Consider the following 54,088-nt stretch of genomic DNA (forward strand, 5'->3'; position numbering starts at 1 on the left):
TTACGATTCAGTTCGATGATCGATTAAAAGATCATTTATAAAAAATGGAACTTACACAAAATAATTTACAGGCTCAAATTTTTTTGATTAGTGAACAACTCTAATGATTTTATGACTTTGTTCATTCACTAATACGTAATTTCCGTTCACTTTATACCATTTTTGATAGCGACCCGGTTTAGTTAATTTTTGGTGTTGACGATAGTCGATCACGTAACGTGAATGTCGATACTCATGCGGTACAACCTGACCTACTTTCCACGCATTACGATGGTCGTCTTTTTTAATCACTTTAACTGTTTTTACTTCATGGTTTTGATAGTTGCCATGATGATTATGATCATTTGGTGCTGCCATTGCTGTTGTTGCAACTAAACCACTAAGTGAAAGAACAATCGCTGTTGTTAATTTTTTCATTGTGAACCTCGAATGATGAGCTAAATTTCAATAACTAAAGATTAGTGAACAATTGCAGATAAATCGTGGAGGCTACGAAGAATAAATGTGAAAACTAATTGTGAAATAAGAAGAAATTAAGAAAATATCTAAAGTGAAAATATAAAAAAGCTTGTATTTTTAAGATAGATAAACAATAAAAAAGGATAAAACCCAAAGGCTTTATCCTTTTTTACTCAGCGATAGCGAGGGCCTATCGCCTTAAAAACCACGAATACTCACAATGCTATTAGAATCTGTGTCGACTAAAATATAGTCATTGTTGATTTTGTACCATTGCTGATTACGGCCTGGTTTTGGCAAGTTACTGTCTTTATAGTCGACTTTATAGCCATTACCACGATAGTGCTGTGGCATAACATAGCCAGGCTGCCAGCGATGTTGTTTTAAGCGTTCAAAGCCACGCTCTTCGCGCATACGGCGTTCGTCACGGATACGATCATCATCATGATCACGTCCAAATCCTGGCCCACGATCATTCCACTCACCACGTGGACCTCCACCTTTAGGACCTTTGGGGCCATGGCCTCGGTCAAAAGGAGGATCAGCAAAGCTCGCCATACTTGTGGTTAGTACGGTTATGCAAAGGGCTAAGATGGTGAACAACTTTTTCATGATGCATCCTCGTTTACATCTGATGTCTCTCATGTTGAATACTCTACGCGCAAAATGCAGAGAAACTGTGAAGATCATTTAATGGTTCAATTAAAATTACGGATAGATCAAGGGTTTTTATCAATAATAAAAAAGGCTTGTATATCTTTTCAGGTATAGGCAAGCCAGATTTGATGATTGGCCGTAATTTAATTTAGCTTTTTCATCTTTAACTTTTTAATCCTGCGCATCAATACTTTGACCATTGAGTGCCAAGCTGTCTTCACCCATTAAATAGAGGTAAGCAGGCAAGATTGACTCAGGTGTAGGTAATGTCTTCGGATCTTCTTGTGGGTAGGCTTTCGCACGCATTGCAGTACGTGTTGCGCCTGGGTTAATGCAATTAAAGCGGATATTTGGATAAGTATTCTCCGCTGCAAAAATTTTACTCACTGCTTCAATTGCAATTTTTGAGACAGAATATGCGCCCCACAAAGCACGTGCTTCACGGCCTACACCCGAGCTGGTAAATACAACAGAGGCATTTTCTGACTTTTGCAAAAGTGGTAATAGAGCTTGAGTGAGGGCAAAAGGAGCACGTAAGTTAACTGCCATTACGTCATCCCATACTTCTGTTGGGTAATGTGCTAGTTCTACACGTTCACCCAAAATACCCGCATTATGCAAAATACCGTCTAGACGCCCAAACTGCTTTTCGAGCGTATCGACTAAAAAATCATAATCACGGTCAGAGGCACTTGAAAGCTGTAGCGGTAAAATCGCGGGTTGCGGTGCACCTAGACTTTCAATTTCATCATAAATCACTTCAAGTTTATTTAAGGTTCTACCATGTAGGACAACGGTTGCACCATGTAGGGCATAACTTAGAGCCGCAGCTCGCCCAATTCCATCACCAGCACCGGTAATTAAAATAATTCGATCTTTGAGTAGATCCGGACGAGGTTGGTATTCTGAATATTTCATTGGTAAACCTCCTTCTTTTTATATTGATAAAACGAATAGCCGTTAAAAAAGTCTATAAAACTCTGATGTTAACTTATCATACGCTGATTTTCCTGTAGAGCAGGAAGCTTTTGACGTAACATATCGTGTAATTCTGTCACTGTATTTACAATCGAATCGGCCTGCCATGATGCTAAATCATCACGGTGTTCGATAGGTAAATAGCCATAAGCTGCCAAGATGGTATACATATCGGCATTGCGACCAGCATCAATATCACGTGGGTGGTCGCCCACATAAATAATTTGATCTGCTGGGATATTTAACTGTTTAGCAGCCAAATACATTGGTTCAGGATCTGGTTTGGTTTTACTGACATCTTCAGGGCATACCAGAACCGCACAGCGTTCTGTTAGATTTAACTTTTCTAAAAGAGATTCACTTAATCCGCGTGGTTTGTTGGTCACAATACCCCATGGGATTTGTGCAGCTTCTAACTCTTCTAAGAGTGGATACATGCCTTCAAACAGATCTGTATCAACCACAATATTATTGCCGTACAGATCTAAAAAGTTTTGACGATGTGCCAAGAAAATTGGATTGGCTACATCCAACTCTGGATAGACCAATTTCACCATCGCACGTGCACCTTCAGAAACCTGAGTGCGAATAAGATCGGCTTCTACAACAGGGCGTCTTGCATCACGGCACATTTGCTGAATAATACGAATGAAATCCGCAGCTGTATCGATAAGCGTACCGTCTAAATCAAATAAAACAGCTTTCATCATGCACCTGTATTAATCGTATGAACCATATAGTTAACGTCAACATTTGGCGCTAACCAGTAATGCTTGGTCAGTGGGTTGTAATGTAGTCCAGTCATTTCTTTTAACGTAAGACCTGCATTACGAATATCATGTGCCATTTCAGATGGTCGAATAAATTTATGATAATCATGCGTACCTTTTGGCAACATGCGTAGGACGTACTCTGCACCAATAATGGCAAATAAATAAGATTTTGGGTTACGGTTAATGGTCGAGAAGAACACATGGCCGCCCGGTTTAACCAGAGCCTGACAAGCTTTTACAATAGATGCTGGATCTGGAACGTGTTCCATCATTTCCATACAAGTCACCACGTCATATTGACCAGCCTGTTCTTGTGCTAATTCCTCTACAGGAATTTGACGATATTCAATATTTTGAACATTTTCTTGCTGAGCATGTAAACGGCCGACAGCTAGAGGTGCTTCACCCATATCGATACCTAATACATCTGCGCCACGACGTGCCATGCTTTCGGCCAAAATACCGCCACCACAGCCGACATCAAGTACTTTTTTACCAGCAAGACCGCCTGCACGTTCATCAATCCAGTTAAGACGTAGTGGATTGATCTGGTGAAGTGGGCGAAATTCAGAATGTTGATCCCACCATTTGGCAGCAAGTGCTTCAAACTTTGCGATTTCTTGTAAATCAACATTCAATTGCGACATGGTGCTACCTCTAAACTTGAGTTATCTTTTTGGATGTAGTTCGCCGTTAGTGTAGCGATTATTGGGAAAAAAGCGATAAACCCAATAAAAAACTTCACAGAAGCAAAACGAATTTAGCATATTTGTTTTATATTTAGGGCATAAGCTAATGCATAACAACTTAGAGGAAAAGCTGTAGCAATGAAAAAATTGGTTTTGGGTGGTTTGAGTGCAGCAATTATGGCCGTATCGGGTGGTGCAATGGCAGCAGATTTTGTTGCTGGTAAAGACTACACCGTGATTGCCAATCCAGGCAAAGTGGAAGTTCCGGGGAAAATCGAAGTTCGAGAGTTCTTTTGGTATGGATGTCCACACTGTTTCAAACTTGAACCGCATATGCAAACGTGGTTAAAGCAGATTCCTAAAGATGTACGTTTTGTGCGTACACCAGCTGCAATGAATAAAATGTGGGAACAAGGGGCGCGTACATATTATACATCTGAGGCATTAGGTGTACGTAAGCGCACGCATTTACCACTGTTCCATGCGATTCAGGTGAACGGTCAACAAATTTTTGATCAGGCTTCTGCTGCGAAATTTTTTACTCGTTATGGCGTACCTGAGCAGAAATTTAATAGTACTTACAACTCGTTTGCAGTAACTGCGAAAGTTGCCGAGTCAAATAAACTTGCTCAACAATACCAATTAACAGGCGTACCTGCAGTTGTCGTGAATGGTAAATATGTCGTGCAGGGTGAAGATGGTAAAGTCACTCAAGTTCTTAATTATTTAATTGAGAAAGAACGTAAAGCAAAATAAGTTGTTTAGGCTTTACTTCAAAAAAATGGGCTTCATGTGAAGCCCATTTTTATATTTAGTTAATTATCACGAAATAATTCAATTAATTTTGCTGATTTTCATCTTCAATCTGAAAATTTAAAACATCAAAATTAGCTGTTTGAGTCGGCAGTGATAATGCCTGATTAATATATAAATTAATTAATTTTTGGCGAGAACCAATCGAACGCTGGTAATAAGTAGAATTTAAAAGCAGTGATGCACCATAAGTCAGTGACCAGATATAAGACAAATAGTCACGAATTGACATATCATAATTCAATGATTTTAAATAATTTTCTGTAATATCTTTAATTGCCAAAATACGCTGTTGGCGAATTTCATAAAGCTCTTCGAAAAGATGCTTCAACTTAGACTCTGTCATCGTCAGATTTTCTTCAAGTTGATGCAATAGAATCGTTTTCCCTGGTGCAAGTAAATGATGAAGCATGTAATGAGGAGCATATTCTTTGAAATCTGTATTATATTTTTTAGAAATTTCTAAAATTTGCTTTTCATTTTGAATAATGAGCTCAAGTAGAAGCTCATTTTTACTTCTAAAATGCTTATAAAGTGTGCCTTTAGCAATATCTAGCTCGGCCACTAACTCATCTAGAGTAATTTCCTGATTGTTTTCTAATAACAACTTTTCTGCCACGCTCAGAATTTTTTCTTTACGCATCAAAAACTGTGTATGACGATCAAGATTCATAGGTATTCCCACACCAGTTTGGCCTAACGAATAGTTTACTTCCTGTAAAAAGAAAAAGACTTTTCTTGAAATTTTCGCCTTTTTCTTTCACTCTTTACGTATTAACACATAACCTGTTTTTTGTCATTTGCCAGTTTTACCGTTCCCAGTTAGCAATGCCTCTAAACAGTAAGCGAACTTGTGTAGACGCATTTTCAATAAATGCAGTTTGTTGCTGTTTAAGTTGCTCACCTTGATATTGTTTGGCGAGGTTGAGCCACGTCATTGCCCATGTAAATGACATATTGATCAAAATGGTAGATAAGACATTTAAGTCTTGAGGATTTTGAATATGTTTAAAATTTTCGAGTTTAGTCAGATCTGTTGTGAGATCTTCAATCAAAAATTCAATTTCTCTAGCAATTGCTGCACGGACCGTTTCTGAACCACCCCAACGTTCAGCAATCATAAATTGCCACTGTTTAGGGCTATGGTTCACTGCCTGTACAAATAGTTCAATACTGGTTTGGGTTTTTGCAGACTTGTGCTGTAAATAACTCTGGCCGAGTTGATGTAAAACGCTTTTTAAATGTAGGGCAACTTGGTCAACCAACTCTTTCCCGAGTTCATCCATGTCTTGAAAATGACGATAGAACGCTGTTGGCACTAAACCCACTTCACGTGCAACTTCACGCAAACTGATACTACTGAACGAACGCCCAGACGTGCTCAGATGCAAGGCTGCATCGAGAAGTGCCTGACGACTTTGCTGTTTTCGTTCATCCCGTATCGACATTAAAAAAACCTATTTAAACCGTGAGCCAAAGTCTAACAAAAAAGAGCAAACTTTCATAAAAAAAATAGTGAACAAGTGTTGACTGAGTGAACACTATATAAATATAGTGTACATATGTTCACTATACGAACATGTGTTCACTCAAATAAATAGCCAGAAACAAAAGAGGAACGTATGAACGCAACACTTAACTATCAACCACATTGGGTTCGAGAAGATTTCGTTGATTTTGTTTTGCAGAAAATTAACGCAACTTGGGCTTGGAAAAGGGTACTTGCAGAAGTTACCGCTGTTCAGCCGCTTCATACCGATATGGTGCTGATCAAACTTAAACCAAATCGTAATTTTAATTTCGAACAGGTTTGTGCGGGACATAGCATTCTATTGACGTTGCTTATCGATGGCGTTTACCAACAACGTAGCTATTCGATTATTGAAGTAACCACTCAAGGTGAAATCGCTTTAGGTATTAAAGTACAAGGCTTAGTGTCTCGTGCAGCTCAACTATTACATGTAGGCGAGTGTGTTGAGATTTCACAGCCACAAGGTGATTTTACTTTGCATCAAGGACAGCAGCCTGCAATTTTAATTGCCTCAGGAAGCGGTATTACTGCAATTTATTCACTCTTGCAGCAAGCTTTGAAACAGCAGCTTGAACAAATCCATGTCATTTATTTTAATCGTGCAGAAATTTTTCATGCCGAATTAAAAGCTTTGGCAGAACAGCACCCACAGCTTCAATATCATTTTTTTAATACCACCGAGCAAAAGCAGCATTTAACTGAAAGCTTACTGCAAAAGCTGGTTCCAGATTTTGCGCAGACTGCGACCTATATATGTGGGCACCACGGCATGATACAGCAGGCGAATGAAATTTATACGCAAAAAGGTGCTCAGTCTCAACTTCACCAAGAATATTTCCAACCACTTCAAGTGACTGGTACACATGCAGCACAGCCTATTATTTTCCGCCGTGCTCAACACGAATTTTTAGCTGAAACAAATTTACTGAGCAGTGCAGAGCAGGCGGGACTACGCCCGCAACATGGCTGCCGTATGGGTGTTTGTAATAAATGCAGTTGTACCAAAGTGAGCGGAGTCACTCAAAACCTGTTAACAGGTGAAATTGAAGACCAACCAAACCGTCCAATTAAACTATGCGTGAGTCAGGCATTAAGCCCCGTCACGATTGATCTATAAAAAGAATTAAAGAGGATTAACCCTATGAATATGGCATTAGAATTTTCTACCGTTTCTAAATCTGCTCATTTAACACCTGAGCAAATTGAAGAATTTGGCCGCCGTGTTGAGCAGATTCGTCAAGATGTTATGCAAAGTCTTGGTGAGCAAGATGCAAAATATATCTACAAAGTACGTAATTTTGTTCGCTACACCGAAATCGCATCACGTGGCATGTTGATGTTTGGTGGTTGGATTCCGCCTGTTTGGCTACTAGGCACAGGCTTATTAGGTATTTCTAAAATTGTAGAAAACATGGAACTTGGTCATAACGTTATGCACGGTCAGTTTGACTGGTTAAATGAACCAAGTCTGAATGGTAATACTTACGATTGGGATACCATTGCCTCTGGTGATGACTGGCGTGAAACACATAACTATGTACATCACACCTATACCAATATTGTCGGTAAAGACCATGATGTCGGATATGGTATTTTGCGAGTAAGTGATCAACAGAAGTGGGAACCTCGTCACCTATTTAATATTCCTCTGGCTCTACAGTTAATGTTTTTCTTTGAATGGTATGTAGGTGTACAAAATCTACATCTTGAAGATGCATTAGTTTATAAAACCAAAAGCTGGAAACAGGTGTGGAAAGATGCGGCTAAGGTCCGTAAAAAAGCAACGCGCCAAGTTTTAAAAGATTATGTATTTTTCCCTGTGATTTCTGGTCCTATGTTTTTACCGGTTTTTGCAGGAAATGTAGTTGCGAATATTATTCGTAACTTGTGGTCATCTGCTGTGATTTTTAATGGTCACTTTACTGAAGATGCAGAAACGTTTGAGCCGGATAATACCGACACTGAAACTAAGGCAGAGTGGTATTTACGTCAGATTCGTGGTTCAAGTAATTTTAGTGGTACAGAATGGCTTCATTTTATGAGTGGTAATTTAAGCCATCAAATCGAACACCATTTATTCCCAGATATGCCTGCCAACCGCTATAAAGAAGTAGCACCGAAAATTAAGGCACTCTGTGCAGAATACGGCATTAACTACAATGAAGCTAATTTCATGCGTCAGTTCTGGAGTGTATGGGTGCGTTTAGCAAAATGCTCATTACCAAACCACACCACTGCAAAAGTGATGCAGACATTAGAAAAATTAAAAGCAAAATTCAAATTTGCCTAATAGATAGACCAATAAATAGCTCCTAAAAAGGGGCTATTTTTATTTTTAAGTCATGAAAAGTGCAGACTTACATTTGAAAGTAGGGAATAAACTCAACCTGTCAAAATCCTTTGCTATACTATGCCCAAGTTTGTATTTAAGAGAATTTAGGAAGGATTATGCGTATTGACCAACGTGCATTAGACCAATTACGTGAAGTGAAAATTACACGAAACTACACCCGTTATGCTGAAGGTTCTGTGCTGGTCGAATTTGGTCACACCAAAGTCCTTTGTACTGCAAGCATTGATAACTCAGTGCCACGCTTTCTAAAAGGCCAAGGCCAAGGCTGGGTAACGGCAGAATATGGTATGTTACCACGTTCAACACATTCACGTTGTGACCGTGAAGCGGCTCGTGGTAAACAAACTGGTCGTACTCAAGAAATCCAACGTTTGATTGGCCGTAGCTTACGTGCAATGGTTGATTTGAAAAAGCTTGGTGAAAACACGATTACCATCGACTGTGATGTCATTCAGGCAGATGGTGGTACACGTACTGCTTCAATCACTGGTGCTGCTGTAGCATTGGTTGATGCGATGAATGTTTTACTTGCACAGAAAAAAATTAAGCAAGATCCGCTTAAAGGCTTAGTTGCTGCAATTTCTGTAGGTATGTATCAAGATGAAGTATTACTTGATCTTTGCTATGAAGAAGACTCGAACTGTCAAACTGACTTAAATGTCGTGATGACACAAGCAGGCGAGTTTATTGAAATTCAAGGGACAGCTGAAGATAAACCATTTACCCGTGCTCAAAGCAATGCCATGTTAGAAATGGCCGAAAAAGGAATTGCCGAGCTCATTAAAAAGCAACAAGAAGCTTTAGGCTGGTAAGTTTAAGTTTTCTAAAAAACGCATCTTCGGATGCGTTTTTTTATGCCTTCATCAAATCGACATAAAAACATCACTTGCCTGTCACCTTTTCGCTTTATTAGTAGTTCGCATTTAAACCGTTTGGGAAAACCAATGCGAAAACTTTCAATTTTATTAATTACATCTTTAGCACTCATGCTCAGTGCTTGTAATGATGATAACGACTCAGATAATTCATCGCCAACAACACCGCCTACCAGTAATTGCAAAATGCACTGTGCACCATAATAAGAACTCAGGATAGAACTAATGAATCGTCGCGAATTTCTTTTAAATTCTACAAAAACAATGTTTGGGACCGCTGCTCTGGCGAGTTTCCCGCTGAGTATTCAAAAAGCGTTAGCAATTGACGCCAAAGTTGAAAGTGGAACTATTCAAGATGTTAAACACATTGTGATTTTGACTCAGGAAAACCGTTCATTTGATAATTATTTTGGAACACTAAAAGGTGTACGTGGTTTCGGCGACCGTTTTACCATTCCTATGACAGAAGGTCGAAAGGTTTGGGAACAATATGACGCCAACAAAAAGAAAGTATTGCCATACCACTTAGATAGTCGTTTAGGAAATGCTCAGCGTGTTACTGGTACAAATCATTCATGGTCAGATGGTCAAGGTGCTTGGGATAATGGGCGTATGAGTGATTGGGTAGCGCATAAACAACCGCAGTCGATGGGCTACTACAAAAAACAAGAAGTTGAATATCAATTTGCCTTAGCGAATGCTTTTACGATTTGTGATGCCTACCACTGTGCCATGCATGCAGGAACTAACCCGAACCGTAAATTTATCTGGACGGGAACCAATGGCCCTACAGGCGCAGGTGTTGTGAGTGTGGTCAACGAATTTGATGGAATTGGTCCATCAACAGAAGGTTATGAATGGACGACATATCCTGAGCGTTTACAGCAGGCCGGCGTGACATGGAAAGTTTATCAAAACATGCCGGATAACTTTACTGATAACCCTTTAGCTGGTTTCAAGCAATATCGCCGTGCAAATGAGCAATCTGGTCAGCCTGTTAGTAACGATACGCTCATTTGTCCAGCCTATGATGAAAAGATTGATGCGACTCAACCACTTTACAAAGGTATTGCCAATACCATGCCGGACGGTGGTTTTCTAGGAGCTTTTAAAGCTGATATTGCGCAAGGTAAATTACCGCAAGTGAGTTGGTTAGTTGCTCCTGCAACTTACAGTGAACATCCGGGGCCATCTAGTCCTGTACAAGGCGCTTGGTATATTCAGGAAGTATTAAATGCATTAACTGAAAACACTCAAGTGTGGAGCCAAACCGTTTTATTGGTGAACTTCGATGAAAATGACGGTTTCTTTGACCATGTTCCTTCACCAAGCGCACCTTCTAAAGATATAAACGGTGTTGTATATGGAAAAACTACTTTAACGGACCAACAAGTATCTTTTGAATACTTTAACCATCCAGCAGTGGCGACTTCAAAATCTCAACCCGAAACAGACGGACGGGTGTATGGCCCAGGTGTACGCGTTCCAATGTATGTGATTTCGCCGTGGAGCCGTGGAGGATGGGTAAATTCTCAAGTCTTTGATCATACTTCTATTTTACAATTCTTAGAAAAACGTTTTGGTGTGCAAGAACCTAACATTAGCCCATACCGCCGTGCTGTATGTGGTGATTTAACAACGGCATTTAATTTTAAAACACCGAATCTTTTGCCTGTTGCTGAACTAGATGGGAAGAAAACAAAAGCCGAAGCCGATGCGATTCGTGTCGCTCAAGAACTATTGCCGCAAGTTTCTGTTCCGAGCCAGCAACAATTTCCTCAGCAGGAAATAGGAATTCGACCTTCGCGTGCTTTACCTTATATTTTGCACACCAGTGCCAAAGTCGATGCCATTCAAAAAACGGTTAAGCTGATGTTCTCCAATACGGGTAAACAGGCAGCCGTTTTCCATGTCTATAACCGATTAGATCTTACGGCAATTCCACGTCGTTATATGGTTGAGGCGGGTAAACAGCTTGATGACGTGTGGAATACTACAAATGGACAGTATGATTTATGGGTACTTGGACCAAATGGTTTTCACCGTGCGTTTAAAGGTAATTTAAGTCAAGCTAATCAGACTCAAGCATTACCGGAAATTAGAGTATGTGTAGAAGAATGTGATGCGAATTTATATTTAAAAGTGCGTCATGATGGTAATAAGTCAGTCAAGCTCAACGTCAAAGCTAATGCTTATCTACCAAACAAGACATGGGCGATAGAAACCAATAGTGTTGAAAAAGAACTGGTTTGGGATATGTCTGAATTTGGTGGTTGGTATGATTTTACAGTGACATTAGCGGACGATGCGACGTTTAGTCGCCGTTTTGCAGGGCGTATAGAAACTCAAGAAGATTCAATTTCTGATCCATATATGGGGTATTTAGAGTCTTAAGTTATATAGTCTGAATTGGAATTGTTATTTAAAGCCGATTTAGATGACTTTGATAAAAAAGCACGGCCTTATATCACATGAAATTCAAATAGATGTTGTATAGGCTTCCTCACTTTTGAAAGGTCAAAAGTGACAAAAACCTCTGTTTCTCTGATGTTACCTCCATGTAACACAGAGAAACGGTGACATCCATGTCACCTGTCACGATAGTAAATAAAGGGAATAGGGTGTTTATATAAAATACTATGTGGGAAGATGCTGTCGTATAGATGAATAATAAAAATAAAGGCTTACCTTTTGTAACAGAATCTCCTAAGCCTAGTCATATTTATCTTTTACCTTGAAACCCTAATTTTTTAAAGTGATGGGGAAAATTTATGCTACAAGGTTTTATTGTATTATTAGCAGTAGTTACATTTGTTTTAATGGCTGCCGATCCACGGGATAGTGGGGCACAAGCGACTCAGTCAGCATGGCAAAAAACACAAGCGGCAGACATGACCAAGTCGCAAAAAAATACCAATAATGATGCTGATTTTATTTAGGCATTAAAACGCATTGATAAATCAACGGCTTTGACATCTTTAGTCAACACGCCCATAGAAATATAGTCGACACCAGTAGTCGCTACTTCGCGTAAGTTTTCAATAGTGATATTGCCCGAAGCTTCGAGTTTACAGCGACCCGCCACGTGTTTTACAGCATCAATCATTTGTTGTTGGCTAAAGTTGTCGAGCATGACAATGTCCGCACCTGCTTCAAGCGCTTGGTTTAGCTCATCCCAAGTTTCAACTTCGACTTCAACAGGTTTACCCGGCGCAATTTGATGTGCTTTTGCAATCGCTTGGGCAATACCGCCCGCTGCCATAATATGATTTTCTTTAATTAAGAATGCATCAAATAAACCGAGGCGGTGATTTTGTCCGCCACCGACGGTTACGGCATATTTTTGTGCAATACGTAAGCCCGGTAAAGTTTTACGTGTATCGAGAAGTTTGGTATTTAAACCTTCAAGATGCTGAACATATTCAGCAGTTTTTGTTGCAACAGCTGATAATGTTTGAATAAAGTTTAAAGCAGGGCGCTCTACAGTCAGTAAGCTACGTGCAGAACCAGCAAGCTTTAAAAAGGCTTCATTTGCAGCAACACGGTCACCTTCTTGTTTTAACCAAGTCACCTGTACAGTGTTGTCATAAGCTGAGATGAGCGCATTCACCCACGGTTGTCCAGCTAAAACCATATCTTCGCGGCTAATGATGGTTGCGGTAGCCTGTTCATCTTCTGGGGTGAGCATGGCGGTAATGTCACCGTCCCCAATATCTTCTTGTAATGCTTGTTGAATATTGATTTGAATTGATTGTTCAAGCAAAGACTGAGGTATGCTCATACGGTTTCCATTTTGTCGATGACCCTAAAACTTGCGATATATTAGCATCGTCGACCTGAAAAATAAGCTGTTTTATGAGATTAATCGCGATAAACAATCGCATTTACTACTTTGAAAAGCACATAACTGTTTTAAACTAAAACAATTGGCAAGCAATTTATTGGCGTCTCAATGAAGCAAATCACACCGTATGAAGTTATAGATGGACAATTAAAAGGGGCGAGACAAATCCCTTCTCCAAATTTTAACCAGCGTCCGACTGGCACCGAAATTCAAATGATTGTGGTTCATAATATTAGCTTGCCGCCGTCTCAATTTGGAGGGGGATATATTGAGCAGTTTTTTCAAAACAAGTTAGATTGGTCAGTTCATCCTTATTTTCAGACTATTGAAGGTATGCAAGTCTCTACACACCTGTTAATTTTACGAACAGGTGAAGTCCTACAGTTTGTTAACTTTGACGACAGAGCATGGCATGCAGGGCGTTCAAGCTACTTAGCCAAAGTTGAATGCAATGATTATTCAATTGGTATTGAGCTTGAAGGAAGCGATGATTTACCTTTTGAAGATGTACAATATGAAGTATTAACTGACGTTGTTACTGTTATCCGCCAAGCTTATCCTGAAATTAAAAACCATATTGCAGGGCATTCAGATGTTGCTCCTGGCCGAAAAACCGATCCGGGCCCTTATTTTAAATGGCAGCACTTTAGACAATTGTTAGCTCAGAAAAAAACTTGAGTTTGTTCATCATTTCACAACGAAAAGATTTTCTAGTTTCATTACAATAGCGTCTTTCGAATATAGCTGTAGGTGAGTGCGATGGCATTGTGGCGATCGACTTTTATTGTCAGTGCAATGACGATGTTGTCACGAGTGTTAGGGCTCGTGCGTGACGTCGTATTGCTCAACGTGTTTGGTGCAGGTAAAGATTTTGATACCTTCGTCGTCGCTTTTCGTATTCCCAACTTCTTTCGACGATTGTTTGCCGAAGGCGCCTTTTCTCAGGCCTTTATTCCAGTATTAACTGAATATAAAACAGGTCGAGCACACGCTGAAGTACAGATTTTAATTAGTCGAGTATTTGGTTGCTTGCTAACAGTCATGACCTTACTCACTTTTGTGGCTATGGTTTTAGCACCTGCAATCATCTATATGTACGCTCCGGGCTTCCACAGCGATCCGGAAAAGTTCGATTTAGCCGTCAGCATGTTCCGTTTGACTATTCCATATCTAATGTTTATGTCGCTCACGGCTTTTGCCAGCAGCATCTTAAATAGTTATGGCTCGTTCGCTTCACCAGCTTTTTCGCCAGTTTTACTCAATGTAGCGATGATTGCAGGAGCGTGGTGGCTTACGCCATATATGGCTGAGCCAATCAAAGCATTAGGCTGGTCAGTTGTTGCGGCTGGGGTATTACAGTTAGCGATACAAATCCCTGAATTGTGGCGTAAAAACTTACTGATTCCACCTAAAGTTGATTTTAAACATGAAGGTGTAGAACGTATTTTAAAATTAATGCTTCCAGCGTTATTTGGTGTATCTGTGACTCAGATTAACCTATTGCTAAATACGATTTGGGCATCTTTCATGCAAGATGGTTCAGTATCTTGGCTATATAGTGCAGAGCGTATGACTGAGCTACCTTTAGGTTTAATTGGTGTTGCGATTGGTACAGTAATTTTGCCTTCGCTTTCTGCCCGTCATGCAGAGCAGGATCAAGCAAAGTTCCGCAGTATGATCGACTGGGCTGCAAAAGTGATTGTGTTGGTTGGTTTGCCGGCAAGTATTGCTTTATTTATGCTTTCAACACCGATTATTCAAGCATTATTCCAGCGTGGTGAGTTTGATTTACGTGATACACAAATGACAGCTCTAGCATTGCAATGTATGAGTGCAGGTGTAATTTCTTTCATGCTTATTAAAGTATTTGCACCTGGTTTCTATGCACAACAAGACACAAAAACACCAGTGCGCGTAGGCTTAATGTCGGTCGCAGCTAATGCGATTTTAAACGTTGTATTTATTGGTTTCTTTAAGCTTATTGATTGGCATGCAGAACATATGGCACTTGCACTAGCATCTTCAGGTTCAGCGTTAGTAAATGCCGGTTTACTCTACTTCTATTTGCATAAGCGTAATATTTTCCGATTTGGTCCGCATTGGAAGAAATTGGGACTTCAATATGGTTTAGCGAACCTTGCTATGATTGCAGCGCTTTGGTTTGGGCTCAATTGGTATAACGGAGAGCTTTCACAGTGGTTACGTGTTGCCGAAGTCGTAGGGCTATGTGTAGTTGGGATAATTGCTTACCTGATCGGTTTAATCCTTACGGGTTTTCGACCTAGAGATTTAAAACACTAAAAATAAAAAAAGCGATCTTAAATGATCGCTTTTTTTATACTAATACATTTATTTTGGCAAAACTTGCAGCAATTCAATATCGAAAATTAAAGTGCTATTCGGACCAATCGTGTCACCTGCACCGACTTCACCGTAAGCGAGATTTGCTGGAATGAAGAAACGGGTTTTACCGCCTTCTTTCATGGTTTGCAGACCTTCAGTCCAGCCTGCAATCACTTGGCTGAGCTGAAACTCAACTGGATGATTACGTGCGATTGAGCTGTCAAAAACAGTTCCGTCGAGTAAACGACCTTCATAATTCACTTTAACACGTGATACAGCTTTCGGTTTTTTACCTGTACCTTCTTTTAATACTTGATATTGAAGACCTGATTTAGTCGTGATTACACCCGATTTTTTTGCATTATCAGCAAGAAATGCAGCACCTGCTTGAGCATTTTGTTGACCTACTTTTTGAAATTCAACAAGCTGCTTAGCTTCTAAAGTTTTTTTATAATCATTAATCGCTTTCGCCATTTCTTCATCAGTTAAGCGTGCTGTTTTACTCTGAGCACCTTCCTGTAGGCCTTGATAAAAAATATCTAGATTCAGATCTTTTAATGCATCAGTATTATTACGGCCCATTAAATAGCCATAGCTATAGCTAAATTGTTCTTTTGCTGGGCTTTTATTTGTAATAGGTGCAGCAGCAAAAACAGATAAACTTATCGTTGATGTTGCAATAATTAAACCAATTTTTTTCATGTCATTTTCCAAAAAAAACAGGAGAGTATAACGACTCTCCTGGATTGTTATTATTTCACTGAAATGAGTTCTACATCAAAAATCAGTGTACTGTTTGCTGGAATTCCAGGAAGCTCTTGTGGGCCATATGCAAGATTTGATGGTATGAAGAAAGTCGCTTTTCCACCTTCTTTCATGAGTTGAAGACCTTCAGTCCAACCCGGAATGACCTGATTAAGCGGGAATTCTACTGGTTGACCACGCTTATAAGAACTATCGAAAACCTGTCCATTAATTAAGCGGCCTTCATAATGTACTTTGACAACAGACTGAGCAGTTGGCTGTTTACCAGTACCTTCTTTAGTAATGATATATTGCAAACCTGATGCAGTAGTTTTTACGCCAGCTTTCGTTTTGTTTTCTGCAAGGAACTGTGCATCTGCAGAGTCAGCAGCCGTACCCGCTTGTTCAGGTTTGTCTTGATGCTGTATTTTTTGTTGTAACTCTTTTTCATAAGCAGCAACGGCAGCTTTTAAATCTTCTTGAGTATAAGCACTAGGCTGCTTATTACGCGCATCATGGATCCCTTGAACAAATGCTTTGGTATCCAGTTCAGGAGGAGTTTGCTGAGCAACTTCATACCCAAGAACATAACTGATTTTTTGAATTGGAGAAGCATTTTTGTCTGCTTTACGTCCGACTTCTGTGGTCGGATGTTGAGTTGCATAATATACAGGTACAAGTGCAGCACCGCCTAAAACTACAGCGACAGCAATGGGTAAGGCTTTACTCATAAAAGGTTCCAAAAATAATCATTTGAGTCTAAAAGGCTGCTTCGATCTTAGCATGCTTCGACTTAAGCATAGAATGTTTAACAAAAAAAACGAATGGTTTTTTATATATTTTAGTTAGTTTTAATGTGGCAAAACTTAAAAAGCAAATAAAAAACCGGATCATTTGATCCGGTTTTTTATGAAGAGTTTTAATTAGTCTTCTTTTTGTGCCTTATAGGCATAAGCATAGTTATAGCCATAACCATAGCCAGCGCTAGCACGTTGAATATCATTGAGAATAAAGCCGTTGACTTTAACACCAGCTTGTTCAAAGCGGTTAACTGTTAATTCAAGCTCTTTCATATGAGACTTAGCGTAACGAGCAACAATTAAGTTCACACCAGTGTACTGAGAAATAATAATACCATCAGTTACTGCAAGCACTGGTGGAGTATCAATAATGATATGGTCATATTGAGTTTGGAACTTCTCTAGTAAGTCTTTGAACTGGGTAGAGCTCAACATTTCTGAAGGGTTGGCTGGACTCTTACCACGGGTAATCACGTCGAGATTCGCAACTTGCGTTTTATGTAAAACTTGTGTCAAGTCAGCTTGGCCACTTAGTAATTCAGAAAGGCCAGGTTTTACGTCAACATCGAAGTATTTATGCATATAGCCACGACGCATATCAGCATCAATCAATAATACGCGTTTATTTCCTTGTGCAAAAATAGTGGCTAAGTTAGTTGAAATAAAAGATTTACCAACTTCCGGAGATGGACCCGCAATCATAATAATATTATTTTTTGCTGAGGTTAAAGCAAAGTGAATGGCAGTACGAATACTACGCAAACTTTCAATTGCAATATCATCACTACTTTTAACTGCTAAAATAGGAATACTCTTTTTCTTTTTCAAAATACTCATACGAGTCTCTTGAATAGGAGAACGAGGTACAGTCGCATAAACTGGCAGATCTAATTCATTTTCAATTTGAGTTGAATCATTAACTCCGCTACGCATCATTTTGCGTAATAATGCAATTAATACACCGATAAAACCACCAACAAAAATAGAAAGTATGAGAACAATCAATTTCTTAGGTTTAATCGGTTTAACAGGCTCTACAGCAGTATCAATAATGCGAACATTACCAATCTCACCCGCATTAGCGATTTTGAGTTGCTGATATGAGTTGAGTAATGATGTATACAGTTCAGTATTGACCTTTACATCACGATATAGTTGTAAATATAAACGTTGGGTCTCAGGAAGTTGAGTTAAACGATTATTAAGGTCAGCAATCTTTTTATTAATCTCTGTAATTTGCGCATCAATTTGCAAGATTAATGGATGATCATTAGTATATTTAGCAGAAAGCTCAGCTTGTTTCTGTTGTAACTCAATTTTAAGCTTTTCTAAATCAATATTTTGTTTAAGTAATAATTCAGATTCAGCATTAACATCTACTGTTTTGTACTTTTCACGGAATTGGTTAAATTTGATCTCAGAATCTTCTAACTGTTTTCTAAGGTCTGGTAACTGTTTTTCAAGGAAAGCTAAAGTCTGTTTTGTTTCTAACGACTTTCTCTCAATATTTTGTTCATGATAAACATTTAACACATTATTAAGTACTTGTGTAATGTGTTCAGGATCTTGGCCTAGATAATTTAAACCAATAACACCGGTCATTTTACCTTTTTCAGCAACACTATAGATATCATTAAAATTTTTAGCAGCTGTTGGTAGAGCAAGCTTAGTTAAAGTGTAGCTTTGTTCTTTCAGATTACCTTGAGCATTAAGTTCTACCTGCCAAAGACCTCTATTTGTATTTAATATATTTTTCTTGTTTAATTGACCATTAAATACAACTTGATCTTTGTACGTTAAAGTAAATTGATTTGCACCTTTGAACTCTAATTTTAAGGGTTTATCTAAATAATATTCAGGTACTTTAAGTTCTCGTATAATCAAATTATTATTTTGATTACTGTACACTATAGATTCATGACGATACTCAAGTCTACTCTTATCATGTGAAATTAACTTATCGATCAATCCTGATTGGTTATCTTTGACGTTAATATCAAGATTAAGGTTACGGATGACTTGCCCTAAAACCATTCTAGAACGAAGAATCTCTATTTCTGGATCAGCTGGTGATTTTTGAGATAGACCTCCACTGACTTTAGAAAGGTCACCAAGCAAAGCAGCAGAGGCAGCGCCTTTACTGTCCTCAACTTGTACCATTGCATCTACAGAATAAGTATCTGGCGTTATCCGTAAATATAGCAAGGCACAAATTAAACTTAAGACCACGCAGCATGCTATGATTTTCCACTGTGCAATCAATGAAAAGAATAACTCTTTTAAATCGATGCTATCTTCGCTAGTTTTAGAGTTTTGGTTCATAAATTTACAACTAATATACAATTATAATTGAGTGCGCCAATCTTGCACATAGCTTTGAATGTTGCGGCAAGTCTGATCAAAAAAAGCTTGGTCATGCTGATAAGGATCAGGTATATTTTGCCCTTGCCAATGGCCAAGCCTAAAAATTTTACCCTTAGCAAATGGCCAAGTTTGTTCAATATGTTTTTGCTGATTATTGCTCATTACCAAAATCAAATCATTTTGTTTGATCAATTCAGCGCTGAGCTGACGAGCCACGTGTGGTCTCATATCAATATTCAACTGATCCATACAATGAATCGCTTTATCATCTGCAGTATGACCTACTAGGGCTGAAATACCAGCAGATGAGATGTTTAATGTAGGATGCTGGGCCTTTAAAAAGTACTCTGCCATTGGGCTACGGCAAATATTACCAACACAGACCACTAAGATGTTTTGTAACTGCATGCTAGTTTTTACCCAATTGATCAAAGGTATAAAGTGCACTTGAGAACGGTACAATCTGGTTCATGATACGCTGCCAGCGTGTTAAGCCAGTTGCATCAATATAAACAATATCATTTTTTTGCATTTGGAATTGATTAGATAATGCAAGGTTGCCAAGACTGCTTAAGTTGAGTTGATAAATTGTCGATTTTCTTGTGTGTAAATCGGTACGCATCACGTAAATACGCGCCGCACTTGCAGAGTATGGGTTAACTCCTTCACTCTCACCCAATACATCACTCAAAGTCATACCTTGATCTCGTAATGGAATTGCTGAGCTTTTATTAGACTCACCCATAACGTAAAGTTTTTGGTTTTGCTTGGTATTTACATAGATCGTATCATTGGGTTGTACTAATAACTTGTGTAATGAGTAACCTTGCTTCTCAAGTGCAACGACATTTAAGTTATAAACTTCACCATTACGAATAAGCTGAATATCGGTATTGTCACCAGACTCTTGATTTACACCGCCTGCCATACTTAAGGCTGTATAAATACTGATGGGTTGATCATCTAAGTTATATTGACCACTTTTCATAACCTGACCATTAACAAAGTAGCGTTTTGCCTGATAAGACAAGACTCGAACTACAACGTCAGGTGTTTTTAAATATTTAGCAAATTGATTACGTAAATATTTATTGGTCTCAGCAAGTGTTTTTCCGGCAATATGAACTTGGCCTACAAGTGGTAATTGAACATTTCCTGTAGAGTCAATTGGATATCCAAATGCTTTAATATCACTAGAAGAACCTTGAACAGGAGGGGTAATTTCAGGATAAGCCCAAAGTTGAATAGATAAGACATCTCCAGGGCTTAAGCGATATTGATAAAAAGGGGTGTGAAATAAAGCACTAATATTTCCTTGCGGTCGCAAAGATTCAGAACTGATTTTTGGAATATTGTTTTGGGTGAGTTGAACAACAGAAACTTCTGCTCCTTGAGCTGTTTTAAAAGTTCCCTGTTCAGGTAAGTCATAAGTTTGTAAGCCTGAGGTGACTGCACATCCTGTAAACGAAAGTGAAATGGCTAAAAATAATAATGTGCTCTGATGCTTCACATTCAAACCCTTTATTGTTTGTAATCCAATGATACTTTGCATGAAGATATTGGATTGTAGTCTATAATTAACCCAAATCATACTTTATTTGCTGAGCAGTGATTGTATATTTCGAGAAAATTTTGTTTAAAGTCTGCTATATTAACGTAGTAGGTCGTATCCATGATGTTTCCCCATTTAAAATTAAATGGTTAGGTTTTATATATGTTTCAACTCGAGCAACTAAAAATAGCAATCATCGGTTTAGGGTATGTTGGATTACCTTTGGCAGTTGAATTTGGTAAACATAAACCTACAATTGGATTTGATATAAATACAGATCGTATACAAGAACTAAAAAGTGGTCATGACCATACCTTAGAAGTAACTTCTGACGAACTAAAACACGTACATCAGCTTTCATATACGGCAGATATTGAAGACTTAAAAACAGCAAACTTCTTTATTGTTACCGTGCCAACACCAATAGATGATTTTAAGCAGCCTGATCTTACTCCCCTTGTAAAAGCATCTCAAAGTATTGCTAAAGTTCTAAAAAAGGGCGATATCGTTGTTTATGAGTCAACGGTTTACCCTGGTGCTACAGAAGAGGTATGTATACCTGAATTAGAAAAACATTCGGGTTTAAATTTTAATAAAGATTTCTTTGTTGGTTATAGTCCGGAACGTATTAATCCTGGTGATAAACAGCGACGTGTAACCAATATTTTAAAAATTACATCGGGTTCCACTCCTGATGTCGCTGATTATATTGATCAGGTTTATAATTTAATTATTGAAGTAGGGACGCATAAAGCACCAACTATCAAAGTTGCTGAGGCTGCTAAAGTCATTGAAAATACACAAAGAGATGTGAATATTGCATTAATCAATGAATTGGCTCTGATTTTTAATAAAATGGGTATCGATACAGAAGATGTACTCAAGGCCGCAGGTACAAAATGGAATTTTTTAAACTTTAGACCTGGTTTAGTTGGTGGTCATTGTATTGGTGTTGATCCGTATTATTTAACGCATAAAGCAGAGTCAATTGGTTTACATCCAGAAATTATTTTGGCAGCTCGTCGTTTAAATGATCGTATGGGTGAATATGTTGCAACCCAATTGATCAAAGAAATGGTAAAGCAACGCATACAAGTAGTTGGTGCTCGTATATTAATTTTAGGTTTGAGTTTTAAAGAGAACTGCCCAGATATACGAAATACTAAGATTGTAGATATGGTTAAAGCACTAAAAGAATACGATTTAGATCTTGATATCTATGATCCTTGGGTAGATAGTGCCGAGGTTGAAGCAGAGTATGGGTTAGCTCCAATCATGGAATTAAAACAAGGTCGGTATGACGCTATCGTAATTGCAGTTGCACATGATCAGTTTAAGGTAATGAGTACTGAAGACTTTCATTCTTTAGGTAAAAAAAAGCATGTGCTTTATGATTTAAAGCATGTTCTTAATAAAGTAGATGCAGATTTAAGACTATAGCAATGGTATTAATCGGGAAGTTAAAGAACAAAGTATTTGTCAATTCTGTTTGGATGATGTCTGAAAAACTCATTTCAATTTTTGGTTTAATCTTTGTTACTTCATTTGTTGCAAAGTATATAGGCCCTGAAAATTTTGGAAAATTAACTTTTGCAAGTTCAATTTTTTCTATTATTCAAACGATTGCAATGTTTGGATCGGAAAATATTATTTTTCAAAAAACCTCTAAAAACAGAAAATTAGGTGAATATATAATTGATTCCACAAAAATAATTAGAGACATTCTGTATCTTGCTTTTTCATCTTTTACATTGTTTTATATTTATTATTTTGCTGATTATTTAACTTTTGTATTTTCACTTGCGACAAGTGTAGCGATTTATTTTGCTGTTCATGATGTATATTCAATATATTTTAATGCAATTTTGCAATCTAAAATAAATGCATATTGTAATATTTTAGCTTTAATTATTTCATTAATTATAAGATATTGCATTGCAAAATTTCAGCTAGCAGTAGAGTTATTATGTGTTCCGATAATAATGATTACCTTAGTACCTTTTTTTATTAGAAAATATTTGTATGCACGGAAAAAAGTGAGTGAAAGTGATATTGTAATAGAAAAATTTAAGCGTTATCGAAAATTTATGTTGGGTGTGGGGCGTAAACTTGCTTTCTACTCACTTTCGGTTGCAATTTTTACAAAAACATCGCAGTTATTTCTAGGTGTTGAGTCGCAATATGATTTGGGTATTTATACTGTAGCAATGACATTGGGGAATAGTTTCTATTTTGTTTTGGTTGCAATAATTTCTTCATATTTTACACAGATTTATGTTGAGAAGGATTTTGAAAAAAGTCAAAATATGGTTGCTAAGCTAAGTTTGGTTATTATCTTAATATGTTCGCTAGTAATGGTTATTTTTTCTTTAACAGGACATTATATTATTGAATGGTTATATGGCAAGCAATATACAAGTGTAAATAATATTCTAATATTTACAGTATTTGTTACGTTATTTTCAGGGCTTTCCACAATTGCGGAGAAGTACTTATTGAAATTTAATGCATATGACTATTTGAAGAAAAAAACACTTTGTTTAGTTGTATTTAATATCATGCTAACAGCTGTTTCTGTTCATTTTTGGGGCTTAAATGGTGCAGTTTTTGCCATTTTAACTACAGAAATTATGTCATTTTCTATATTTAACTATTTTTATAAAGATAGAATCATACTCGATGTTCAAAAGAGAATTTTTTTACCTTCCACTTATAGAAAAGAGTACAACTAATGATAATTTTAAGTGTAATTGTTCCTATATATAAAGTAGAAGAATATATTGTTGAGTGTATTGAGAGTATATGTAATCAATTGATCAGTGGCGTAGAGATTATTTTGGTTGATGATGGTACACCTGATACATCTATGGCTTTAGCACGTAATTATATTGCTCAAAAATATCCTCATTTTGAAAATCAATTTGTTTTTATTGATCAAAAAAACCAAGGTCAAAGTGTTGCTAGAAATAATGCATTAAAAATAGCAAAGGGTGAGTATATTGGATTTTTGGATTCAGACGATTATTTATTGCCAAACTATTTTTATGAATTAATGAAAGTTATAAATGAGAAAAATGTAGAAATAATTCATTTTAATGCTAAACAATATACTGAAGATCAAGGCTATATCGATAGTATGTGTTTTGTGAAGGAAAATAAAGTTTCAATTAATAATGAACTTTATCGTGAGAAATTGTTTTTACAAGCTTATTGGTATCCTTGGTTGAGGGTTATTAGAAAAGATGTTTTAAACAAATTTCAATTTGATGCTAATGTATATATGGAGGATAAGTTGCTTTTTCCAAAAATTTACTATTTTACAGATGGTTGTGAAATTTTTGAAATGAAAAAGGAACTAGTTTGTTATAGGCATCGAGATGGCAGTTCAATAAGGAGTGGTTATCCTGAACCACTTTTAAAAGGAATTGACTTAGGGATAAAAAAATTTATTCCAACAAGTGAAGCCCCACTTTACTCTATTATCTATAATCAATTTTTAGCCCAAAAAATATCAACAATGATTGATAGAGAGCAAAGCTTTTTTAGTATTTATTTTTTTGCTTTAAATGAGGTAGGTAATATTAAACTTAATTATAAAATAAGTTACAAGGTTTTTTTGTTAAAATACTGTACTTTGATTTATATAGCTATTTTAAAATTAAGAAATTTCTTTAGATAGTCAAGGTGTATATATGAATTCAGTTTTTAGAACTAATAAAATAATGGCAACTCTAATATTCTTTATATTTAATGTTGCTTGTAGTGTTTTCTATTTTGTATTTCAAGTCCTATATTTTTCATGAATGAATTTAGAAGTTGGTATTTAAAATGAAAAAATTATCAATAGTTATTCCTGCATTTAATGCGGAAAATTACATTATAAATACACTAGTCTCTATGGTTAATCAGCCTGTTGATTTTAATAATATTGAGTTAATAGTTGTTAATGATGGGTCTAGTGATAAAACTCTTGAGTCGGTGGAGCAATTTTCTAAAGGAGTTCCTGGTATTACATTAAATATCTATTCAAAAGAAAATGGAGGATTAGGTAGTGCTAGAAATTTTGGCATAGAAAAAGCTAAAGGTGATTATATTTGGTTTTTTGATGCAGATGATATAATGGAGAAAGGATCTCTACCTAAGGTGATGTCAAAATTAAATGATGATTTGGATTTATTGGGTTTTGGTGTAAAGGAAACGTACGTTAAGACTAATAAAATTAAAGTGGTAAATGTTAAGAATAGACCAATTAATGTAGTTGTAAATGGTAGAAATTATATTGAAAATTATGATATTGGGCATTCAGCATGTTGTTTTATAGTTAAGAAATCAATTTTAATAGAGAATTCTATTTATTTTTTAGAAGATGTACTTAGTGAAGATTTTGATTTTGAGTTGAGGTTATTTGAAAAATGTAAGAATATTACACATATAGATGCTATTTGTTATAATTATATTATTAGAGAAGGTTCATTAAGTCGAAGAAAAAATAGTGAATATTATACTTTTCATCACCGAAGTATGATAAAAATTATTGATAATTTAAATTTAAATTTTAGGAAATCTAAGGATTTAGATTATAAAAAAAGTGTAGAAATTTATATTACACGTATTAAAATAATTGCTCTTATTAATTTATTAAAATCTACCTTGCCAAAAGATAAAGTAAATTTATTTTTTCAGCAGTTTAAGCAAGGCGGTTTTTTAGAATTGGCGGATTATCGTAAGTCTAAGCTAGGTTGGAAGCACTATATAGTTTTTACTCTCGTTAATTTTAATCTTATTGAATTATTTCTTTTTTTAAAAAATAATTTAGTTCTATTTAAATCGAGGTAGTGATTAGTGAATTTAAGACTTAGATTGAATACGATAATTTTTTTAATTATATCATCTATATTTTCTTTAATAGTCGGCATGAGAGGTAATACTAATGATACCTATACTTATTACTTTATTTTTAAGAATGTTGATTCCTATGATTTAATGAATTATAGCGATTTTTACTCTAGAACTGGGGTTGAAGTTGGTTGGGGATTATATTCAAAAATTATTTCATTATTTTCAAATAGTGAGGTGGTTTTATTTACAATTTTTTCATTACTAACTTTTTATTTTATATATAAAACAAGTGATATTATTAAATTAAAATTTATTTATGTGATGTGTTTTTATTTGCCAACAGGTTTTTTTTTGATGCAACAATTTATGCAAATTCGTCAAGGTTTTGCTGTTCCTGTAGTAATATATGCGAGCTTTCTATATTTGGAAAATAAGAAATTATTAGCAATATTATTTTTTTCTTTAGCAGTTCTGTTTCATCAAACAGTTATAGTTTATATTTTATTTTTATTCGTTTTTTTGTTGATCTATAAATATTTTTTTGAAGAAAATAAGCCGTTGAATTTTAAGATATATATGATATCTATTCTTTTGTTGGGTACTATATTTTCTCGTGTAGTATTTTTACCTTTGGCTTTATCTTTTTTTAGTAGGCTGCAATCATATGCTAATACAGATTATGCTGAAAGTGTTAGTCTTTTGGGATTAGCTAATATTAAATTTTATATAGAATTTATTTTTATACTATTTTTTATGCATAAAAAAGATTTGAATGATAAATTTCTTATATTGATGATTTTTGTTTTTACGATAGGCTTAGCCATTCGCATAGCTTTCTTCGATTTTGCAATTTTAAGTGGCCGCTTGTCTAATGTATTTTTATTTATAGAAATATTTCTTATGCCATACTTTATTTATAAGCGTTTTAGTAAAATAGTTTTGCTTACTACTCTTGTTTTATACTTTCTCATAATTGGTTTTATATCGTGGAACTTTCAAGTAGCAGAGTATTTAGCAGATTCTTATTTTTATCCTTTGTATTAATTATGAGATAGCTATGAAAATTCTTTTTATAATCAATTCTTTAAAAAATAAGTCGGGTTCGGAGCGAGTTGCTGTAGAGCTTGCAAATAAGATGTCTAGAATAGATGATTATGAGATTACGCTTTTAAATAGAGAGTCTACTAAAGACAATGCTGCCTATCCGTTATTTGAAAATATAAATGTAATTGCATTAACTGGAAATATATTTCAATTCTATAAAAAATTAAAAAAATATATATCAACTTGCACTTATGATGTGGTGATAATTCATAATATGGGAAAATTATCTCTACTTTGCACTTTTCTACCAAATTTAAATAAATTAGTAACACTTGAGCATGTGTCTTTCATCAGTAGGCCCAAGACTGTTCAATTGCTCAGTCATTTTTTTTACACAAGAATTGATCAGGTTGTTACTTTGACCCAAAATGATAAAGAACAATTCGATAAATTTCATTCTAATGTAATTGTTATCCCTAACTTTTCACCGTTTCCTATCATTTCATCACCTCAAAATAATACTAAACAAATTGTAACGATTGGTCGTTTAACTGATCAGAAAAACTATATCCATTTACTTCAAGCTTGGGAGAAAATATATCAATCTATTCCTGATTGGCAACTCAATATCTATGGCGAAGGTGAGCACAAAGAGATGCTACAAAATTATATCAGCAAGCGCTTTCTTAAAAATGTGAGTTTGAAGGGTAGTACTTCAAATGTAAAAGAAGTTTATGAACGATCTAGTTTTTTTGTAATGTCATCTAAATATGAAGGTCTCCCAATGGTGTTAATAGAAGCTCAGAGCTTTGGTTTACCTATTGTTTCATATAATTGTCCATATGGCCCAAGTGATGTCATTCAAGAAAATCAAAATGGTTTATTAGTGGAAGATCAAAATATTGATAAATTGGCAGAAGCCATTTTAAAACTAGCCTCATCTCCAAATTTATTAGATCGTTTTTCAAAAGAATCTTTATTAAATGCTAAAAAATATCAACCTGAACAAATTTTAAAAATTTGGAATGAAAAAATCTTGCAAGGATAAAGTTTTATGTTTTCTGTATTAAGCTCTATTTATCACAAAGAGCATCCATCACACTTTAATGCTTGTATGGAAAGTATTTGGGATAAGCAAACTTTAAAGCCTACAGAAATTATTTTAGTTGAGGATGGACCTCTAACACCTGAACTTGATAAGGTGATTGCACGGTGGCAAGAAAAACTCGGTAATATTTTACATGTTAAGAAGCTTGAGAAAAATGTAGGTACAGGTAAGGCAAAAAATATTGGTTTGCAAGAATGTACATATGACATTGTATGTATTGTAGATACAGATGATATTTATGTATCGGAGAGATTCGAGAAGCAAATTGATTTTTTAAAAAACAATCCCGATGTTTCAATTATAGGTGGACAGATTCTCGAATTTGTAGAAGATATCCATAGGCCTACTGGGATGCGAAAAGTTCCTCTATCAAATGAAGACTTAAAAAATTACGCAAAAAAGCAAAGTCCCTTTAACAATATGACTATTACGTATCGAAAATCCCATATTCTTGAAGTTGGAGGCTATCAGCATCATTTATGGATGGAAGACTATAATCTTTTCTTAAGAGTAATTGCTAAAGGCTATAAAATTCAAAACTTGGCTGATGTTTTGGTCTATGCAAGAATTGATAACGGTATGCATGGTCGTCGAAAAGGTTTCCAATATATTAAAAGTGAAAAACAGTTACTAGATTTAAAAAAACAACTAAAGTTACAAAATCCTGTATATGCTAATATGCTGTTTCTGATACGGTCTGCGTTTAGACTGTTGCCAGCAAATATGCTAGGTAAAATTTATAATACCTTTCTTCGTAAAGATATTAAAAAATGAGTGAATGAAAATATGAAACGCTTAGTAGACATAGTCATTTCTTTAATAGCTCTAACCGTACTGTCGCCAATATTTCTGATAGTTGCTTATAAGGTCCGTAAAAATTTAGGTTCACCCATATTCTTTTATCAAGAAAGACCTGGGAAGGACGGAAAATTATTTAAAATGATTAAGTTCCGTTCGATGAAGGATGCCTTTGATGCGCAGGGGAATCCATTGCCGGATGAGGCTCGTATTACTCCATTTGGGCAGAAGTTGCGTTCTACTAGCTTAGATGAAATGCCACAGCTTATTAATGTTTTAAAAGGTGATATGAGTGTGGTGGGTCCTCGTCCAATGTTAAAAGACTTTGTCGCTTTATATTCACCAGAACAAGCACGTCGCTTAGAAGTACGTCCTGGAATGACTGGTTTAGCTCAGGTCAGTGGACGTAATGAACTGGATTATGAAGAACGGTTTAAATGTGACGTTTGGTATGTAGACAATCATAGTGTTTGGGTTGATTTTAAAATCATGTTTAAAACAGTCAAAGTGATGTTAAGACGCGAAGGTATTAATGCACCAGGACATGTAGGACCATCTTTATTTAAAGGTAATGACGTCCAAGAAAATGTCGACTCATCTGTAAAGTAAATTTTATATCTTGAAATATTTCTTATGATCAAAAAAGCAGTTTTACCAGTAGCCGGTTTAGGAACGCGTTTTTTACCTGCAAGTAAGTCAATTCCAAAGGAAATGGTTACCGTTGTTGATCGCCCAGCTATTGAATATGTAGTGCGTGAAGCGGTGGAAGCAGGAATTGAACAGATTATTTTAGTGACTCACTCTTCAAAAGCTTCGATTGAAAATTATTTTGATCGAAACTTTGAATTAGAAACAATATTAAATGAAAAGAAGAAATTGGATTTGCTTGCAGAGATTACGCAAATTGTTCCTTCTCATGTGAGTGTTGTGAGTGTACGACAACCTCAACCTCTAGGCTTAGGGCATGCTGTTTTATGTGCAAAGAGTGTTGTCGGTCAAGATGATTTTGCTGTGCTATTACCAGATGTATTAGTGAAAGATAGCTCTGGACAAAATGATCTATCTCGTATGATTTCTCGCTATAACTCAAGCCAAGCTGCTCAAATCATGGTTGAAGCAGTGCCAGACCATTTAGTAGATCAATATGGGATTGTGGATGTAAAACATAGCCCAAATGAAGGTGAAAGTATTGCTATGCAGGGTATTGTTGAAAAGCCCGCAGTAGGTTCTGCACCATCAAACTTATCGGTGGTTGGCCGCTATGTGTTACCTGCCAAGATTATGCAATTACTTGAGAACACGCCGAAAGGTGCGGGTAATGAAATTCAGTTAACTGATGCAATTGCAATGCTTCAAGACACAGATACTGTTGAAGCTTATCGTATGCAAGGTCAAACGTTTGATTGTGGTAGTAAGATTGGCTATTTAAAAGCTGTACTACACTATGGAGTTGAACACCCTAAGTTAGGAAATGATTTTAAACAGTTAATTCAGGAACTTAAATTATAAAATTTTGTAGCTCTGCTTAACTATTTGTAAAAATGAATGAATATATGAACAGAGCAATATATTCTCTTTCTGGAAAGGGAAGAGAATTTTATAGAATATTAAAATCAGGTGTACAATGAAAATCGCGGTATTTGGAACCACCTTACATGCTGGTGTAATGGCAGCATTATTAGCTGAATATGGCAATCAGATCTATTGGTGTACAAGTGTCACCTGTGAAGAAAACATTTCTATACTTTCTTATCAAGATCAAGAAGTTAATCATTATTTAAATAAACAGAGAAAAGCAGGTTTTTTAAAAGAAAGTCCTTTTTCTGAAATTCCTTTAGATATTGAAGTTTATTTATTTTGTTTTAGCCCAACACAAATCGAGCTTGCTTTAAAAACAGTTGAAAAGTTGAGTGAGCGCCCGATAGTTCATCCACGTTTAATGATCAATGGCTCTACTTTTGGTCTACATGGTACGAATCAATTAAAACAACATTTGCCAAAAGATGAGTGGGTTTATTTTCCTGATGTGATTCAAGAAGGAAATGCGATTAATAGCGTGCTGAACGTAAAACATGTCATTGTTGGTGTTGAATCAAGCTATGCTCAAGACATAATGCAAGAGTTATTACGTCCATTTTTCCGTTTTAGTTATCAATATTTATTTATGCCGATTTTAGATGCCGAATTTACCAAGCTTAGCATTTCAGGCATGTTGGCGACTAGAATTAGTTATATGAATGATCTTGCTCTAGTTGCGGAAAAGTTAGGTATTGATATTGCCAATGTAAAGCATGGCATTGCTGCAGATACACGTATTGGCGCAGCTTATTTATCAGCAGGTGTAGGCTTTGGCGGTGAAAACTTTTCACATGATATTTTAACGCTTTCGAGTACGGTTTCTGAAACAGGTGCGAAAAGCCGTCTACTAGAACAAGTATGGGCGATTAATGAACAACAAAAAGAAATTTTATTCCGTAAATTATGGAATTATTATCACTGTGATTTGAGCGGTAAAACTGTTGCAATTTGGGGGGCTTCATTTAAAGAGAACACTCCAAGTACACATAACTCACCTATTCATATTTTATTGGTTGCATTATGGGCACAAGGGGTAAAAGTACGTTTGCATGACCCACAAGCCTTAGATGAGATCGCAACAACTTATGGAGACCGTGAAGATCTGGTTTTATGTGCTGACCAATATGAAGCTGCACAGGGAGCTCATGCTTTATGCTTAGTGACAGCATGGAAACAATATTGGAGCCCTGATTTTAAACAGTTACAACAAGTAATGCAGCATCCTCTTATTTTGGATGGGCGTAATATTTACGATCCGGCATATGTGAAAGCAAAAGGTTTCGCTTATGAAGGAGTAGGTCGATTATGAGTAAATCTATCGAGAAGTTTCCTAAAGAGTTAGTCTCGCCTATAGCACAGCTTCACTCCTTAGTTGAGAAGAATTCAAAATTACATATCAAAGAATTATTTGCAGCCGAGCAAGACCGCTTTCAAAACTATTCGGTAAAGTTCGATCAATTGGTTTTTGATTATAGTAAACACCGTATAACTAAAAGTGTTTTAGAACAATTGTTTGCTTTAGCAAAGACGAAACAATTGACTCACTGGATTGAGCGCTTATTTTCCCAAGACAAAGTTAACTGTACTGAGCAGCGTGCAGCTATGCACTGGGCCTTACGTTTACCATCGGAATATTCTAAATTTCCTGAACTCACAAAACAGGTTCATACTCAATTACAGCGTATGTACGCTTTGGTTGAAAAAATCCATGCTGGGCAATACCGCGGTGCTACGGGTGAAGTGATTCAGGATGTCGTTAATATTGGTGTAGGTGGTTCCGATTTAGGGCCTCAAATGGTGACCCATGCACTATGCGATTTTAAAGTAAAAACTGCCAAACCTCTTAATGTACACTTTGTTTCGACTATGGATGGTAGTCAGTTATCAGACTTGCTCCATCAACTGCGTCCGGAAACGACTTTATTTATTATTTCTTCAAAGTCATTTGGCACTATTGATACTTTATCCAATGCACAAACAGTTCGTCAGTGGCTTGAAAAAGCGTTAGGAAAACATGAACGCGTTGTAAAAAGTCATTTTATTGGTGTTTCTACAAAAGCTGATAAAATGACCGAATGGGGAATTGCTCCTGAAAACCAGTTGCTGCTTTGGGAGTGGGTAGGTGGACGTTATTCTCTTTGGTCGTGTATTGGTTTACCTATTGCATTGTCAGTTGGGATTGATGGGTTTCAGCAGCTTTTAGCTGGTGCACATGCTGTCGATGAACACTTTCAAAATACAAGCTTTGAGCAAAATATACCGGTTCTCATGGCATTATTAGGGGTCTGGAATAATAATTTTTTAAATATACAGACCCATGCTGTATTACCTTATGATGGCCGTTTAAAATATTTTGCAGCCTATTTGCAGCAGCTTGAAATGGAATCTAATGGTAAGTCAGTACAACGTGATGGACAAAAAGTTGAATTAGACACTTGCCCAATTGTATGGGGTGAGGTTGGCCCAAATGCTCAGCATGCATTTTACCAGTTACTCCATCAAGGAACTCAGGCAGTAACTTGTGATTTTATTGCTCCTATAAAACGTTATAATGCAGATCATTTTACTTATGTAGAAAATGCTGAAGCATTAGTTGAGCAACATCATCTTGCACTTTCAAACTGTTTGGCGCAATCACGTTTATTGGCTTTTGGTAATGAAGCTTTGGATTCAGCTGAACTAAAGAATTTACCAATTTATAAACAATATGAAGGTAATCAGCCGAGTTCGACATTACTTTTAAAAGAACTAAATCCATATAGTTTAGGGATGTTAATTGCTTTATATGAACATAAGGTATTTGTTCAGTCGGTAATTTGGAATATTAATCCGTTTGATCAATGGGGTGTTGAAAAAGGTAAGCAGATTGCTGATCAGTTACTTCCAATTTTAAATGGTGCTCAAAATGATCTTTCAACACTTGATGCTTCAACACGTGGTTTGATTAAAATTTTATTAGGAAAAGTCGATGGCTAAAATTTTAGTTACAGGTGGTGCAGGTTATATTGGTTCACACACTTGTGTAGAGCTTTTAGAAGCAGGTCATGAAGTTATTGTATTTGATAATCTTTCAAATAGCTCAAAAGAATCTTTAAATAGAGTTCAAGAGATTACTCAAAAAAGTTTAACTTTTGTGGAGGGTGATATTCGGAATTTTGACGAGCTTGATCGAGTGTTTCAAGAGCATACAATTGATGCGGTTATTCATTTTGCAGGTTTAAAAGCAGTGGGTGAAAGCCAGGAAAAACCGCTTATTTATTTTGATAATAATATTGCAGGGAGTATTCAACTGGTGAAGTCAATGGAGAAAGCTGGTGTTTATACATTAGTATTTAGCTCTTCTGCGACAGTATATGATGAAGCAAATACCTCTCCTTTAAATGAAGAAATGCCAACAGGTATGCCAAGTAATAACTATGGATATACAAAACTAATTGTTGAGCAATTATTACAAAAACTTTCAGTAGCTGACTCTAAATGGTCTATTGCTTTACTACGTTATTTTAACCCAGTAGGTGCACATAAGAGTGGGCGTATTGGTGAAGACCCGCAAGGTATCCCAAATAATTTAATGCCTTATGTGACTCAAGTTGCTGTTGGTCGTCGTGAAAAATTATCCATTTATGGTAATGATTACGATACAGTAGATGGTACAGGTGTGCGAGATTATATCCATGTTGTTGACTTGGCGAATGCACATTTATGCGCTTTAAATAACCGTCTACAGGCGCAAGGTTGCCGTGCATGGAATATTGGTACAGGTAATGGTTCATCTGTTTTACAAGTAAAAAATACCTTTGAACAAGTGAATGGCGTACCTGTTGCTTTTGAGTTCGCTCCACGTAGAGCAGGGGATGTTGCGACTTCTTTTGCTGACAATGCTCGTGCAGTTGCTGAGTTGGACTGGAAACCTCAATACGGTTTAGAAGATATGCTTAAGGATAGCTGGAATTGGCAAAAGCAGAATCCGGCGGGTTATAAGAGCTAATTATTTAAATTTTCTAAATTCAAATATATAGCAGTTGTTGGTCAATAGAACGCGTGTTTTCTAAAGAGACAGCAGTTGTAGCGGTTATTTTCATGCTAGTATTCGCCACAATTCCGTTAGCCTCTTTTTGCAGTCATGGTTTTTCTACGTCAACAACTGTTATTCATCTTTATTGCCTTTTTATCTACCTGTGTAGGTATATATGTTGCATGGGACATGAATTTAACTGGGCATAAGTTTTATACCTATTTGATTTCAGAAAAGGCTATTTTTTCAATTCTTTTTAACTACGCGGTAATTCAACTATTTTTTATTGTGGTTGGTCGTAAATATGCTGCAATTTTTTTAAGCCAATTATTCGTTATATTTTTAAATTTTATTAATAAAAAGAAGCAACAGTATTTATTTAGCAATTTAAGTCCTGAAGATATTTTTTTACTTCCAGAAGCAATGAAAGCCACTCCTTGGCACTTACAACTTATCTTTTTTACTCTTATTATTTTCTTTCTTATCATACTTTTAATTGCTCTACGTAAAGAAAGTAAAGCCACTTTTCATACCTATGTCCCTAATATCATTATCTTTGGACTAATCAGTAGTGGTTTAATTTACTTAAATTTTATTAGGAACCCTACAGGCGCTTGTTTTTCTGAAAGAAAACCTATGATTTGTGCTAGCTTGCAGGAATTTCCAAATACCAGAAATGATTGGGTTGGTGACTACCGGAAGATACAAGATTATGGATTTGTGACTTTTTACGTTTCTAAAGTATTGGATAATGTAACCAGCGTATTGTTACCTAGTCGCAAAGTATCTGAATCAGCGATACAACAAATTTTGCACCAACATCATATTTTACATCCGTTAGAGAATAAAACTCCTCAATATCCAAATATTATTGTAGTAATGGAGGAGTCTTTTTGGGATTCACACAAATTAGATAATGAGCTTCCGAAAGATTTATTGTCTTTTGTTCAACAAAATCAAGTATCTAATTTATTGTCGCCTACTTTTGGCGGAGGTACTGCGAATGTAGAATTTGAAGCCCTTACAAGCCTGAATACGACTTTTTTTCCTAATGAGCTGTTATATGTTTCTAAGCTAAAAAAACCAATTTATGCTCTTCCTTATTATTTAAATTCAATGGGTTATCAAACGGTTGCAATGCATAATAACTATAGTTATTATTATAATCGTAATAAGGTATATCCAGACTTAGGGTTTGAGAAATTTATATCACTTGAAAATATGATTGCTCAAAAAGATCGGAGTAATATATTTAATCAAGGGGGCTGGGCCACAGATGACCTTATTTTTGATTCGATTAAGTCTACTCTAAAACAAAATGAGCAAAAGCCAAAGTTTATTTATGCGATTACCGTCGAAAATCATCCAATGTATAATGATGATCGATTTGGGAGACAGAATTATAAATTTAGTAGAGAACTAACTGAAACCCAAAAACAAAAATTAAGTACTTACACGGCTGGAATTGCACGTGCTGATCAAAAGTTGCAGGAGCTTGCTGAATATTTAAAGACTGTAGAACGGCCAACAATTTTAGTGGCTTTCGGTGATCATTTGCCTAATTTGCAAGAAGTCTATGATAGATATGGATTTTTTAAAGAAGATACTGAGAGAACTAACCTAAAAAATTACCAGACTCCGTTTGTAGTGTGGAGTAATTATAAATTAGATAAGAAGCCTTTAAAGCAACCATATATTGCTGCAAGTTTTGTGGCTCCAAAGCTATTAAAGCTGGCAGGGCTACCTTTGTCAGACTATTATCAATTTATTGATAATGTTTCGAATTGTTATAGTGCCATACATCAAAAATTTGTAAAAGAAGCTCCAACTTGTAACTTTAACAATAAAGCTTTGTTAAAGGATTATGAAAATTTAAATAGAGATGTATTAGATGGGAATAATCATACTTATAAGATTATGCAAAATACTCAAATAGAGATGGAAAAGTAATTTCCATCTCTATTATATAGGAATTATTAAGACTGAATTAATCCAGTCAATTCATCTACATAATATTGCATTGGCTGAGCTTGACGATCTGCACGGCTTTCAATGTTGAGGCGTAATAACGGTTCAGTATTTGAAGCACGGACATTAAAACGCCATGCGCCAAAGTCGAGGCTTACACCATCGGTACGGTCAATTTGTGGATTTTGATCGGCATAGAAGTCGAAAATCTTTTGAATCGTAGTTTGCGTATCGGCTACTTTAAAGTTGATTTCACCACTACAAGGGAACTTGGCAATCATATTTTCAACGAGTGTTGAGAGAGATTGTCCTGTTTCAGAGAGTAGAGCAATGGTGAGTAACCAAGGAATCATACCACTGTCACAGTAAGCAAAATCACGGAAATAGTGGTGGGCACTCATTTCACCGCCATATACGGCATTGTGTTCACGCATAACATCTTTAATAAATGCATGCCCCGATTTTGACTGTACAGCAACACCTTTATATTCTTCGACGATATCAAATGTGTTCCACACTAAACGTGGGTCATGCACAATTTTTTCGCCTGACTGTTTGATTAAAAAAGCTTGAGCCAATAGACCAACAATATAGTAGCCCTCAATAAACTGACCTTTTTCATCGAACAAGAAACAGCGGTCAAAGTCGCCGTCCCATGCAATACCCATATCTGCTTTATGCTCAAGAACAGCATTTCGGGTACTGTCACGGTTTTCAATTAAAATTGGGTTAGGGATGCCATTTGGGAAAGTACCATCTGCTTCATGATGAATTTTAATAAATTCAACCGGTACATTAAGCGCCTTAAATTTTTCTTCAATGGCATCAATCACATGACCAGCTGCACCATTACCCGCGTTTACCACTAACTTTAATGGACGGATTTTTGCAGGTTCAATATAAGTCAGTAGATGGTCAACGAACTCAGGCAAAATGTTATAGCTTTGCGTTGTACCTTTTTGGCTAACTTCTTCAAAGTTATTGGTCTCTGCTAAAGCCTGAATTTCTTTTAAACCAGTATCGGCACTAATTGGACGAGCATTTTCTCGAACCAATTTCATACCGTTATAGTCCATTGGGTTATGACTCGCAGTTACTTCTATACCACCTTGTACGTCTAAATGAAAAGCGGCAAAGTACACTTCTTCAGTACCCGTCATGCCTAAATCAAGCACATTCACACCCGCATCATTTAAACCGCGGATGGTCGCTTGTTTTAAAGCCTCACTGCTTAGACGAATATCACAACCTACAACCACAGTCTTTGGTTTATAGATTTGTCCGTAAGCGCGGCCAATTTTATAGGCGATTTCTTCATTCAATTCGGTGCCGAGTTTGCCTCGGATATCATAAGCTTTAAAACACGTTAAAGTAGTCATTATTCAATTCAATACATGTGGTTTGAGTTGTGTGCACATTATACATAGATCATGAAATAGGTATGTTTATAGTTTTTATATTCAAATTTTGCACTACATTTCTGTAGGTCATATTTAAGTTTATAAGGAAGCTTTTTTACGACTTTAGTCGAATAAAAAAAATTATAGATGAGAAATGGCTTGATTTTTCTTGGTTATATTGGTCATACCAATTGTGGTAATTATTTAATCATTGATCTTACCAATAACTGTGTTTATGATGCGCCTTGTGGTTTAAGGAGTAGCATTTGCACTTAAATTTTAATTGGTCATACCAATTTGTGTAAATGTTGAAATTTTAAGGTACAAAAATTCGCCCCGGCATTTCAAGGAGATGACAATGCTCAATATGTGGCAACAACTTTATGACCCTTTAAATAATATTTGGCTGTCTAGTGCGGTTGCATTAATCCCGATTATTTTCTTCTTTTTGGCCTTGGCTGTTTTTCGTTTAAAAGGCAGTATCGCGGGTACGGGCACAGTTATTATTGCATTACTGATTGCGCTATTTTTCTATCAAATGCCTGGTCAAATGGCCTTTGCGTCAATCATTTACGGTTTCTTCTACGGTCTATGGCCAATTTCATGGATCATTATCGGGGCGGTTTTTCTATACAAGATTTCGGTAAAAACAGGCCAGTTTGAAGTTATCCGCTCAAGCATTCTATCTATTACCGAAGACCAACGTCTGCAAATGTTACTTGTTGGTTTTGCATTTGGTACTTTCCTTGAAGGAGCTGCGGGCTTTGGTGCTCCTGTCGCAATTACCGCTGCACTACTTGTCGGTTTAGGGTTTAAGCCACTTTACGCTGCTGGTTTATGTTTAATTGTAAATACAGCACCAGTTGCATTCGGTGCAATGGGTATTCCAATTATTGTGGCAGGGCAGGTTTCCGGTGTAGACACTATGGAAATTAGCCAGATGGTGGGTCGTCAGTTGCCATTTTTAACCATTATTGTGCTGTTCTGGATTATGGCGATTATGGATGGCTGGCGTGGTGTTAAGGAAACTTGGCCTGCGGTATTGGTCGGTGGTGGTGCTTTTGCGATTGCCCAGTATCTCACCTCTAACTTTATTGGCCCTGAGTTACCAGACATTACCGCAGCAATTGCTTCATTGGTCAGCCTGACGTTGTTATTCCGTGTTTGGAAACCAAAACATATTTTCCGTTTTGAACCTGAAGCGGGTCAGACTTTGGCTCAGCAACCTACAACAGTTCAACGTTATAGCATTGGGAAAATTGCAAAAGCATGGTCTCCATTTGCTATTTTAACGGTAATGGTCACGATTTGGAGCGTTAAGCCATTTAAAGCATTATTTGCAAAAGATGGTGCTCTTGAACACTGGATTTTTAAACTTGAAGTGCCGTATTTACACAAATTGGTCGAGAAAATGCCACCGATTGTGTCCGAGATAAAACCATACGAAGCGATTTATAAGTTTGACTGGTTCTCTGCAACAGGTACTGCAATTTTTATTGCTGCGATCATCACAGTTATTTTCTTAAAAATGAAAGCAAGTGAGGCAGTAACAACTTTCGGTGAAACACTCAATGAGTTGAAAACACCGATTTACTCGATTGGTATGGTGTTGGCATTTGCTTTTATTGCGAACTATTCAGGTTTATCTGCAACTCTGGCTTTGGCTCTATCGCATACGGGTCATGCGTTTACTTTCTTCTCGCCATTTTTGGGTTGGCTTGGTGTGTTCCTTACTGGTTCAGACACTTCTTCAAATGCTTTGTTCTCGGCACTACAGGCAACTACAGCTCAGCAAATTGGTATTCCAGAAGTGTTATTGGTCGCTGCCAATACCAGCGGTGGTGTAACTGGTAAAATGATTTCGCCACAGTCGATTGCGATTGCATGTGCCGCAGTAGGCTTAGTTGGAAAAGAGTCTGACTTGTTCCGTTTCACGGTAAAACATAGCATCATATTCACTGTCTTTGTTGGCATCATTATTACGGTTCAGGCTTATCTGGTTCCGTGGATGATTCCATAACTCCAGTGAAGGAAACGCGATGAGAATCTCCGATCAAGTGGTCATGAAATTGCAGGCATTAATTGAAGAACGTCACATGAAAAAAGGTGACCGTTTGCCTGCCGAACGCCAGCTTGCAACAAGTTTAGGGGTTTCTCGTCCGTCTTTGCGTGAAGCGATTCAGCAGCTTAATAGTCAAGGTGTGCTCAGTAGCCGCCGTGGCGATGGGACTTATATTCAGCAGTTACCTGAGCAGTGGCCACAGCAACTTATTGTGAACCCGATTAGTAACCTGATTGAAGAAGATCCACTCTACCGTTTTGATGTGCAAGAGGCGCGGTTATTGCTTGAGGGTGGCACGGCATGGTATGCCGCATTACGCTCAACGCCGGAAGATCGTGCCAAAATCCATCATTATTTTAATGAAATTAGTCGCCATCAAAATGCGGGTGACTCGGCGCAAGCTGCGGTGGCAGATGCTGAGTTCCACTTAGCGATTGCTGAAGCATCTCACAATGTAGTGCTGATTCAAATGATGCGTAGCCTGTTTGATTTGCTGCAATACAACGTCTTGTTAGGGCGTAAGAAAGTTTATAACGACCCTGTAAATGGTGACTTGCTGAGCGAGCAGCATTTTCAGGTGATGGATGCTATTGATCGTAAAGATCCCGAGGCCGCACGCCAAGCTGTCTGCGGTCATATTGAATTTGTGATTAATCATGTGCGTTCTCTGGATGAAGACGAAGCTCGCCAGAAACGTGCAAATCGTTTAAATAGAGTTGATTCAAAATGATTATTTCTTCTGGCAATGATTATCGTGCTGCGGCACAACGTCGCTTACCCCCATTTTTATTTCACTACATTGATGGTGGAGCGTATGCGGAATATACCTTAAAGCGTAACGTACAAGATTTGTCAGAAATTGCATTGCGTCAGCGTGTGCTGAATGACATGTCAGCGTTAAGTTTAGAGACAAAACTGTTTAATGAAACGCTATCGATGCCGGTTGCATTGGCGCCTGTAGGTTTAACAGGTATGTATGCACGCCGTGGTGAAGTGCAAGCCGCAATGGCAGCCGATAAAAAGGGCATACCATTTACACTTTCAACGGTTTCAGTGTGTCCGATTGAAGAAGTCGCACCTGCAATTAACCGCCCAATGTGGTTCCAGCTTTATGTATTACGTGACCGAGGTTTTATGCGTAATGCTTTGGAGCGTGCAAAAGCAGCAGGCTGTTCAACTCTGGTGTTTACTGTAGATATGCCTGTGCCAGGAGCGCGTTATCGGGATGCTCATTCGGGTATGAGTGGACCAAATGCTGCGATGCGCCGTTATATGCAGTCGCTGTTCCATCCGCACTGGTCATGGAATGTTGGCTTAATGGGCCGTCCGCATGACTTGGGTAATATCTCTAAATATTTAGGCAAACCGACTGGGCTTGAAGACTATATTGGTTGGTTAGGCTCGAACTTTGACCCATCGATTTCATGGAAAGACCTTGAGTGGATTCGTGAGTTTTGGGATGGCCCAATGGTGATTAAAGGTATTTTAGACCCTGAAGATGCCAAAGATGCTGTGCGTTTTGGTGCAGATGGGATTGTGGTATCGAATCACGGTGGTCGTCAGTTAGATGGCGTGATGTCATCTGCTCGTGCATTACCTGCAATTGCCGATGCCGTTAAAGGTGATTTAGCAATTTTGGCTGACTCAGGCATTCGTAATGGTTTAGATGTGGTGCGTATGTTAGCGCTCGGTGCCGATACGGTTTTACTTGGCCGTGCGTTTGTTTATGCCTTGGCAGCAGCAGGTGGGCAAGGTGTGTCGAACTTACTTGATTTAATTGATAAGGAAATGCGCGTTGCGATGACCTTAACGGGTGCTAAGTCGATTTCGGATATTAATGAGGATTGTTTAGTACAGGCGATTAAACAAGGTCTTTAAGAAATAGTAAGTGAAGCAGTAAGCACAGCCTCAAAATTTGTTGATTTGCTAATGTTTTACGTATAGGCATTTGTCACTTTTGAAAGGTCAAAAGTAACCAAAAACCTTTTGTTGAGCAAACCGTACTTCCTTGTACGGTTGCTCAACAGGCGGCATCCCTGCCGCCAACGCGTAGCCAATTTAAATTAAATCTAACACCTAGAGACTGCTAGTGCTAAGCGTCACTTACAGCCTGCGTAGCATGAGCAAGGTATTGTTTTTGCAATATAACTGGAAAAATGGATGCAGTGAACAGGTTCTGTAGTGACAATGGTTTTGATTACTTTTGCCAAAACAAAAGTAATGGAATTAGCTACTTTAAATATTAGTTCTAAACGGAAAAACTCCGTCGAGCTTTTCTGATTTTTAAAAAACTATGTGGTATGGATGACCAAAAGGAAACCATCATGCAAACATTTTCTCCTCAAGCAGTGATCGAACGCTTACAAAATATTGTAGGGCGTTCTTATGTTTTGACCGATGACCAAAGTACGCGTCAATACCGTCAAGGTCGTCGTTTTGGTGAGGGGAAAGTACTTGCTGTGGTGGTGCCGGGTACTTTGCTAGAGCAATGGCAAGTTTTGCAGGCTGCAATTGAGGCAAACTGTATTGTGATTATGCAGGCAGCAAATACAGGACTCACTGGTGGTTCGACCCCGTATGGTGATGACTATGACCGTCCTGTGTTGGTCATGAGTACGCGCCGATTAAAGGGCATACAAGTTATTCATGACGGTAAGCAAGTGATTTGTTTACCGGGTGCGACCTTAGACAATTTAGAGCAAATTTTAAAAGGCTATGACCGTGAACCGCATTCAGTAATTGGTTCATCTTGTATAGGTGCATCGGTACTTGGTGGTGTCTGTAATAACTCTGGTGGTGCCTTGGTACGCCGTGGCCCGGCCTATACTGAACTGGCGTTATATGCTCAGGTGAATGCTACTGGTCAGTTAGAACTAGTGAACCATTTAGGGGTGAATTTAGGCTCGACTCCTGAAGAAATTTTGTCTCGATTAGAGAAGCAGCAATATCAAGCCGTAGATATTTTAGATGACAGCGAAAAACAGGCATCAGACCATCGCTATGCCCACGATGTGACCCAAGTTGATGAAGATACGCCTGCTCGTTTTAATGCAGACCCGTCACGTTTGTTTGAAGCATCGGGTTCGGCTGGTAAAGTCTGTGTGTTTGCGGTACGCCTTGATACTTATGAAAAAGTAGAAAGTAATGTCTTTTATATTGGTACTAATGATGCAGATGATTTAACAGCGATTCGTCGTTATTTGCTCACTTCACTACCAAGCTTGCCGATTGCGGGCGAATATATTCACCGAGATGCTTACTTGATTGGTGAAAAGTACGGAAAAGACACCTTCTTATTTATTGAGAAATTTGGCACAGCCAATGTTCCCAAAGCTTTTGCGATGAAAGATAAAGTCGATGGCTTTTTGGAAAGATTTAAAATTAAAGGTCTAACAGACCATATTTTACAGGCCATTACCTTCTTTTTACCGAGTCATTTGCCGAAGCGTATGACCGAATATCGAGATCGTTATGAGCATCATTTAGTTTTACGTGTCGAAAATAATTCAAAAGCTCAGACCGAGCAGTTTCTAAAAGAATATTTTGCGGTGCATCAGTCAGGTCACTATTTCGTATGTAGTGAAGAGGAAGGACGAAAGGCATTCTTACACCGCTTTGCGATTGCGGGGGCGGCAATTCGTTATCGTGATACACACCGTAGTGAAGTTGAAGATATTGTCGCGCTTGATATTGCGTTACGTCGTAATGACCGCGAATGGGTAGAGCAACTACCAGCCGAGATGGAAAACAAAATTCTCCATAAACTCTATTATGGGCATTTCTTTTGTCATGTGTTCCATCAAGACTATATTCTTAAAAAGGGCAATGACCCTTTAGAAATGGAACATCAAATGTGGAAATTACTCGATGCGCGCCGTGCTGAATATCCAGCAGAGCATAATGTTGGGCACCTTTACATTGCCAAGCCTGCCTTAGCGAATTTCTATCAAAAACTCGACCCAACCAACAGCTTTAATGTGGGGATTGGACATACCTCAAAACTGAAATATTGGGGCAAGGCTAAATCGTAATATCGAGACATAAAAAAAGGCGCCGAAGCGCCTTTTTTTATAGATGTATTATGCCGCTTCTGTTGATTTAGCAAGTACTTCTGCAACTGCTTTAGCAACAGTGTAAACATTGTTCATGTTTAAACCTGCTACACAAATACGACCACTACGTACTAAGTAGATTGCATATTCTTCACGCAAGATATCCACTTGCTCAGCAGTTAGACCTGTGTAGCTGAACATACCTTTTTGGTTTACAAGGTAGCTAAAGTCACGGTCTGGTAATGCTTTAGTAAGTTCATCTTTCAAGATGCTACGCATTTTAATAATACGCTCACGCATCTCTTTCACTTCACCTTGCCATTGTTGGTTAAGTTCAGCGTCATTTAACACTTCATCAACTAACCAAGCACCTGTTGTAGGAGGGCTAGAGTAAATACGACGTACAGTCGCTTTTAACTGACCAAATGTGCACTGAGCAGCTTCTGCATCGTCACAAACGAAAGTTAAGCCGCCAACGCGCTCGCCATATAAAGAGAAGATTTTAGAGAACGAGTTGCTCACAATGAAGTTTAGACCCGCTTGATCTAAAGCACGGATTGCATACGCATCTTCTTCCATACCGTCACCAAAACCTTGGTAAGCGATGTCTAGGAATGGAATAAGGTTACGGTCTTTTAATACTGCAATTACTTGATCCCATTGCGCTGGGTTTAAGTCAGCACCAGTTGGGTTATGGCAGCATGGGTGCAATAACACAATGCTTTGCTCAGGCAAAGTTTTAAGTGTAGACAACATACCGTCAAAATCTACACCACGAGTTTCGTTGTCGAAATATGGGTAGAAATGAGTTTTGATGCCAGCGCCATTGAAAATCGCAACGTGGTTGTCCCAAGTTGGTTGGCTTACCCAAACGTCTGAATTTGGGAAATAAGTTTTTAAGAAGTCAGCACCAACTTTCAATGCACCTGAACCACCAAGTGTTTGGATGGTTACAGCACGGCCAGCTTTAACTGCTGGGCTGTTTGCACCAAATAAAAGTGCTTGAATTGCTTCACGGTAAGGTTTGAAGCCTTCCATTGGCAAATAAAGTTTGGTTTTACCGTTCTTAGGCTCAATACGCTTTTGCGCTTCAATAATGGTCTCTAACTGAGGAACAATACTGTCTTCGTTATAATAAAGACCAATACTCAAGTTCACTTTTCCAGAACGAGTATCAGCATTGAACTGTTCCATTAAAGAGAGAATTGGATCGCCTGCGTATGGGGGGATATGTTGAAACATCAAAAAAAGTCCTTTCATTCAACAATATGCATAGTGCTCGGTTTTTTCTGTCTCGAAAAATACGCCACAACTATGTCGATGCTCAATAATGTATCAATAAAGCTACCGTGAAGCACCTGATAATTTCACTAATATCGATATTTTCTGGCTGAAAATGATAAAAAGATTTAAAAGAAATTACGGTAAATAGATACTAATTTATAACTCATGCTTTCATTCAAGCAGATTGTCTACAATCTTGCTGTAATACATTGGTTGTAGACTAAAGTTTGAAACAAAAGTTTAATGACTAAAACGTAACTAAGAAAGAGTCATAAAACTATAGACAAATTGGCACTAAATTATTGTTTTATAAATATTAACTGGCAAGTGGTTTAATGCTTTAAATATAAGGTGATATAAGCGGTCAGGCTATAAAAATTGACCTGATGCGTTCTGTAAAGTGTCAACAATCACCTTGATTTTTTTCATTCATACCGCTATAAAACTCATAATTGATTAAAAATTGTCGACAATATGCAAGATTTGACCTACGCACCAGAGCCACTACAAAGTCAGGGAAGAACACTGACCGAGCATGTATTTAAACAAATACAGACGGCGATTGTTTTGGGTCAAATTCCGGCAGGTAGCAAGATTTCTGAGCCTGAGCTGGCACGCACTTATGGCATTAGCCGTGGGCCTTTGCGTGAAGCAATTCATCGCCTTGAAGGGCAACGTTTGGTTGAGCGTACTGCACACGTGGGCGCGCGCGTAGTTTCTCTTTCACTGCAACAGTTTAAAGAGCTTTACCAGATTCGTGCGTCATTAGAAGGTTTGGCCTGCAAACTTGCTGCACAGCATATTGATAAAAAACAAATTTTGGCGCTGCGTGATGTATTGCGTATGCATGCCGAAGATGAAAACTTTAAAGCAGGTAAAGGATATTACTTGCAAGAAGGGCAGGACGATTTTCACTACTGCATTATCAAAAGTAGTGGCAATAAAACCCTAGAAAAAATGCTATGTGATGAGCTTTATCACCTCATCCGCATGTACCGAATTCAATTTTCAAACACACCCGATCGACCGAGCAAAGCTTGGGACGAACATATCCGTATTTTAGATGCAATTGCAGAAGGCGACGGTGAACTTGCCGAGCTCCTCATGCATCGACATATCAATGCTTCTTACAAAATTATTGAGCAAACACTGCTACAAGCACAAGGAGAACATAACAATGGCTAAACAATCCGCAGGTCAGCTATTTCGCGATGCAGTAGCCCAAGAAAAGCCATTACAAGTGGTTGGAACCATTAACGCCAATCATGCACTTTTGGCAAAACGTGCAGGTTATAAAGCGATTTACTTATCAGGTGGTGGTGTAGCCGCTGGTTCTTTAGGCTTACCTGATTTGGGAATCAGTAACCTTGATGATGTGTTGACTGATGTACGCCGTATTACCGATGTATGTGATCTTCCATTATTAGTCGATGCTGACACAGGTTTTGGTGCTTCTGCATTTAACATTGCCCGTACGACAAAAGCACTCATCAAGTTTGGTGCTGCGGCAATGCACATTGAAGACCAAGTGGGCGCAAAACGTTGTGGTCACCGTCCGAACAAAGCCATTGTGACTCAAGAAGAAATGGTTGACCGTATTAAAGCTGCGGTCGATGCGCGTGGTGATGACAGCTTCGTGATTATGGCTCGTACCGACGCATTGGCAGTAGATGGCTTACAAGCTGCAATTGACCGTGCGGGTGCCTACATCGAAGCGGGCGCAGACATGTTGTTCCCTGAAGCAATTACTGAGCTTGATATGTACAAGCAATTTGCTCAAAAGACAGGCGCACCAATTTTGGCAAACATTACCGAATTTGGTTCTACACCACTGTTTACCACTGAAGAGTTAGCATCTGCCGATGTAAGCCTTGCGCTTTATCCGCTTTCTGCTTTCCGTGCCATGAACAAAGCAGCCGAAACTGTGTATGAAACCTTGCGTAAAGAAGGTACACAAAAGAACGTGATTGATATTATGCAAACGCGTAAAGAGCTATATGAACGCATTAATTACTATGCGTTTGAAGACTACTTAGACAACGCATTTGCTAAAAAGAAGTAATAAATTAAAAAGTTGATTAATTGGAATCTGATACTCGGAGGCGTCATCTGCAACTGTTTGAGGCAGGACTACATTTTTTAAAATTGGTTCTGCGATAGATAGGATATTCGATGGTTGTGGACGAGTTTTGCAGATGACAATGGTTTTGCCTACTTTTGCCAAAACAAAAGTAGGTCGAACCGAAGGTTAATCCTGAAATAAGAAGTGAAAATGGTACGACTCCGTCGTGCTTAATAAATAAATTCAGATAGATAGGAAAGGAAAATCTTATGAGCTCAAATGAAACAACAACAGGCTTCAAACCAAAAAAATCAGTTGCACTTAGCGGACAAGTTGCAGGCAACACAGCACTGTGTACTGTAGGACGTAGCGGTAACGACTTACACTATCGTGGCTATGACATTCTTGACCTTGCAGCGGGTAGCCAGTTTGAAGAAGTTGCTCACTTGCTCGTACATGGCAAATTACCAAACAAAGCTGAACTCAAAGCATATAAAGCAAAATTAAAAGCACTTCGTGGCTTACCAGCAGCACTTAAAACAGCACTTGAACAACTTCCTCCGTCTGCACACCCAATGGATGTGATGCGTACAGGTGTTTCAGTGCTAGGTTGTTTAACACCAGAACACGAAGACCACAACGAAGCGGGCGCAAAAGACATTGCTGACAAATTAATGGCAAGCCTAGGCTCAATGCTGCTTTATTGGTACCACTTCAGCAACAACGGTCGTCGTATTGAAGTTGAAACAGATGACGACTCAATTGCAGCGCATTTCTTACACTTACTTCATGGCGAAAAACCATCTGAAGAATGGATTCAAGCAATGCATACATCTCTTATTTTGTATGCTGAGCATGAGTTCAACGCATCTACATTTACCTCACGTGTGGTTGCAGGTACAGGTTCTGACATGTACTCGGCAATTACTGGCGGTATTGGCGCACTTCGTGGACCTAAACATGGTGGTGCGAACGAAGTTGCATTCGTGATTCAACAACGTTACGACAATGCAGACGAAGCTGAAGCTGATATCCGTAAGCGTGTTGAAAACAAAGAAGTCGTAATCGGATTTGGTCACCCTGTCTATACAGTTTCTGACCCACGTAACGAAGTGATCAAGAAAGTGGCACATGACTTAGCAGAAGCGCAAGAGAACACCAAAATGTACCTCATCGCTGAGCGTTTAGAAGCAGTGATGAAAGAAGTGAAAAACATGTTCCCGAACCTCGACTGGTTCAGTGCGGTGAGTTATCACTTAATGGGTGTTCCAACTGCAATGTTTACACCATTATTCGTAATTGCACGTACAGCAGGTTGGTCAGCACACGTAATTGAACAACGTCAAGACGGCAAAATCATTCGTCCAAGCGCGAACTATACAGGCCCTGAAAACCTCGAATTTAAACCATTGGCGGAGCGTGGTTAATGAACACAAAATACCGTAAACCGCTGGCAGGTACCCAGCTTGAATACTACGACGTGCGTCAAGCCGTTGAAGATATTCAGCCAGGCGCATACGAAAAACTGCCTTACACCTCTAAAGTACTCGCAGAGCAATTGGTACGCCGTGCCGATGCCGAGAACTTAACTGCTTATTTAACGCAGTTGATTGAACGCCGTCAGGACTTGGACTTTCCTTGGTATCCTGCACGCGTGGTGTGTCATGACATCTTGGGACAAACTGCATTGGTTGACCTTGCAGGTTTGCGTGACGCGATTGCAGACAAAGGCGGTGACCCATCTAAAGTCAACCCAGTTGTGCCGACTCAGCTGATTGTCGACCACTCTTTAGCGGTGGAATATGGCGGTGCTGACCCAGACGCTTTTGCAAAAAACCGTGCTGTTGAAGACCGTCGTAACGAAGACCGTTTCCACTTTATTGAGTGGACCAAAACTGCATTTAAAAATGTCGATGTGATCCCTGCGGGGAACGGCATTATGCACCAGATTAACCTAGAGAAAATGTCTCCAGTAATTCAGGCGCGTGATGGTGTAGCATTCCCAGATACATGTGTCGGTACAGACTCACATACGCCACATACAGACGCTTTGGGCGTAATTTCTGTGGGTGTAGGTGGCTTAGAAGCTGAAAACGTAATGTTGGGCCGTGCATCTTGGATGCGTCTGCCAGACATTATTGGTGTTGAGTTTGTAGGTCAGCGTCAAGCAGGTATTACAGCAACAGATATCGTACTTGCTTTAACTGAGTTCTTGCGTAAAGAGCGTGTAGTGGGTGCATACCTTGAGTTCTTTGGTGAAGGCGCTGACAGTATGTCTGTGGGTGACCGTGCAACCATTTCGAACATGACTCCAGAATATGGCGCTACGGCTGCAATGTTCTACATCGACCAAAACACAATCGACTACTTACGCCTCACAGGCCGTGAAGATGCTCAAGTGGCATTGGTTGAACAGTACGCAAAAGAATTCGGCCTTTGGGCTTCTGACATGACCAAAGCAGAGTACCCACGTGTACTACGTTTTGACCTGTCGACAGTCACACGTAACATTGCTGGCCCATCAAACCCACATGCACGTGTTTCAACCGCGGACCTAAAAGAAAAAGGCATTGCAGGTGTTGTTGAAAACCGTTCTGATGGCTTAATGCCAGATGGCGCAATCATTATTGCTGCAATTACTTCATGTACCAACACTTCTAACCCACGTAACACCGTGGCGGCAGGTTTGTTGGCACGTAAGGCAAATGAGCTAGGTTTAGTTCGTAAACCTTGGGTGAAATCATCATTTGCACCGGGTTCAAAAGCGGCTGCACTTTACCTCGAAGAAGCTGGCGTACTTAAAGACCTAGAGAAACTTGGTTTTGGTATCGTGGCGTATGCATGTACGACGTGTAACGGTATGTCGGGCGCGTTAGATCCAGTCATTCAACAAGAAATTATTGACCGCGACTTGTACGCAACAGCAGTACTGTCTGGTAACCGTAACTTCGATGGCCGTATCCATCCTTATGCAAAACAAGCGTTCTTGGCATCTCCACCGCTTGTCGTAGCGTATGCAATTGCGGGTACGATTCGTTTTGACATTGAAAAAGATGCGTTAGGTCATGATAAAGACGGTAACCCGATTTACCTCAAAGACATTTGGCCATCTGACGCTGAAATTGATGCGTTAGTAAAAGAAGCAGTGAAGCCTGAACAGTTCCGTAAAGTCTACATTCCAATGTTTGACTTAGGCGAAGTTGAACAAGCGAAGAGCCCACTTTACGACTGGCGTCCACAAAGTACTTACATCCGCCGTCCACCATATTGGGAAGGGGCGTTGGCTGCACCACGTACTTTGGCGAACATGCGTCCACTTGCGATTTTGGGTGACAACATCACTACCGACCACTTGTCGCCTTCAAATGCGATTTTAATGGACTCGGCTGCGGGTGAATATCTTCACAAAATGGGCGTACCAGAAGAAGACTTTAACTCATATGCAACCCACCGTGGTGACCATTTGACTGCACAACGTGCAACATTTGCCAACCCGAAACTCTATAACGAAATGGTGGTTCGTTCAGACGGCACGATTAAGCAAGGTTCAAAAGCGCGTGTAGAGCCAGAAGGTGAAGTGATGCGCATGTGGGAAGCGATTGAAACCTACATGAACCGTAAACAGCCGTTAATTATTATTGCGGGTGCTGACTACGGTCAGGGTTCAAGCCGTGACTGGGCTGCGAAAGGTGTTCGCCTTGCTGGTGTTGAAGCGATTGTGGCAGAAGGTTTTGAGCGTATTCACCGTACTAACTTGGTAGGTATGGGCGTGTTACCGCTTGAGTTTAAACCGGGTGTAAACCGCAAGACGTTAAAACTAGATGGTACAGAGCTTTATAGCGTGATTGGTAATATTGCGCCGCGTTCGACTTTAACTTTGGTTATTGAACGTGCCACAGCGGATGGTAAGGAAGAGATTCTTGAAGTGCCTGTGACTTGCCGTTTAGATACAGAAGAAGAAGTTTCTGTATATGAAGCGGGCGGTGTATTACAGCGTTTTGCACAAGACTTTTTAGAAGGCCAAGTGGCTTAATATTTAGTCTATAACTGATTGAAAATTATTCAAAAGAGCCCTATCTTGATGATGGGGTTTTTTTATAGCTTATATTTGAGTGTATATGCGAGATTTAGGACAATTAGGTGAAAGCACCTTTGCAATGTGGTGTGCTCAAGTTGGATTAATTGCTAATGGTTCAGCAATTGATAAAACAGGATGGGACTACTATGTAGAATTCCCAATATCTTCAAATATAACTACTCATGAATTACATAAATCAGCTTTTGAATGTAAAGTTCAAGTTAAAGCAACAGATAAAAAGGATAGAAAACTCGCTATTACAGTATCAAATCTTAGACGGATGGCAACTGTGCAAATGCCAGCATTTTACGTTTTTCTAGAATTTGATGGGAAGAATGAAGCACAAAATGCATTTGTTTTACATATAGATAATGAGTTGGTTTATAAAATTCTTAAAAGAGTTCATCAAATAGAACAAAGTGAAAAAAATAAGGATTTAAATAAAAAGACAATTACTCTTACTTATAGTGAACAGCACAGGCTTGAAAAATTAGATGGGGAAAATCTAAAACAAAATTTGTTGAAATATATCGGTGAAAACTATTCTGATTACATAGCTAGTAAAAATAAATATTTACAAGAGTGTGGTTTTGAAGATGGGTATGGAACAGTTCAATTTTCTCTTGAAGGTGAAGAGGGTATTCAGAGAATCATTGATGTTTCTTTAGGATTAGAAGAGGATTTAGATGTCCAAAACTTAGTTAATATTGAAAAGCGATTTGGTATCCCATCTAAAAAGTCGAATTTTGAAATATCTAAAGCAAAACTAAGTTTGGGTGTGCAACCACCAAAAAAAGGAAAAATTAGATTTAAAGAAGATAGTCTCTCTACTGGCTTAGTTTTTGATATAGATTTTTATAACTCACCTTTTAGTTTTAATGAATTTAGGAAATTTTCAAAATTTCGAGTTGTTGGTGATTTCTTTGATATGACTTTTGAGCCATATAAAAAACAATCTAATTATAAGTTTAACTTAGGTGACGATAGGAGATTTGAGTTAAAGAAACTAAAAGATGCTATTGGCTTAATTGAATTGATGAGCAGAGATAATCAAGAATTCATTATTGAACTAATTATAGAAAATTTTGAAACTGTAGTTTCTTCATCTAAAAGTAAATTTATAAAAAGAGAGCTAAGTATATTTGACGATCTATTGAATAAGGCATTAGAAATATGTTTTCAAAGCAAAATTTATGATGAAATATTTATTTCTATTCAGGAGTTATATAATTATAGAGAAGAAATTGAACAGTTCCATACTATAATTACTAAAACAAATAAGTGTGATTTTAGAGTCGAGTGTGAGGTAGACAGTAATCACATATTCGAATTTGAGAAAACAACTTCGACTTCGGCTATATTTTGCAGATTAGGTAGTCATGCCATAGGAGCAATTCTAACAATTATTGGTAAACCTGAGAAAATATCAAAAAATAAATTTAGGATTGATAAAGGTGAACTAATGATAGAAAGAACTCTTATATTTACTCGAAGTAATGAAAATATTAATGAAGAAATTAGTAGAGTAATACAAAATACGATAAGTAAATATGCAGATGAATACGACGTTTTCTATAACTGGGATACAGATGTTGTATAAAATAAAAATATAAAAAAAGCCCGACATCCTGTTGGGCTTTTCCGTATTTGGTTGCTAGATATGACTCCTGTCGTATCTCACGATCCTGATGCATGAACCTATTATTGTTGTTTTATGTTCCGGAACATCCTGTTCCTGTATGAGTTCATATTAGGAAAAAAGCAGAGGGTAGCCAATCCGCTAAATCCCTAAATCTGTGTAAGATAAATCGTACAAATAACATTTTTTGCATTTATGCCATCATCATCGGGCGAAATGGACAATTGACATTCACTTTAAGTGGGTTATATTCCTGTTTAATATATATACGATTATAGGAATGTAATCATGGTAACAGCTGGCGAAAAACCCGGAACAGGCTTCTATTTCTGTGCTCAGTGCGGACATAGAGTGTTTTTAGAAATTAATACCGATCCTTTACCACCTTGCACGAAATGCTACTGCACACAATTTAAACGTTAAGAATGAAATAATATTTGCGTTCGCATTTAACAAAAAGCCCTGTCACCTGATGGGGCTTTTTGTTAATTTAAAAATAAGACTTACATAACAAGACCCGTGATGGGCATGAAAAGGAAACCGTTATGGAAACAATATTGGGTTTATGTATTGGCGTGGGGCTGAGCGCTGCCTGCGGTTTTCGCGTGTTTGTGCCGCTACTGGTCATGAGCATTGCCACCATGATGGGATGGTTTGAGCCATCGAAAGGGTTTGAGTGGTTAGCTTTGCCATCGGTATGTTTGGCTTTGGGCGTGGCAACGGTGTGTGAAGTTGCAGCTTACTATATTCCGTGGGTCGATAATGCCTTAGACACAGTCGCAACTCCTGCGGCGATGATCGCGGGTACGTTAGCAACAATGGCGGTTAGCAGTGGAGAAATGTCTCAGTTTGCCAGTTGGGCGGCTGCCATTATTGTGGGCGGTGGTACGGCTGGCGTAGTGCAAATGAGTACCGTTGCTGCACGCGGTGTTTCAACTGCAACTACGGGTGGTTTAGGGAATTTTGTCGTTGCAACAGGTGAGTGGATTGGAGCAATCTTACTTTCAGTTTCAGCAATGTTAGTGCCTGCGCTTGTTGCGGTAGTGGTGCTGATTGCAGTAATTTTAGCGGTACGTTGGATCCGCCATAAAAAGCAAGAACAGGCGCATAGTCCTCTATAGGTTTAGCCTAAACATATTTTTAAACAGCAATAAAAAAAGCCCAACATCCTGTTGGGCTTTTTCGTATTTGGGTACTAGATATGACTCCTGTCGTATCTCACGCTCCTGGTGCTTGAACCTATTATTGTTGTTTTATGTTCCGGAACATCCTCTTCCTCTATGAGTTCATATTAGGAAAAAAGCAGGGTGTCGCCAATCCGCAAAATCCCTAAAACTTTGTAGGATAAAACGTACATTGAAACATGGTGTGAGGCGTTTTGTAGTT

The 54,088-nt window shown here is 38.0% G+C and carries 48 protein-coding genes and 1 pseudogene; 33 read left to right on the forward strand and 16 right to left on the reverse strand.

Annotation, left to right across the window (positions count from 1 at the left end; all coding sequences use genetic code 11):
• Positions 1-87: 87 nt before the first annotated feature.
• The 5 genes from HJG58_RS11500 to ubiG form a co-directional block, all read right to left on the reverse strand.
• Positions 88-417, reverse strand: a complete 330-nt coding sequence (locus HJG58_RS11500) for an RcnB family protein (RefSeq protein WP_170248978.1) — start codon at positions 415-417, stop codon at positions 88-90.
• A 240-nt stretch (positions 418-657) separates the two neighbouring features.
• Positions 658-1,071 carry an RcnB family protein gene (locus HJG58_RS11505; RefSeq protein WP_005071792.1) on the reverse strand — a complete coding sequence of 138 codons (414 nt, stop codon included), beginning with the start codon at positions 1,069-1,071 and terminating at the stop codon, positions 658-660.
• A 216-nt stretch (positions 1,072-1,287) separates the two neighbouring features.
• Positions 1,288-2,034 carry a YciK family oxidoreductase gene (locus HJG58_RS11510; RefSeq protein ID WP_002120710.1) on the reverse strand — a complete coding sequence of 249 codons (747 nt, stop codon included), beginning with the start codon at positions 2,032-2,034 and terminating at the stop codon, positions 1,288-1,290.
• A 68-nt stretch (positions 2,035-2,102) separates the two neighbouring features.
• Positions 2,103-2,804, reverse strand: coding sequence for an HAD family hydrolase (locus HJG58_RS11515; protein WP_005804827.1), 702 nt, complete (start codon positions 2,802-2,804; stop codon positions 2,103-2,105).
• Positions 2,801-3,514 carry a bifunctional 2-polyprenyl-6-hydroxyphenol methylase/3-demethylubiquinol 3-O-methyltransferase UbiG gene (gene ubiG / locus HJG58_RS11520; protein ID WP_005804826.1) on the reverse strand — a complete coding sequence of 238 codons (714 nt, stop codon included), beginning with the start codon at positions 3,512-3,514 and terminating at the stop codon, positions 2,801-2,803. Before ubiG ends, HJG58_RS11515 begins: the two co-directional genes overlap by 4 nt.
• Before the next feature lie 180 nt (positions 3,515-3,694).
• On the opposite strand from ubiG, the gene HJG58_RS11525 reads away from it, so the two are divergent.
• A complete protein-coding gene (locus tag HJG58_RS11525) occupies positions 3,695-4,312 on the forward strand; it encodes a thiol:disulfide interchange protein DsbA/DsbL (protein ID WP_005804825.1) in 618 nt (205 codons plus the stop codon).
• A gap of 82 nt (positions 4,313-4,394) precedes the next feature.
• Here HJG58_RS11525 and HJG58_RS11530 read toward each other — a convergent pair whose 3' ends face one another.
• Both HJG58_RS11530 and HJG58_RS11535 read right to left on the reverse strand, forming a co-directional pair.
• Entirely contained in the window at positions 4,395-5,042 is a 648-nt protein-coding gene (locus tag HJG58_RS11530; RefSeq protein ID WP_002120773.1) for a TetR/AcrR family transcriptional regulator, read from the reverse strand.
• 136 nt (positions 5,043-5,178) lie between these two features.
• Positions 5,179-5,817 carry a TetR family transcriptional regulator gene (locus HJG58_RS11535; RefSeq protein ID WP_170248980.1) on the reverse strand — a complete coding sequence of 213 codons (639 nt, stop codon included), beginning with the start codon at positions 5,815-5,817 and terminating at the stop codon, positions 5,179-5,181.
• A 174-nt stretch (positions 5,818-5,991) separates the two neighbouring features.
• Here HJG58_RS11535 and HJG58_RS11540 point away from each other — a divergent pair, with 174 nt between their 5' ends.
• From HJG58_RS11540 to HJG58_RS11560, 6 genes are all read left to right on the forward strand, one after another.
• Positions 5,992-7,017 (forward strand): ferredoxin reductase, encoded by a 1,026-nt coding sequence (locus HJG58_RS11540; RefSeq protein WP_170248982.1) that lies wholly within the window; start codon positions 5,992-5,994, stop codon positions 7,015-7,017.
• A 30-nt stretch (positions 7,018-7,047) separates the two neighbouring features.
• Positions 7,048-8,190: a fatty acid desaturase family protein gene (locus HJG58_RS11545; protein WP_085946135.1), complete on the forward strand. Its 1,143-nt coding sequence runs from the start codon at positions 7,048-7,050 to the stop codon at positions 8,188-8,190.
• Between the two features lie 158 nt (positions 8,191-8,348).
• Positions 8,349-9,065, forward strand: a complete 717-nt coding sequence (gene rph / locus HJG58_RS11550) for a ribonuclease PH (protein ID WP_001217232.1) — start codon at positions 8,349-8,351, stop codon at positions 9,063-9,065.
• A 132-nt stretch (positions 9,066-9,197) separates the two neighbouring features.
• Entirely contained in the window at positions 9,198-9,332 is a 135-nt protein-coding gene (locus tag HJG58_RS19130; protein ID WP_254974790.1) for a hypothetical protein, read from the forward strand.
• 21 nt (positions 9,333-9,353) lie between these two features.
• The gene (locus HJG58_RS11555; protein WP_049594574.1) at positions 9,354-11,522 is read left to right on the forward strand and encodes a phosphocholine-specific phospholipase C; all 2,169 of its coding nucleotides are present in this window, start codon (positions 9,354-9,356) and stop codon (positions 11,520-11,522) included.
• Between the two features lie 377 nt (positions 11,523-11,899).
• Positions 11,900-12,067, forward strand: a complete 168-nt coding sequence (locus tag HJG58_RS11560; protein WP_000938939.1) for an ABZJ_00068 family colistin stress protein — start codon at positions 11,900-11,902, stop codon at positions 12,065-12,067.
• Here HJG58_RS11560 and nadC read toward each other — a convergent pair.
• Complete coding sequence (gene nadC, locus HJG58_RS11565; RefSeq protein WP_000026927.1) at positions 12,064-12,909, reverse strand: carboxylating nicotinate-nucleotide diphosphorylase; 846 nt, start codon at positions 12,907-12,909, stop codon at positions 12,064-12,066. The genes HJG58_RS11560 and nadC overlap by 4 nt on opposite strands.
• Positions 12,910-13,080: 171 nt before the next feature.
• Between nadC and ampD the strand changes: the two genes are divergently transcribed.
• Both ampD and murJ read left to right on the forward strand, forming a co-directional pair.
• A complete protein-coding gene (gene ampD / locus HJG58_RS11570) occupies positions 13,081-13,650 on the forward strand; it encodes a 1,6-anhydro-N-acetylmuramyl-L-alanine amidase AmpD (protein WP_170248983.1) in 570 nt (189 codons plus the stop codon).
• Positions 13,651-13,722: 72 nt separating this feature from the next.
• Positions 13,723-15,273: a murein biosynthesis integral membrane protein MurJ gene (gene murJ, locus HJG58_RS11575; protein ID WP_170248985.1), complete on the forward strand. Its 1,551-nt coding sequence runs from the start codon at positions 13,723-13,725 to the stop codon at positions 15,271-15,273.
• Positions 15,274-15,321: 48 nt separating this feature from the next.
• Here the strand turns inward: murJ and HJG58_RS11580 are convergent, their stop codons facing one another.
• The 5 genes from HJG58_RS11580 to HJG58_RS11600 form a co-directional block, all read right to left on the reverse strand.
• Complete coding sequence (locus HJG58_RS11580; protein ID WP_216076567.1) at positions 15,322-16,017, reverse strand: BamJ family beta-barrel-assembly machinery protein; 696 nt, start codon at positions 16,015-16,017, stop codon at positions 15,322-15,324.
• Between the two features lie 50 nt (positions 16,018-16,067).
• Positions 16,068-16,790 carry a BamJ family beta-barrel-assembly machinery protein gene (locus tag HJG58_RS11585; protein WP_170248989.1) on the reverse strand — a complete coding sequence of 241 codons (723 nt, stop codon included), beginning with the start codon at positions 16,788-16,790 and terminating at the stop codon, positions 16,068-16,070.
• 192 nt (positions 16,791-16,982) lie between these two features.
• Positions 16,983-19,181, reverse strand: a complete 2,199-nt coding sequence (locus tag HJG58_RS11590) for a polysaccharide biosynthesis tyrosine autokinase (RefSeq protein WP_170248991.1) — start codon at positions 19,179-19,181, stop codon at positions 16,983-16,985.
• A 21-nt stretch (positions 19,182-19,202) separates the two neighbouring features.
• Positions 19,203-19,631 carry a low molecular weight protein-tyrosine-phosphatase gene (locus tag HJG58_RS11595; RefSeq protein WP_002050525.1) on the reverse strand — a complete coding sequence of 143 codons (429 nt, stop codon included), beginning with the start codon at positions 19,629-19,631 and terminating at the stop codon, positions 19,203-19,205.
• 1 nt (position 19,632) lies between these two features.
• Positions 19,633-20,733 (reverse strand): polysaccharide biosynthesis/export family protein, encoded by a 1,101-nt coding sequence (locus HJG58_RS11600; protein WP_456263973.1) that lies wholly within the window; start codon positions 20,731-20,733, stop codon positions 19,633-19,635.
• 204 nt (positions 20,734-20,937) lie between these two features.
• On the opposite strand from HJG58_RS11600, the gene tviB reads away from it, so the two are divergent.
• The 13 genes from tviB (at position 20,938) to HJG58_RS11665 (ending at position 36,107) form a co-directional block, all read left to right on the forward strand.
• Positions 20,938-22,215, forward strand: coding sequence for a Vi polysaccharide biosynthesis UDP-N-acetylglucosamine C-6 dehydrogenase TviB (gene tviB, locus HJG58_RS11605; protein ID WP_004735649.1), 1,278 nt, complete (start codon positions 20,938-20,940; stop codon positions 22,213-22,215).
• A 2-nt stretch (positions 22,216-22,217) separates the two neighbouring features.
• Complete coding sequence (locus HJG58_RS11610) at positions 22,218-23,507, forward strand: MATE family efflux transporter (RefSeq protein ID WP_002123321.1); 1,290 nt, start codon at positions 22,218-22,220, stop codon at positions 23,505-23,507.
• A complete protein-coding gene (locus tag HJG58_RS11615; RefSeq protein WP_170248995.1) occupies positions 23,507-24,454 on the forward strand; it encodes a glycosyltransferase family 2 protein in 948 nt (315 codons plus the stop codon). The genes HJG58_RS11610 and HJG58_RS11615 overlap by 1 nt, the downstream gene beginning before the upstream one ends.
• A 149-nt stretch (positions 24,455-24,603) precedes the next feature.
• Positions 24,604-25,611 carry a glycosyltransferase family 2 protein gene (locus HJG58_RS11620; protein ID WP_002123295.1) on the forward strand — a complete coding sequence of 336 codons (1,008 nt, stop codon included), beginning with the start codon at positions 24,604-24,606 and terminating at the stop codon, positions 25,609-25,611.
• A gap of 6 nt (positions 25,612-25,617) precedes the next feature.
• Positions 25,618-26,658 carry an EpsG family protein gene (locus HJG58_RS11625; RefSeq protein WP_002123290.1) on the forward strand — a complete coding sequence of 347 codons (1,041 nt, stop codon included), beginning with the start codon at positions 25,618-25,620 and terminating at the stop codon, positions 26,656-26,658.
• Between the two features lie 13 nt (positions 26,659-26,671).
• Positions 26,672-27,706 carry a glycosyltransferase family 4 protein gene (locus HJG58_RS11630; RefSeq protein WP_004735655.1) on the forward strand — a complete coding sequence of 345 codons (1,035 nt, stop codon included), beginning with the start codon at positions 26,672-26,674 and terminating at the stop codon, positions 27,704-27,706.
• Between the two features lie 6 nt (positions 27,707-27,712).
• The gene (locus HJG58_RS11635) at positions 27,713-28,540 is read left to right on the forward strand and encodes a glycosyltransferase (RefSeq protein WP_002123301.1); all 828 of its coding nucleotides are present in this window, start codon (positions 27,713-27,715) and stop codon (positions 28,538-28,540) included.
• Between the two features lie 12 nt (positions 28,541-28,552).
• Complete coding sequence (locus tag HJG58_RS11640; protein ID WP_004735659.1) at positions 28,553-29,173, forward strand: sugar transferase; 621 nt, start codon at positions 28,553-28,555, stop codon at positions 29,171-29,173.
• 24 nt (positions 29,174-29,197) lie between these two features.
• The gene (gene galU / locus HJG58_RS11645) at positions 29,198-30,073 is read left to right on the forward strand and encodes a UTP--glucose-1-phosphate uridylyltransferase GalU (RefSeq protein ID WP_004735661.1); all 876 of its coding nucleotides are present in this window, start codon (positions 29,198-29,200) and stop codon (positions 30,071-30,073) included.
• Positions 30,074-30,188: 115 nt separating this feature from the next.
• Positions 30,189-31,451: a nucleotide sugar dehydrogenase gene (locus tag HJG58_RS11650; protein ID WP_000686129.1), complete on the forward strand. Its 1,263-nt coding sequence runs from the start codon at positions 30,189-30,191 to the stop codon at positions 31,449-31,451.
• Entirely contained in the window at positions 31,448-33,118 is a 1,671-nt protein-coding gene (gene pgi, locus HJG58_RS11655) for a glucose-6-phosphate isomerase (RefSeq protein ID WP_031966803.1), read from the forward strand. Before HJG58_RS11650 ends, pgi begins: the two co-directional genes overlap by 4 nt.
• Positions 33,111-34,130, forward strand: a complete 1,020-nt coding sequence (gene galE / locus HJG58_RS11660; RefSeq protein WP_001062909.1) for a UDP-glucose 4-epimerase GalE — start codon at positions 33,111-33,113, stop codon at positions 34,128-34,130. Before pgi ends, galE begins: the two co-directional genes overlap by 8 nt.
• A gap of 315 nt (positions 34,131-34,445) precedes the next feature.
• Positions 34,446-36,107, forward strand: coding sequence for an LTA synthase family protein (locus HJG58_RS11665; protein ID WP_081313817.1), 1,662 nt, complete (start codon positions 34,446-34,448; stop codon positions 36,105-36,107).
• A 26-nt stretch (positions 36,108-36,133) separates the two neighbouring features.
• Here HJG58_RS11665 and HJG58_RS11670 read toward each other — a convergent pair whose 3' ends face one another.
• Positions 36,134-37,504, reverse strand: a complete 1,371-nt coding sequence (locus tag HJG58_RS11670; RefSeq protein ID WP_031966799.1) for a phosphohexomutase domain-containing protein — start codon at positions 37,502-37,504, stop codon at positions 36,134-36,136.
• Positions 37,505-37,877: 373 nt separating this feature from the next.
• On the opposite strand from HJG58_RS11670, the gene lldP reads away from it, so the two are divergent.
• The 4 genes from lldP (at position 37,878) to dld (ending at position 43,618) form a co-directional block, all read left to right on the forward strand.
• Complete coding sequence (gene lldP, locus HJG58_RS11675; RefSeq protein ID WP_170248999.1) at positions 37,878-39,545, forward strand: L-lactate permease; 1,668 nt, start codon at positions 37,878-37,880, stop codon at positions 39,543-39,545.
• A gap of 19 nt (positions 39,546-39,564) precedes the next feature.
• Positions 39,565-40,317: a transcriptional regulator LldR gene (lldR, locus tag HJG58_RS11680; protein WP_002120807.1), complete on the forward strand. Its 753-nt coding sequence runs from the start codon at positions 39,565-39,567 to the stop codon at positions 40,315-40,317.
• Positions 40,314-41,465, forward strand: a complete 1,152-nt coding sequence (gene lldD, locus HJG58_RS11685; protein WP_170249001.1) for an FMN-dependent L-lactate dehydrogenase LldD — start codon at positions 40,314-40,316, stop codon at positions 41,463-41,465. Before lldR ends, lldD begins: the two co-directional genes overlap by 4 nt.
• Before the next feature lie 446 nt (positions 41,466-41,911).
• The gene (dld, locus tag HJG58_RS11690) at positions 41,912-43,618 is read left to right on the forward strand and encodes a D-lactate dehydrogenase (protein WP_216076568.1); all 1,707 of its coding nucleotides are present in this window, start codon (positions 41,912-41,914) and stop codon (positions 43,616-43,618) included.
• Positions 43,619-43,666: 48 nt separating this feature from the next.
• On the opposite strand, the gene HJG58_RS11695 is transcribed toward dld, so the two are convergent.
• Positions 43,667-44,881, reverse strand: a complete 1,215-nt coding sequence (locus HJG58_RS11695; RefSeq protein WP_013199242.1) for an amino acid aminotransferase — start codon at positions 44,879-44,881, stop codon at positions 43,667-43,669.
• 336 nt (positions 44,882-45,217) lie between these two features.
• Positions 45,218-45,352: pseudogene (locus tag HJG58_RS11700) on the reverse strand (hypothetical protein).
• A gap of 45 nt (positions 45,353-45,397) precedes the next feature.
• Between HJG58_RS11700 and HJG58_RS11705 the strand changes: the two are divergent.
• From HJG58_RS11705 to HJG58_RS11735, 7 genes are all read left to right on the forward strand, one after another.
• Positions 45,398-46,108 carry a GntR family transcriptional regulator gene (locus HJG58_RS11705; RefSeq protein WP_002050495.1) on the forward strand — a complete coding sequence of 237 codons (711 nt, stop codon included), beginning with the start codon at positions 45,398-45,400 and terminating at the stop codon, positions 46,106-46,108.
• The gene (prpB, locus tag HJG58_RS11710; RefSeq protein WP_005071840.1) at positions 46,101-46,985 is read left to right on the forward strand and encodes a methylisocitrate lyase; all 885 of its coding nucleotides are present in this window, start codon (positions 46,101-46,103) and stop codon (positions 46,983-46,985) included. The genes HJG58_RS11705 and prpB overlap by 8 nt, the downstream gene beginning before the upstream one ends.
• 269 nt (positions 46,986-47,254) lie before the next feature.
• Positions 47,255-48,412, forward strand: coding sequence for a bifunctional 2-methylcitrate synthase/citrate synthase (gene prpC, locus HJG58_RS11715; protein ID WP_004795430.1), 1,158 nt, complete (start codon positions 47,255-47,257; stop codon positions 48,410-48,412).
• Positions 48,412-51,018: a Fe/S-dependent 2-methylisocitrate dehydratase AcnD gene (acnD, locus tag HJG58_RS11720; RefSeq protein WP_170249005.1), complete on the forward strand. Its 2,607-nt coding sequence runs from the start codon at positions 48,412-48,414 to the stop codon at positions 51,016-51,018. The genes prpC and acnD overlap by 1 nt, the downstream gene beginning before the upstream one ends.
• A gap of 85 nt (positions 51,019-51,103) precedes the next feature.
• On the forward strand, positions 51,104-52,663 hold the full coding sequence (locus tag HJG58_RS11725; protein WP_170249006.1) for a DUF4365 domain-containing protein: 1,560 nt from the start codon (positions 51,104-51,106) through the stop codon (positions 52,661-52,663).
• 327 nt (positions 52,664-52,990) lie between these two features.
• On the forward strand, positions 52,991-53,125 hold the full coding sequence (locus HJG58_RS18880) for a zinc ribbon-containing protein (RefSeq protein ID WP_001983336.1): 135 nt from the start codon (positions 52,991-52,993) through the stop codon (positions 53,123-53,125).
• Between the two features lie 122 nt (positions 53,126-53,247).
• On the forward strand, positions 53,248-53,823 hold the full coding sequence (locus HJG58_RS11735) for a DUF4126 domain-containing protein (protein ID WP_086354728.1): 576 nt from the start codon (positions 53,248-53,250) through the stop codon (positions 53,821-53,823).
• Positions 53,824-54,088 lie beyond the last annotated feature (265 nt).

This window comes from Acinetobacter geminorum, from assembly GCF_013009345.1.
GTDB lineage: Bacteria > Pseudomonadota > Gammaproteobacteria > Pseudomonadales > Moraxellaceae > Acinetobacter > Acinetobacter geminorum.

What these genes read in the sequence shown, in the direction of transcription:
- HJG58_RS11735 (WP_086354728.1), top strand. Translation starts at nt 53,248, where the DNA reads ATGGAAACAATATTGGGTTTATGTATTGGCGTGGGGCTGAGCGCTGCC.
- tviB (WP_004735649.1), top strand. Translation starts at nt 20,938, where the DNA reads ATGTTTCAACTCGAGCAACTAAAAATAGCAATCATCGGTTTAGGGTAT.
- HJG58_RS11650 (WP_000686129.1), top strand. Translation starts at nt 30,189, where the DNA reads ATGAAAATCGCGGTATTTGGAACCACCTTACATGCTGGTGTAATGGCA.
- HJG58_RS19130 (WP_254974790.1), top strand. Translation starts at nt 9,198, where the DNA reads ATGCGAAAACTTTCAATTTTATTAATTACATCTTTAGCACTCATGCTC.
- ampD (WP_170248983.1), top strand. Translation starts at nt 13,081, where the DNA reads ATGAAGCAAATCACACCGTATGAAGTTATAGATGGACAATTAAAAGGG.
- HJG58_RS11545 (WP_085946135.1), top strand. Translation starts at nt 7,048, where the DNA reads ATGGCATTAGAATTTTCTACCGTTTCTAAATCTGCTCATTTAACACCT.
- HJG58_RS11555 (WP_049594574.1), top strand. Translation starts at nt 9,354, where the DNA reads ATGAATCGTCGCGAATTTCTTTTAAATTCTACAAAAACAATGTTTGGG.
- HJG58_RS11500 (WP_170248978.1), bottom strand. Translation starts at nt 417, where the DNA reads ATGAAAAAATTAACAACAGCGATTGTTCTTTCACTTAGTGGTTTAGTT.
- HJG58_RS11635 (WP_002123301.1), top strand. Translation starts at nt 27,713, where the DNA reads ATGTTTTCTGTATTAAGCTCTATTTATCACAAAGAGCATCCATCACAC.
- prpC (WP_004795430.1), top strand. Translation starts at nt 47,255, where the DNA reads ATGAGCTCAAATGAAACAACAACAGGCTTCAAACCAAAAAAATCAGTT.
- HJG58_RS11615 (WP_170248995.1), top strand. Translation starts at nt 23,507, where the DNA reads ATGATAATTTTAAGTGTAATTGTTCCTATATATAAAGTAGAAGAATAT.
- ubiG (WP_005804826.1), bottom strand. Translation starts at nt 3,514, where the DNA reads ATGTCGCAATTGAATGTTGATTTACAAGAAATCGCAAAGTTTGAAGCA.
- HJG58_RS11515 (WP_005804827.1), bottom strand. Translation starts at nt 2,804, where the DNA reads ATGATGAAAGCTGTTTTATTTGATTTAGACGGTACGCTTATCGATACA.
- HJG58_RS11580 (WP_216076567.1), bottom strand. Translation starts at nt 16,017, where the DNA reads ATGAAAAAAATTGGTTTAATTATTGCAACATCAACGATAAGTTTATCT.
- lldR (WP_002120807.1), top strand. Translation starts at nt 39,565, where the DNA reads ATGAGAATCTCCGATCAAGTGGTCATGAAATTGCAGGCATTAATTGAA.
- HJG58_RS11585 (WP_170248989.1), bottom strand. Translation starts at nt 16,790, where the DNA reads ATGAGTAAAGCCTTACCCATTGCTGTCGCTGTAGTTTTAGGCGGTGCT.
- HJG58_RS11695 (WP_013199242.1), bottom strand. Translation starts at nt 44,881, where the DNA reads ATGTTTCAACATATCCCCCCATACGCAGGCGATCCAATTCTCTCTTTA.
- galU (WP_004735661.1), top strand. Translation starts at nt 29,198, where the DNA reads ATGATCAAAAAAGCAGTTTTACCAGTAGCCGGTTTAGGAACGCGTTTT.
- HJG58_RS11510 (WP_002120710.1), bottom strand. Translation starts at nt 2,034, where the DNA reads ATGAAATATTCAGAATACCAACCTCGTCCGGATCTACTCAAAGATCGA.
- HJG58_RS11610 (WP_002123321.1), top strand. Translation starts at nt 22,218, where the DNA reads ATGGTATTAATCGGGAAGTTAAAGAACAAAGTATTTGTCAATTCTGTT.
- galE (WP_001062909.1), top strand. Translation starts at nt 33,111, where the DNA reads ATGGCTAAAATTTTAGTTACAGGTGGTGCAGGTTATATTGGTTCACAC.
- lldD (WP_170249001.1), top strand. Translation starts at nt 40,314, where the DNA reads ATGATTATTTCTTCTGGCAATGATTATCGTGCTGCGGCACAACGTCGC.
- prpB (WP_005071840.1), top strand. Translation starts at nt 46,101, where the DNA reads ATGGCTAAACAATCCGCAGGTCAGCTATTTCGCGATGCAGTAGCCCAA.
- HJG58_RS11595 (WP_002050525.1), bottom strand. Translation starts at nt 19,631, where the DNA reads ATGCAGTTACAAAACATCTTAGTGGTCTGTGTTGGTAATATTTGCCGT.
- HJG58_RS11530 (WP_002120773.1), bottom strand. Translation starts at nt 5,042, where the DNA reads ATGAATCTTGATCGTCATACACAGTTTTTGATGCGTAAAGAAAAAATT.
- rph (WP_001217232.1), top strand. Translation starts at nt 8,349, where the DNA reads ATGCGTATTGACCAACGTGCATTAGACCAATTACGTGAAGTGAAAATT.
- HJG58_RS11640 (WP_004735659.1), top strand. Translation starts at nt 28,553, where the DNA reads ATGAAACGCTTAGTAGACATAGTCATTTCTTTAATAGCTCTAACCGTA.
- HJG58_RS11705 (WP_002050495.1), top strand. Translation starts at nt 45,398, where the DNA reads ATGCAAGATTTGACCTACGCACCAGAGCCACTACAAAGTCAGGGAAGA.
- HJG58_RS11590 (WP_170248991.1), bottom strand. Translation starts at nt 19,181, where the DNA reads ATGAACCAAAACTCTAAAACTAGCGAAGATAGCATCGATTTAAAAGAG.
- HJG58_RS11525 (WP_005804825.1), top strand. Translation starts at nt 3,695, where the DNA reads ATGAAAAAATTGGTTTTGGGTGGTTTGAGTGCAGCAATTATGGCCGTA.
- HJG58_RS18880 (WP_001983336.1), top strand. Translation starts at nt 52,991, where the DNA reads ATGGTAACAGCTGGCGAAAAACCCGGAACAGGCTTCTATTTCTGTGCT.
- acnD (WP_170249005.1), top strand. Translation starts at nt 48,412, where the DNA reads ATGAACACAAAATACCGTAAACCGCTGGCAGGTACCCAGCTTGAATAC.
- HJG58_RS11620 (WP_002123295.1), top strand. Translation starts at nt 24,604, where the DNA reads ATGAAAAAATTATCAATAGTTATTCCTGCATTTAATGCGGAAAATTAC.
- HJG58_RS11560 (WP_000938939.1), top strand. Translation starts at nt 11,900, where the DNA reads ATGCTACAAGGTTTTATTGTATTATTAGCAGTAGTTACATTTGTTTTA.
- HJG58_RS11725 (WP_170249006.1), top strand. Translation starts at nt 51,104, where the DNA reads ATGCGAGATTTAGGACAATTAGGTGAAAGCACCTTTGCAATGTGGTGT.
- HJG58_RS11670 (WP_031966799.1), bottom strand. Translation starts at nt 37,504, where the DNA reads ATGACTACTTTAACGTGTTTTAAAGCTTATGATATCCGAGGCAAACTC.
- lldP (WP_170248999.1), top strand. Translation starts at nt 37,878, where the DNA reads ATGACAATGCTCAATATGTGGCAACAACTTTATGACCCTTTAAATAAT.
- pgi (WP_031966803.1), top strand. Translation starts at nt 31,448, where the DNA reads ATGAGTAAATCTATCGAGAAGTTTCCTAAAGAGTTAGTCTCGCCTATA.
- dld (WP_216076568.1), top strand. Translation starts at nt 41,912, where the DNA reads ATGCAAACATTTTCTCCTCAAGCAGTGATCGAACGCTTACAAAATATT.
- HJG58_RS11630 (WP_004735655.1), top strand. Translation starts at nt 26,672, where the DNA reads ATGAAAATTCTTTTTATAATCAATTCTTTAAAAAATAAGTCGGGTTCG.
- HJG58_RS11505 (WP_005071792.1), bottom strand. Translation starts at nt 1,071, where the DNA reads ATGAAAAAGTTGTTCACCATCTTAGCCCTTTGCATAACCGTACTAACC.
- HJG58_RS11540 (WP_170248982.1), top strand. Translation starts at nt 5,992, where the DNA reads ATGAACGCAACACTTAACTATCAACCACATTGGGTTCGAGAAGATTTC.
- HJG58_RS11535 (WP_170248980.1), bottom strand. Translation starts at nt 5,817, where the DNA reads ATGTCGATACGGGATGAACGAAAACAGCAAAGTCGTCAGGCACTTCTC.
- nadC (WP_000026927.1), bottom strand. Translation starts at nt 12,909, where the DNA reads ATGAGCATACCTCAGTCTTTGCTTGAACAATCAATTCAAATCAATATT.